The organism is Roseovarius sp. D22-M7 (genome assembly GCF_037083785.1).
Lineage (GTDB): Bacteria > Pseudomonadota > Alphaproteobacteria > Rhodobacterales > Rhodobacteraceae > Roseovarius.
In genome coordinates this window covers 1-43092 of record NZ_JBAPKY010000035.1, presented here as the reverse complement: position 1 = coordinate 43092, position 43092 = coordinate 1, and the positions used below count along the sequence as shown (strand labels likewise).

36 protein-coding genes and 3 pseudogenes are annotated in these 43092 nt (G+C 66.5%); 29 read left to right on the top strand and 10 right to left on the bottom strand.

The window, feature by feature from the left end; translation table 11 throughout:
• The first annotated feature begins 224 nt into the window (after nt 1–224).
• Nucleotides 225–569 (top strand): cupin domain-containing protein, encoded by a 345-nt coding sequence (locus V8324_RS14890; protein WP_336420718.1) that lies wholly within the window; start codon nt 225–227, stop codon nt 567–569.
• Between the two features lie 118 nt (nt 570–687).
• Here V8324_RS14890 and V8324_RS14885 read toward each other — a convergent pair whose 3' ends face one another.
• The 3 genes from V8324_RS14885 to V8324_RS14875 form a co-directional block, all read right to left on the bottom strand.
• Nucleotides 688–1260: a hypothetical protein gene (locus V8324_RS14885; protein ID WP_336420717.1), complete on the bottom strand. Its 573-nt coding sequence runs from the start codon at nt 1258–1260 to the stop codon at nt 688–690.
• Nucleotides 1261–1268: 8 nt separating this feature from the next.
• Nucleotides 1269–1973 (bottom strand): peptidoglycan recognition protein family protein, encoded by a 705-nt coding sequence (locus tag V8324_RS14880; RefSeq protein WP_336420716.1) that lies wholly within the window; start codon nt 1971–1973, stop codon nt 1269–1271.
• 97 nt (nt 1974–2070) lie between these two features.
• Nucleotides 2071–2283: a hypothetical protein gene (locus V8324_RS14875; RefSeq protein ID WP_336420715.1), complete on the bottom strand. Its 213-nt coding sequence runs from the start codon at nt 2281–2283 to the stop codon at nt 2071–2073.
• Between the two features lie 288 nt (nt 2284–2571).
• On the opposite strand from V8324_RS14875, the gene V8324_RS14870 reads away from it, so the two are divergent.
• From V8324_RS14870 to V8324_RS14845, 6 genes are all read left to right on the top strand, one after another.
• Nucleotides 2572–2997 carry a transposase gene (locus V8324_RS14870; protein WP_336420714.1) on the top strand — a complete coding sequence of 142 codons (426 nt, stop codon included), beginning with the start codon at nt 2572–2574 and terminating at the stop codon, nt 2995–2997.
• Between the two features lie 397 nt (nt 2998–3394).
• The gene (locus V8324_RS14865; protein ID WP_336420713.1) at nt 3395–4327 is read left to right on the top strand and encodes an IS5 family transposase; all 933 of its coding nucleotides are present in this window, start codon (nt 3395–3397) and stop codon (nt 4325–4327) included.
• Between the two features lie 527 nt (nt 4328–4854).
• The gene (locus V8324_RS14860; protein WP_336420712.1) at nt 4855–6111 is read left to right on the top strand and encodes an ISL3 family transposase; all 1257 of its coding nucleotides are present in this window, start codon (nt 4855–4857) and stop codon (nt 6109–6111) included.
• Nucleotides 6112–6215: 104 nt separating this feature from the next.
• The gene (locus V8324_RS14855) at nt 6216–7694 is read left to right on the top strand and encodes a hypothetical protein (protein ID WP_336420711.1); all 1479 of its coding nucleotides are present in this window, start codon (nt 6216–6218) and stop codon (nt 7692–7694) included.
• A gap of 3 nt (nt 7695–7697) precedes the next feature.
• Nucleotides 7698–8702 carry a hypothetical protein gene (locus V8324_RS14850; RefSeq protein ID WP_336420710.1) on the top strand — a complete coding sequence of 335 codons (1005 nt, stop codon included), beginning with the start codon at nt 7698–7700 and terminating at the stop codon, nt 8700–8702.
• Nucleotides 8683–10140, top strand: coding sequence for a hypothetical protein (locus tag V8324_RS14845; protein ID WP_336420709.1), 1458 nt, complete (start codon nt 8683–8685; stop codon nt 10138–10140). Before V8324_RS14850 ends, V8324_RS14845 begins: the two co-directional genes overlap by 20 nt.
• Nucleotides 10141–10263: 123 nt before the next feature.
• Here V8324_RS14845 and V8324_RS14840 read toward each other — a convergent pair whose 3' ends face one another.
• From V8324_RS14840 to V8324_RS14830, 3 genes are all read right to left on the bottom strand, one after another.
• Nucleotides 10264–10404, bottom strand: coding sequence for a hypothetical protein (locus V8324_RS14840; protein WP_336420708.1), 141 nt, complete (start codon nt 10402–10404; stop codon nt 10264–10266).
• A gap of 27 nt (nt 10405–10431) precedes the next feature.
• A complete protein-coding gene (locus V8324_RS14835; RefSeq protein ID WP_336420707.1) occupies nt 10432–10677 on the bottom strand; it encodes a hypothetical protein in 246 nt (81 codons plus the stop codon).
• A 567-nt stretch (nt 10678–11244) separates the two neighbouring features.
• Entirely contained in the window at nt 11245–11406 is a 162-nt protein-coding gene (locus V8324_RS14830; RefSeq protein ID WP_336420706.1) for a transposase, read from the bottom strand.
• 407 nt (nt 11407–11813) lie between these two features.
• Between V8324_RS14830 and V8324_RS14825 the strand changes: the two genes are divergently transcribed.
• The 18 genes from V8324_RS14825 (at nt 11814) to V8324_RS14740 (ending at nt 39217) form a co-directional block, all read left to right on the top strand.
• Nucleotides 11814–14225, top strand: a complete 2412-nt coding sequence (locus tag V8324_RS14825) for a phage tail sheath subtilisin-like domain-containing protein (protein ID WP_336420705.1) — start codon at nt 11814–11816, stop codon at nt 14223–14225.
• A gap of 22 nt (nt 14226–14247) precedes the next feature.
• Nucleotides 14248–14748: a phage tail protein gene (locus V8324_RS14820; protein ID WP_336420704.1), complete on the top strand. Its 501-nt coding sequence runs from the start codon at nt 14248–14250 to the stop codon at nt 14746–14748.
• A 13-nt stretch (nt 14749–14761) separates the two neighbouring features.
• Nucleotides 14762–15523 carry a hypothetical protein gene (locus V8324_RS14815; RefSeq protein ID WP_336420703.1) on the top strand — a complete coding sequence of 254 codons (762 nt, stop codon included), beginning with the start codon at nt 14762–14764 and terminating at the stop codon, nt 15521–15523.
• Nucleotides 15524–16278: 755 nt separating this feature from the next.
• Complete coding sequence (locus V8324_RS14810) at nt 16279–16440, top strand: hypothetical protein (protein ID WP_336420702.1); 162 nt, start codon at nt 16279–16281, stop codon at nt 16438–16440.
• Nucleotides 16441–16443: 3 nt separating this feature from the next.
• Nucleotides 16444–17823, top strand: coding sequence for a DUF4255 domain-containing protein (locus tag V8324_RS14805; protein WP_336420701.1), 1380 nt, complete (start codon nt 16444–16446; stop codon nt 17821–17823).
• Nucleotides 17820–19748, top strand: coding sequence for an ATP-binding protein (locus V8324_RS14800; protein ID WP_336420700.1), 1929 nt, complete (start codon nt 17820–17822; stop codon nt 19746–19748). Before V8324_RS14805 ends, V8324_RS14800 begins: the two co-directional genes overlap by 4 nt.
• Complete coding sequence (locus tag V8324_RS14795) at nt 19745–20443, top strand: hypothetical protein (RefSeq protein WP_336420699.1); 699 nt, start codon at nt 19745–19747, stop codon at nt 20441–20443. The genes V8324_RS14800 and V8324_RS14795 overlap by 4 nt, the downstream gene beginning before the upstream one ends.
• 8 nt (nt 20444–20451) lie before the next feature.
• Entirely contained in the window at nt 20452–20733 is a 282-nt protein-coding gene (locus V8324_RS14790) for a hypothetical protein (protein WP_336420698.1), read from the top strand.
• A gap of 6 nt (nt 20734–20739) precedes the next feature.
• Nucleotides 20740–21897 carry a hypothetical protein gene (locus tag V8324_RS14785; RefSeq protein ID WP_336420697.1) on the top strand — a complete coding sequence of 386 codons (1158 nt, stop codon included), beginning with the start codon at nt 20740–20742 and terminating at the stop codon, nt 21895–21897.
• On the top strand, nt 21894–22424 hold the full coding sequence (locus V8324_RS14780; RefSeq protein WP_336420696.1) for a phage baseplate assembly protein V: 531 nt from the start codon (nt 21894–21896) through the stop codon (nt 22422–22424). Before V8324_RS14785 ends, V8324_RS14780 begins: the two co-directional genes overlap by 4 nt.
• A gap of 16 nt (nt 22425–22440) precedes the next feature.
• Complete coding sequence (locus V8324_RS14775) at nt 22441–22746, top strand: hypothetical protein (protein WP_336420695.1); 306 nt, start codon at nt 22441–22443, stop codon at nt 22744–22746.
• Between the two features lie 10 nt (nt 22747–22756).
• Nucleotides 22757–23137, top strand: a complete 381-nt coding sequence (locus tag V8324_RS14770; protein WP_336420694.1) for a GPW/gp25 family protein — start codon at nt 22757–22759, stop codon at nt 23135–23137.
• A complete protein-coding gene (locus tag V8324_RS14765; RefSeq protein ID WP_336420693.1) occupies nt 23137–25635 on the top strand; it encodes a baseplate J/gp47 family protein in 2499 nt (832 codons plus the stop codon). The genes V8324_RS14770 and V8324_RS14765 overlap by 1 nt, the downstream gene beginning before the upstream one ends.
• The gene (locus tag V8324_RS14760; RefSeq protein ID WP_336420692.1) at nt 25632–27986 is read left to right on the top strand and encodes a baseplate J/gp47 family protein; all 2355 of its coding nucleotides are present in this window, start codon (nt 25632–25634) and stop codon (nt 27984–27986) included. Before V8324_RS14765 ends, V8324_RS14760 begins: the two co-directional genes overlap by 4 nt.
• Nucleotides 27986–30247, top strand: coding sequence for a hypothetical protein (locus V8324_RS14755; RefSeq protein ID WP_336420691.1), 2262 nt, complete (start codon nt 27986–27988; stop codon nt 30245–30247). Before V8324_RS14760 ends, V8324_RS14755 begins: the two co-directional genes overlap by 1 nt.
• A gap of 16 nt (nt 30248–30263) precedes the next feature.
• A complete protein-coding gene (locus tag V8324_RS14750) occupies nt 30264–33866 on the top strand; it encodes a DUF6519 domain-containing protein (RefSeq protein ID WP_336420690.1) in 3603 nt (1200 codons plus the stop codon).
• A 13-nt stretch (nt 33867–33879) separates the two neighbouring features.
• Nucleotides 33880–35565, top strand: a complete 1686-nt coding sequence (locus V8324_RS14745) for a PASTA domain-containing protein (RefSeq protein WP_336420689.1) — start codon at nt 33880–33882, stop codon at nt 35563–35565.
• 10 nt (nt 35566–35575) lie between these two features.
• A complete protein-coding gene (locus V8324_RS14740) occupies nt 35576–39217 on the top strand; it encodes an eCIS core domain-containing protein (protein WP_336420688.1) in 3642 nt (1213 codons plus the stop codon).
• Here the strand turns inward: V8324_RS14740 and V8324_RS22435 are convergent.
• Entirely contained in the window at nt 39171–39644 is a 474-nt protein-coding gene (locus V8324_RS22435) for a DNA-binding protein (RefSeq protein ID WP_442970547.1), read from the bottom strand. The genes V8324_RS14740 and V8324_RS22435 overlap by 47 nt on opposite strands.
• A gap of 82 nt (nt 39645–39726) precedes the next feature.
• On the opposite strand from V8324_RS22435, the gene V8324_RS14735 reads away from it, so the two are divergent.
• On the top strand, nt 39727–40557 hold the full coding sequence (locus V8324_RS14735) for a restriction endonuclease subunit S (protein WP_336420687.1): 831 nt from the start codon (nt 39727–39729) through the stop codon (nt 40555–40557).
• 145 nt (nt 40558–40702) lie between these two features.
• The gene (locus V8324_RS14730; protein WP_336420686.1) at nt 40703–41368 is read left to right on the top strand and encodes a cupin domain-containing protein; all 666 of its coding nucleotides are present in this window, start codon (nt 40703–40705) and stop codon (nt 41366–41368) included.
• On the opposite strand, the pseudogene V8324_RS14725 reads toward V8324_RS14730, so the two are convergent.
• Nucleotides 41308–41475, bottom strand: a pseudogene (locus V8324_RS14725) (SDR family oxidoreductase); the annotation flags it as partial. The gene V8324_RS14730 and the pseudogene V8324_RS14725 overlap by 61 nt on opposite strands.
• 39 nt (nt 41476–41514) lie before the next feature.
• Nucleotides 41515–42337 (bottom strand): annotated as a pseudogene (locus V8324_RS14720) (IS110 family transposase); the annotation flags it as partial.
• A gap of 127 nt (nt 42338–42464) precedes the next feature.
• Here V8324_RS14720 and V8324_RS14715 point away from each other — a divergent pair.
• Nucleotides 42465–42605, top strand: a complete 141-nt coding sequence (locus tag V8324_RS14715) for a hypothetical protein (protein ID WP_336420720.1) — start codon at nt 42465–42467, stop codon at nt 42603–42605.
• Here V8324_RS14715 and V8324_RS22430 read toward each other — a convergent pair.
• A pseudogene (locus tag V8324_RS22430) lies at nt 42595–42777 on the bottom strand (transposase); the annotation flags it as partial. The gene V8324_RS14715 and the pseudogene V8324_RS22430 sit on opposite strands and share 11 nt — an antisense overlap.
• On the opposite strand from V8324_RS22430, the gene V8324_RS14705 reads away from it, so the two are divergent.
• Nucleotides 42776–43092 (top strand): hypothetical protein (locus tag V8324_RS14705; protein ID WP_336420685.1); only part of this gene is annotated, 317 nt, incomplete at its 3' end. The pseudogene V8324_RS22430 and the gene V8324_RS14705 overlap by 2 nt on opposite strands.

Below are 43092 nucleotides of genomic sequence, written 5' to 3'. Positions count from 1 at the left end.
CGTGCATGAACGCACGGATGCTAACGTGGCAGGTGGGTCAGTTTTAGATGATCATAACCCACCCAGGTGGGTCACTTTTGCATGCCGATTCACAGTATAGTGCAGAATCGGGCGATCCTGCACGAATTCTTCAGACATCCATCAAGCTTGGCCCGCAGTCTGCGCCTACCGTCTCGAACATGCCGGGACTTCCCGGCAGACGCCACTAAGAACGGAGACGGACGATGCTGGACCATGCCATCGAGACACGGCGCTTCGATGCCCCCGATGAGCGCCTCGACATGAAGGAGCGCGGGGGGATCTCCATCATCAGGATGGGCGACGGCAGCGCGGGGATACACGCGGTCTTCGAGCCCGGCTGGACATGGGAGGCCGACGAGAAGCCCTTGCTCGGTTCGCCAGACTCCTGCCCGATGCGGCACAGGGGCTATTGCATGTCGGGCGAGCTTGTCGTCCGCATGATCGAAACGGGCGCCGAGACCCGCCTTCGCCGCGGCGACTTCTTCGAGATCCCGCCGGGGTGTTCAACTCGAAGCGCAGCCTCTGCTCAAGATCGAATTTCAAGCTGACCCATGCCGCCGCTCTCGCTCAGCGGCGCGGCCTTTGCGTCAAAGCAGGGACAGCGATCCTGCCCTTGGTGAGACGGTATCGAGTTTGGCTGGCAGCACCCCCGCGAGCAAGCCGCTACTAAGGTGACCAACGCGCCCGGATAAGACCAACGAGCCTCTGGCAGCCACCTTCCGATGCAAATGCGAGGCGCAGGACCGCCCAGTCCTCCGGTCCCTTGCCAATAGGGAACTCCACGATTGCCGCGCCGGGATAGACCTTGGTCGCATTGTCGACGGTCGAGGCCGGGGACGCCCCCGGGTCGTGCGGGCGTGTCTCGACCGTGTCGAAGGGAAGGACCGTCACGTAGTCCGCGATGAAATCGGCGCCGGTCTTCTCGATCGGCGCGCCAGTTGCCTCGGCATACCCCCAGAGATGGACGGTATCGTCCGACCAGAGCCTCCGAGCTTCGTCAGGGTCCAGAACCCTGTCGAGCTCGGGATCGACGAAGGCCGCAGGCGAGACGCGAACCCCGGCCTCCCGATGGATGAGCGCGGCGAGCGCGGCCCCGTCGCCGTCATACAGTGCATCGCGGACCGCCTGCGCTGCTGCTGCGGGCTGGTCGAAGCAGGGCGGCGGCTTGCTGAACGCTACCGCGCCGGAGCTCATGAGCGCCAGTGCGACAATCCCGCCCGCGACCCGCAGGTCTGACATCGTAATCATCAGGCCGATGACAGAGCCTCCCATGTCTTCGGTCCGACGATACCGTCCGGCACGAGGTCGCGCTGGCGCTGGAAGGCCCGAACGGCCGCCTCGGTGATCGGGCCGAAATCACCGTCGACCTCGACCTTCAGCTTCGCCTGGAGCTCTCTCACCAGATCACCGGTCGCAGGCCGCCGCAGCGTCGGCCTTCCCACGGGATCTTCTGCCGGGATCATTGGCCGTGGCGTGCCGGTGCCTTCCATGAAGCTCTGGACCGTCGTACGGAAGGTGTCCATGTCGGAGTGGTTTCCGGCATCGAGATCGAAGCTCGGATCGGGCTTGCGACCGCGGGGGAGCGCGAACTCCTTGTGGCCGCAGCACATGATTGCCGGCGCACCGATATGGTTCAGGATTGCCGCGCAACCCCGCGCATAGGCGTCCATCTGGACCTCGGGCCAAGGGAAATCGCCAGCCGTCCCGGTGTTCTCGGCCTCGATCCCGATGAAGCTCGAATTGCCAGCCGTGACACCCTGCCATTCGCCACGCCCGGCATGGTTGGCGACGCCGGCCGCAACGACGAAGAAGGTCCCGTCACGGCCAAGGCCCAGCTGGGCAAGCGGGCCCGGCAAGTCGCTGCGTCCCCGCCGGATGACATCAAGGCTGGGCATATTCCCGTTGGCGCCGCCCGCTGTGTGGTGACAAATCACGCCGCGCACCTTGCCCATCTCTCGACGGCCACGGGTTTGCCACCCATCGACCTCGGCGACCTTTAGACCGACTGCTCGCAAGACATCCGGCAGCCATGTAAGCTTGAATGCCATGTCACTGAACTCCACCCGTTGTCGACGGCAAATTGCTATCCGAAGTCTCGATCTCGGCGGCGAAGTCGATGTCGCAGCCGTCTAATTCTTCCTCGCCACTCACCACGCCACCCGAGGTTTCCGGCAGTTCCACGTCTTCTGTCTGCACTTCACGCGTGAAGTCGACGTCACAACCGTCAATATTTTCGTCATCTTCTTTGAATTCGACCGTCATAGCGGCGAGTACCTTTCAATGCTCAGAGCCGATGCTATTCACCATCAAGTATTACTACAGGGATGGTTAGACGGGCATCGACATCCCCGTCGAGAGAGAAACTCACTGACATAATCCCTTGCCATAATTCATGTGCCGAAAACGGTGATTGTTGTCTCTGTGCAAACAGGCGACGGAATTACTAAGGGGAACCTTACCACAAACCCTTGGCAAAATCTCGTTTGATTTTGTCACGTCTTTGACCACAGTAAGGCCCTTTGCCAGGCCGCCGCCGAACTTGACCGCGCTGTGAAGAAGAAGGCTGAGACACATCCCGTTGCCCGTCGTTTGATGACCATCCCCGGGGTCGGCGCGATCGTCGCGCTGAATTTTGTTGCCCTGATTGATGACCCCTCGCGCTTTCGAAAGGCTGAGAATGTCGGGGCCTTTCTGGGTCTCACGCCTCGACGGCACCAGTCCGGAGAAATCGACTGGTCCGGGCGTGTCTCGAAATGTGGCGACGGGGTCATGCGGAGCCTGCTGTTTGAGTCAGCGACAACCTTGATCACCCGAGCAAGGAAGTTCTCGGCGCTGAAAAGCTGGGCTGTCCGCCTTGCAGGACGACGAGGCTTCGCGAAAGCGGCAGTTGCAACCGCGCGAAAACTCGCCGTACTGATGCTGACATTGTGGAAGAACGAAACCGAGTTCGCTTGGACAAAGGAGGACCTTGCCTGACCGGAATTACCGCCTCGGATGGTGGGGAGCGAAGTCCCGAAGGGGCGGAGGTTGGTCGATCTCGTGCGGGCCGATGGGAGGCGGAGTATTCCGCGCAACCCGATCCATACATTGAAGACGACCACCACCGAATACCATGATGAGGCACAACACGCGTGACCTCGAAGAGAACCATGACCCTGGACGGACGGTTTACGCTCCCACTTGACAAGGCCGCAATCAGAGAACGGCCCGCGGCATGTATTACGCCGCATACGAGGCCGGATACATGTCAGCACCCGATGACGCGCCAAGATCAGCTCTGAAAAACCCTCTTGCGCAAGGGGCGGTTATACATGTTGCAGAATTATCGCCGTGAGGGATTCACTTCGGGAATCCAGGCGTTTACATGGGCTGCATGAGCAAGCCATCTCCCGCCCGCTATCGCACGACGAACTGGTTCAGCTACAATGCGTCGCTGCGCAAGCGGGGGTATCTGCTGATCTGGGTCGACAAGGACATGACCTGGCGCGCGCCGCGGGACGGGCGGCCGGGACGCCCGCCGGTCTTTTCCGATGCGGCCATCCAGTTCTGTCTGTCAATCAAGGTGCTGTTCAAGCTGCCGTTGCGCCAGACCGCCGGCATGGTGGCCAGCCTGCTCCGGCTGGCGGGGCTGGACTGGCCCGTGCCGGACTTCTCCACGCTGTGCCGCAGGCAGAAGACCCTGGCCGTGCAGATCCCCTATCGCCGTGCGGATGGCCCGCTGAACCTGCTGGTCGACAGCACCGGGATCAAGTTCCTCGGCGAGGGCGAATGGCAGGCGCGCAAGCATGGCGTGCAGGGCCGTCGCCAATGGCGCAAGGTTCATCTGGCCATGGATCCGGCCACATCCGACATCCGCGCCGTGGAATTCACCCCCAGCAGCAAAGGCGACAGCCCCGTGCTGCCGGAATTGCTCGGCCAGATCCCGGCAGGCGAGCAGATCGGCACCGTCACCGCCGATGGCGCCTATGACACGCGCCGCTGCTACACCGCGATCCTCGCGCGTGACGCCATCCCGGTCATCCCGATCCGAAAGAACGGGCGGCTATGGAAAGAGGATTGCCCGGTCGCAAAGGTTCGCAACGAGACCTTGCGAGCCACCCGCCACTACGGCCGGGCCTTCTGGAAGCACTGGACGGGCTATCACGCCCGCAGCCGGATCGAAGCGAAGATGCGCTGCCTCAAATCCTTCGGGGAACGCATCGCCGCGAGAGACCCTGACCGCCAGACCGCCGAAATCCACATCCGCATCGCCCTCATGAACCGCTTCTCGGCCCTCGGCACCGCCGAGATCGTCCGTGTGGCATGACGTCAATGGGGTAAGGGGAAGTCACGTCTCAGGCCTGAGTTCTGCAACAATGCCTTGCAGCATCAAAGAGTTGGGCTCAAAGCGGCCTTCCGTGCTGCAGAGACCTGCTCGTGATTGGTAACAGCGCAGTCGTCGGGCACGGACCTTTGCCGCCGTTTGTCCGCAGCGAACTGCTGCGACGCAGCTTCTCGGACGCGGCCATATGCGACCTGCGGCATCGTCAAGGCTTGGAAGGTCCCTTCGATGGAGCATTACAGCCATTCGAACCTGCCATTCGCCGATGATGCGGCAGGAATGATGACCCGAAGCTGTGATAGCGCTATTGCTTGAGCCAGAATTTGGGTCCCTTCTCGATCTGTGTGGGTTGGCGGGCTCACTGAGGCTTGAGCGGGCGCTACATTTTGTGCGTCCGGTAGGCGCGTCCGGCGCGTAGACCTCAACCATCGCAGCGACGGACGCGCCGGGCGATGTTGGCCTGCACGTCGTTTTTGAGTAGCCTTCGGCCGTTCTCAAAGATGGAGGGCGGAATGGAGTCGGAGACGAGCCTTTTCACGATGGCGCTTGGGCTTGAGGCGCCGTGGTATGTCGCTGATGTGGCGTTTGACGCGGCCATGAAGCAGATCGATTTCGAAGTGGCGTTCAAGGCCGGTAGCCGCTTCGCGTGCCCCTCATGCGGCGCTGCGGACCAGCCGGTCCACGACACGCGGCGGCGCAGCTGGGAGCATCTGCGGTTCTTCGAGCACAAGGCCATCATCCATGCCGCGGTTCCGCGGGTCGCCTGCCGCGAGTGCGGCAAGACCCGGCAGGTGACGGTCCCGTGGGCGCGCAGCGGCTCGGGGTTCACACAGCTTTTCGATGCCTTCGTGATCGCGCTGGTGCGCGCGATGCCGGTGAAGGCCGTGGCCGAGCTGTTGGACGTGGGCGACGACCGCATCTGGCGCGTCGTGACGCATTACGTCGAGGCCGCACGGGCCGAGGAGAATTTCGAGGCTGTCATCGCCGTCGGAATCGACGAGACTGCCGCCCGGCGCGGACACGCTTACATCACCCTTTTCCATGATCTCGACGCCCGGCGTTTGCTCTTTGCCTGCGAGGGGCGCGACCAGGGCACCGTGGCCGGCTTCGTCGCGGATCTCGAGGCGCATGGCGGGGAGGCCGGTCACATCACTGCCGCCTGCATCGACATGAGCCGGTCCTACATCGCGGGGGTAGCCAGGCATCTGCCCGAGGCGGCGGTCACCTTCGATCGCTTCCACGTCGTGAAGCTCGCCAACGAGGCGCTGGAGGAGGTCCGGCGCGCCGAAGTACGGACGGAACCCGCCCTCAAGCGGTCGCGCTGGATGTGGCTGAAGGACAAGCATCACTGGACGAAGACGCAGATCGCGCAGCACCACGACCTGTCGCGCCGCAAGCTCAAGACCGCGCGGGCATTCCGGATGAAAGAAGAATTGCGGGACATCTTCGCCCAGGCCGACAGCAAGGCCGGGGCGGCGGAGTTGCTGACCGCGTGGCTGGCATGGGCGAAGCGATCCCGTCTGGCACCGTTCCGCAAGCTCGCCAGAACGCTTGGGGCGCACTGGGACGGGATCCTGAACGGGTTTGACAGCCGGCTGACCAATGGCGGTGTCGAAGCCATCAACGGCCTGATCCAGGCGGCCAAGGCCCGCGCCCGAGGCTATCGCACGACACGGAACTTCATCAACATGGCCTACCTCGTCGCCGGCCGGCTTACGCACCTCCCTGCATCACCCTACGACACAACATCTCGTGCTGTCGTCCGATAACCGGAAATGCAACCCACCCACACAAAACGCGAAGAAGCCAGAATTTGACGTAGAATTTAGATTCCTTTCCTTACGAACTTTATCCGCTTGGTGGAGGGCTATTCATGACCGAAAATATCATTCACACGCAAAACGGGCTGTTGCACGCTGATACGCCGCTCACGAAAGTAGATGATCTTGTCTCCCGCGCGGTGGATCACGGCAACATCGTTCTGCACTTTCATGGCGGTCTGGTCTCTGAGGCCAAAGGGCGGCAGATTGCGGAGTTTCTGGCGCCAAAATACGATGCGGCCGGCGCTTTTCCGATCTTCTTTGTATGGGAAGCCGGGCTGTTGGAAACAATCCGTAACAATCTTGAAGAAATCTCCAAGGAAAGACTTTTTCGCCTTATTCTGAAGCGCGTGGTGAAGGTGGTCACCCGCAAGGCCGCGCAGACCCAGGGAGACCGTGCCACCGGGGCACTTCCAGCGGTCGACACCTCGGCGCGGGAAGCGGAACTCGATGCGGCGCTGGATGCGATGGCCCGAGGGGACGACGTAGTCCCGCCATCCCCGCCGCCCCCGCCCGTGAGCCCGCTCACCCAGATGGAGGAGGTGCAGCTCGAGGCCGAACTCAGCACCGACTTTCTGCTACGACAAGAGGTCGAAGCCGTATCAAACGGTCTACGCACGCCAGACGAGATCGCCGCCGACATGGCTTCGCGGTCGGCGACGACGGTGAAGGGCTCGGCCACGACCCTGATGGATCCCGGGAGCCTCGACAACCTGGTCGATCGACCGGCACCCGGCGACCGCGGGGTGATTTCCACAGCGCGGGTCGTCAAGGCGATCATCGCGGTGGCCAAGAGGGCAATCGGGCGTTTCCTCGACGGCCGGGGCCACGGGCTTCATGCCACGCTTGTGGAGGAAGTGCTGCGTGAATTCTACCTCGCCAACGTGGGCGGTTTGATCTGGAAACTCATGAAAAAGGACACCGAAGACAGCTTTGGCGACGCCGCCGATTGCGGCGGCACCGCCGTTCTGAGGCGTCTAAGTGACAAGATGGGCGACGGCGACGGCGTTAAGATCACGCTCGTCGGTCACAGCACCGGAGCCGTCTACATAGCCCATCTACTGAAGAAGGCCGCTGAAATCCGACCGCAGGGATTCGACTTCAACGTTGTCTTTCTGGCGCCGGCCGTGACCTTCAACCTCGTACACCAGGCCATCTCGGACCATGCCGAACAATGTGCCGGGATCCGCATATTCACCATGACGGATGCGAACGAACGAAACGACGTGCTGGTACCGGTGCTCTACCCGCATTCGTTGCTTTATTTTGTCTCCGGCGTCGTCGAGTTCGAACCCGACGCGCCAATCCTCGGCATGGCGCGTTATTTCGACAAGAGCGCGTTCCCCGACACTGATTTCTTGACCGTGGGCGCGATGCGCACTTACCTGGATCAAGGCGACGAACGCGTGATCTGGTCCATCACCCGGGGTGCGCCCGCAGGCCGGAACGCGGCGGCAATCAAGCATGGCGACTTCGACAACGAGGACGAGACGATAGCGAGCGTGCAGCACATTATCGCCAACGGCTTCTGAAAGATGGCCGACCACGGGATCGTAATCGGCATTGACACCTACCCCGGCATCTCCAATCTCGCCGGGCCCTGCAACGACGCGGTGCGGTTCTATGAATGGCTGACCGACCCTGCGAATGGCGGGGTTGATCCCCGCAAGGTGGAAATGGTGCGCTCGTCCGATTTTCCGGCGCCGAACTCGGTCAACGAGGCGCACCCGGCATCTTCGGAGCTTTACGAACTCTTCCGTCCCTTCGCCGAAGCGGCCCTGCGGGGCGAACACCACGACGGCCGGTTGTTTCTCTATGTCGCGGGACACGGCTTTGCCGATCACCAGGATCCTGACTCCGCCGCGCTCTATTCGGCCGAGGCGAGCATCGCCTTCCCCGCGCATCTGGCGATGCAGGCCTGGGCACGCTTCGTCCGTCTGCACTGGTTGTTTGACGAGATCGTGCTGATCTCCGATGCCTGTCGCGACAGCCTGATGCTGAACAGGGTCGTCCCACCACCGTTGCCGGAGTTTCCCAGCCATGCGAATGCCAGCAAGGTCAAGCAGTTCCAGGGATATGGTACCGGATTCAACCAGAAAGCCCGCGAGCGGGACTTCAATGGTGTTACGCGGGGTATCTTCACCGAAGCGATGATGGATGCTTTGCAAAAGGCAAAGCCCAACCAGCTTGGCCGCGTCACCGGCAGCGTGGTAAAATCGCATGTGCACAACGTGATCAGCGCCAAAGCCGGACCGATCACGATCGAACCGCCCGACATCCACGTGGACAATGACAAGGATGTCTTTTTCGTCGAGCGGAAAAGCACACCGGGCAGCGAGACGACATTTGTCACCAAACCCGAACACCAAGACCATAGGCTGGTGATCGAGTCGTGGCCGGACGTGGAAATCGCGCAAGCGGTAATCGGCGCGGAAACCACTGTACTGCCGCTCAAGCCGGGTCTCTACCGTGCCCGTATCGTCGAGACCGGCGACAAGACAACTTTCGAGGTGCCAGGCAATGCAACAGTCACGCTTTGAAACGGTACAGTTTCGCGCCAGAGCGGCCGACCCGGCCACGGAAGTTTTTCTGATAGATGCGTCGCTGAGTCGGATCGGCAGCGCCGTCGGCCAGCTCGAGGCCGATGTCAGCCCGGGGTTTTACAAGGTGCGTTTCCGCGCCGGTGCCAGCCAGCACGACGAACTGGTCGAGGTTTCGGGCGAAGAAGCCACGAGGGAAGTCATCGGCGAGCCGGTTCTCTTCCGCTCCGCCGCCCCGATCCTGAACACCACGACATTCGATGCCGACCAGGCCGGACTTGCCGCCGACTGGTCGCGCGAGCCGCAGAGCATCGGCGATGGCGCCGAGCTTTTCGTCTTCCTGCGCGAAGAGGATGCGAAGAAGGCTTTCGACCCCGAGGGCGTTTCGGTGCACGACCTGAAGGGGGCGAAGGTGGTCGACCTGTCCGCCGGCAGGATCGAGGAGACGGCCCGGTGCGCTGGCATCTGCCTGCGGCTCGATCCGGGAACCTATCGGCTCCGGGTCTCAAAAGCGGGACTTGGCGATTACGAGATCTTCGTCACACTCAGTCCGGACTGGCAGGTTCAGGTGTTTCTGGCGTTCGAAACCTTCACCAAGGGCGAGGTGACCGTGCGCGCTGCCTCGCTTCGACGGTCGGCGATTTTCATGCGCCTCCGGGGCATGACGTTTGACCCGGAAGAACCGAACACGCGACTCACGGAGCTTGCCAAGCAGGCACTTTTGCAGGGACGCAACATAGTCTCGGATGAAATGATCAACCGGTTTCTGCACGGCAAGTTCCAGGATCCGATGATGGGCTTGTTCGCCGCCCATATCCTGCTGGCAACACATCCGCGGAACCGGGACTTGATTGCTATCGTGCTGATGAACCTCGGCCGACTGATCGGCGAAACATCCGATCTCGCCGCGCTGAGGCTTGCCGCTCGCAAAGGCAGGGAGGCGAAAACGACGATCGAGAGCCCCCCGCTGCTTGCCGCGAGCTGGCGGTCGCTCACGAAGGCGACACGACAGAATGCGAGTCTCATTGCGCCCATGAGCGTACCCGGACAAATTGCTCACAATATCGCCGATGGCGGTGCATGGCTTCTGCACCGTGTGTCGACGGACCCCGAGGCAAGGCCTCAATCACTTGCGCACTCCGAGGCGATGTTCCGCGAGATGCTCATGGTGCCTTCGAACATGCTGCAGGAGGTGGTTGCCGACCGAAGGAGTACGGAGGAATTCAGCGGGCTCGAGCAAAGCCTGCTCAGCATTCTGACCTCGCGAGCCGCGATAAACGACATGTTCCGGCAGGTTCCAGAGGCCGAGGACAGCGAAGTCAACGCAAGCCGGCAGATCTGGCGTCTACCAGCGCCAGCTTATTCCGTCGCGGCCGCAGTGCAGAGCCTCGATAGGAAGCTCGGCATTCTCAAAACCACCGATCGTGTATCGAGATAGACAACATTGGTGTCCGATATTGGTGGCATCGGTACGGGCCACTCTTCGCTGCCCGGATGAGGAAGCGCCGCGCGGCCGGTATGAAGTCCAGCCGCTGGCATCTCTATGAGATATTCGCGAAGATCATCGAAGAATGATGTCCGACTTTCTGCGTCGCTCGATGATGCGGTCGGTCGGACGGCCCTCCTTGTCCAGTTCCCAATTCCGCTGCGGGACGCGGTACGGTGAATTCAAGATCTGGGCATCGAAGAAACTTTGGGACATCAAGGGTTTCCTGTTCCGGATCGCACTCTACCACCGCAGCCAGATGGGGGAAGGGAAGTGGGCATCGTCCTGCAAGGCCACGTCGAAGCGAAGATCCCGAAGCGCGCGGGCCTGCGCCTCGGGTTGCGCCTCATGATCGAAACGCGAGGTCCGCCGTGAGGCTTCGCGCCACGCGCCAAACCCTTGATCCAAGGACAGAGATGCTTCCGATCCGTCCTCGAACGAGAAGCGGAAGAACCCCGCATGCGCGCAGTTGGACTTCGTGCCGAGCATGGAAGTGCTTCACGTCATCCGGTGTCGCAGTCTCCGGAGATCGCCCGAGCCAAGTCGCAAACCGCTTGCAGGCTCGCAAGTGGCTGGTCTGCGACGCTGGCCCGACATTGCGGGCCGACATATCCGCGATCATGCGCGCGCGAAGGGGTGTCATCGGTGTGGGATGNATTGCGGGCCGACATATCCGCGATCATGCGCGCGCGAAGGGGTGTCGTCGGTGTGGGATGCTGAACGTTCATGGGAAAACCCTCTGTCAATCGAGGCAAAATCACCTCGAACAACAGCACACACCCGACCTCGAAAATCGCGAAGCAAAACCCGCTTCAGCGCAACGACCCACACCCAGAGCCCCTATCGCGGAGCGATTTAGTGCGTGTCCGCTTATCGGTCACTCGGCAAATGCGCCGCGAAGGTCGGCTCTGACCAGCCGGATCATCTCGCGCCACGTCCGCGCCGGGCTGATTCTGGCCTCCGATGGTCAAATCACAGACGTTTCTGTCACCGGCGGGATCGACATTGCTGGCACAAGCTTTGTGATCGCGGTCAGTGTTGGCAAAACGGTTCCGCTTATAGTGTCGTCGCCTTGCCAGAGACGGTGGACGCGATGCGGATCAGGTTTCTCGACAGATCGTGGCGACGGCCGAGAGCATGTAGGGTGTCGCCTGAATGATACTCGGCGACGACCTGGCGCTTGAACTCGGTGCTATGGCTGCGATGGCGTCTTGGCATGGACTTTCTTCCCCTGAAAGCCCCCCGGTCAATTCAACTCACTCAATCTGTCCACCCCGAGGGGCGCACTCCATTCACTGACCCATTTTGCTGCGGGATTGACACCAGGGGCCGCGCCGAGGCTGCGAGCTGAATCCGAAGACCCGCCGCTCCGAAACCCGCCGAAACGCCATTTCCGAGCGACCCGGTTCTTGCGCGAAACCGGATTTCATGTTAAGCTTAAAGCGGTAGTGTCTCAAATAAGTGACATTATAACACACATGTTTGAAATCGGATTTCGGCGATTTTTCGCGTGTCCTCAAGCATGTAAATTGCGGAGCGATCGGCCGCAAAATCGTGGAAATGTCAGCTCGGGTCTCCTCTCGCGCGACGCTCCTTTTGATTTTGCGCACTCTATGGAGGAGTGAATGGCCGTATCTGTCTCATATCCCGGCGTCTATATTCAGGAACTGCCATCGGGCGCCCGCGCCATCGCAGGTGTCGGCACCTCGATCGCGCTCTTCGTGGGCATGGCGCCGCTGGGCCCGATGAACAAGCCTGTCTTCATCAGCAGCTTCGCCGACTACAATCGCCGGTTCGGCGATCGCGGCGCCTCGGGGGAGTTGGGCGACCAGGTCTACATGTTCTTCCTCAACGGCGGCGCGCAGGCCTACGTGATGCGCATCGCCGACGGCGAGCAGGAGGCCGACGTCACGCTGATGACCGAAACCGGGGCTGCGGCCGCGCTGACACTGACCGCGCGCGATCCGGGCAACGCGGGCAACATGATCCGCGCCGAGGTCGACTACGGCACCTCCAACCCCGAGCGGACCTTCAACCTGACCGTATTCCGAAGGGTCCTGCAGCCGGACGGCACCTATTCCCGCGAAAACGAGGAGCCGACCTATCTCAACCTTTCGATGGACCCCGCCTCCGTTGATTACGTCGAGACCCGGATCAATGGTGTCTCCGACCTGGTGGAGGTCACGGCGACGACGACCGCACCCGCCAGCACCGTAGGCAAGTCGATCTCCGGCGTGATCTTCAACAGCGCCGGGGCGGCGGCGATCAACACCGAGATTGGCGCGCTGATCGCGGCGGGCACAAACCAGCTGCGGGTGAGCGTGAACAACCTGCCCGCGCAGCAGATCACCGTACGCGCCCTCGGCACTCTGAACGATACGCTCAACAGCATCGCCGACGACATCGTGGCGGCCTATTCCGGCGCCGTCGCGCTGAGCGTGAACGACGCCTCCGGCGCGGCCTCTGGCGTCACCAACGGGCGGCTGATCTGGCTGGAATGCCCCGACGGGCCGGTGACGGTGCAGCCTGCCTCGGGCGGGGACATCTCCGTGCCGCTGCAGCTCGGCGCCCACGCGGGCGGGGTCGAGGGCGACGGGTATTCCATGCTGCGGCCCGCCCCGACCGGCGGCACGGGACGGATGGGCGCGGTGGACGCGGCCTCGGCCAGCACCTTCGTGACGCTGCGAAACTTCGCGGCCGCGGACCGCGCCAACCTGCAGACCATCACCATCGACGACAGCCGGTCCTCGCCGCAGGCGGTGACAACAGGGGTCGCGACGCCCGGGCTGCTCTACGAAGGGACCGCGCCCACGCTGACCAACGCGATGGGCTCGCTGGCCAACGTGCGCGCCGCCCTCGACGTGATGGTCGCGGCGATCAATGCCCAGGCCGACTGGACCGCGGAGCGCCACGGCCTGCGCCTGTCGCTCAACACCGACCGCAACGGCGTGGCCGGCGACAACGCGCTCACGGTCAGCTCCAACGGCACCGACAGCCTCGGGGGCGTCGATTTCCCCTTCGACAGCGCCGCGAGCGAATACCCCAACGTCACGGCCTACTCGCTGGGCCTGTTGAACGGCTCGGGCGGCACCGGCGACTACCAGAACCAGCCCGGCAACACCTCCAACGAGGGGCTCGACGGCACGGCACCGCTCTCGGCCGATTACGACGAGGCCTATGCCCTCATCGAGAAAGAGGTCGATCTCTTCAACCTGCTGATCACCCCTTTCGCGACCGGGCAGACCGAGAGCAACCGCACGGCGATCCGGGCCACGACCACGGCCTTCGCCGCCAGGAAACGTGCCTTCGCGCTGGTTGACCCGCCCCCGAGCTGGACCGACATCGATGCGGCCTATGCGGGCATAGACACGCTGCGGATCGGGCTGGAGACCCGCAACTCGGCCTGTTTCTGGCCGCGGCTGCGCATCGCCGACCCGACCCTGCCCAACGGGCGCGTCATCGATCCGGCCGGCGCCATCGCGGGGCTGGCCGCGCGGACCGACAGCCGCTTCGGCGTCTGGAAGGCACCCGCAGGCATCGAGGCGACGCTGCGCGGGGTGATCGGGCTGTCGGCACCGATGTCGGATGTCGATAACGGGCGGATCAACCCCAAGGCCCTGAACGCGCTGAGGATCTTTCCCGCGGGCGTGGTCAGCTGGGGGGCGCGGACGCTGGTGGGCTTCAACAGCTCCGGCAATATCGACGACAAGTACATCCCCGTGCGCCGCACCCAGCTCTTCATCGAGGAGAGCTTGTCACGCGGGCTGAAGTTCGCCGTGTTCCAGCCGAACGGCGCGGACCTCTGGGCGCAGATCCGGCTGGCGGCGGGCTCCTTCATGAGTGGTCTGTTCCAGCAGGGTGCCTTTGCGGGAACCAAGGAGAGCGACGCCTTTTTCGTGGTCTGCGACGCCTCCACCACCACGCCGACGGATATCAACCTGGGCATCGTGAACGTGCTGGTCGGCTTCGCACCGCTCAAACCCGCGGAATTCGTGGTGGTCCAGATCCAGCAGATCGCCGGACAGGCCTCGGCCTGACGCAGACGGGAAGGAATTCTTCATGGCTATGTTTTCGGTCAACAGCTATCGCATCGACCCCTACAAGAACTTCAAGTTCCGCGTGGAATGGGACGGCAATGTCATCGCGGCGGTCAGCAAGGTGGGCATGCTCAAGCGCACCACCGAGGTCGTCGAGCACCGCGACGGCGGCGATTTCAGCGGCACGCGCAAATCGCCGGGCAAATCGAGCTACGAAGCGATCGCGTTGGAGCGCGGGCTGTCGCACGACCCCGACTTCCAGAACTGGGCGATGCTGGTGCACAACTACCAGGGCGACGGCGCCGTCTCGCTGCGCAACTTCCGCAAGGACATCAGTATCAGCCTGCTGAACCTGTCCGGCCAGCCCGTGGCACGCTGGAACGTGTACCGCGCCTGGGTGTCGGAGTTCCAGGCGGCGCCAGAGTTCAATTCGAACGAGAACGCGGTCGCGATCGAGATGATCACGCTGCAGCACGAGGGCTTCCTGCGCGACGAAGCCGTCACCGAACCGACTGAGATCTGATCGGAGATGCACCATGCCCGTGCTCAGACTTGGCCATCTGGGGCCCGTCAGTTTCGCCCTGCGCGAGATCGACGGCCATGCCGAACAGGCGGTTGATCCGCAGGACCCGGCGCACGCCGCCCTGACCCTCGCGCAGACGATCACCCGACTTCCGCAGGGCGCGGAATTCGCCGCGCTGCCGGTGGCGCTGGTGCATCGGCTCTGCTGGACGATCTACCGCCATCTCTACCCCGGCGCGCTCGAGAACCGGGCGCAGTGCAGCGGCTGCGGCGAGGCGTTCGAATTCGCGCTGGACCTCGCCGCGATCGTGGCCACGCAGGACGCGGAGGCCGCGGACGTCGACGCGCCGCGTGACGGCTGGTGGACCCTGCCCTCGGGAGGCCGCCTGCGGGCGCCGACGCTGGGCGATCTGGATGGCGCGACCGGCGAACCCGAGGCGCTTCTGGCCGCGCTGGCCGAGGGCGGCGTTACACAGCAGGAGGCGGACGCCTTCCTCGAGCGGGCCGCGCCGCTTCTGGATTTCGAGCTGGAGACCACCTGCCCGCATTGCGAGGCCGTGCACCTGTTGCGGTTCAGCATGCCGCATTATCTGGGCCGCAAGCTTGCCGACGAACGGCCTTTCCTGCTGCGCGAGGTGCATCTGCTTGCGGGCCAGTACGGCTGGGCCCATGCCGAGATCCTGGCGCTCACCCGCAGCGACCGGCGCGCCTTTGCCGCGCTGATCCAGTCCGAACGCCTGCAGACACAGAGCCGCAGACTGCAGGCCGTGTCATGACCGCCTACCTGCAACGCCTTCTGGACAGCGGGGGGCTTTCGGTGGGCATCGCGCCGGTGCCGCAGTCCGGCTCCCCCATCGCCGAGAGCGACCAGCGGCTGCTGGGCGTGGGGCCCGAGGCCTTCGGTCTGCCGGTGGTTTCAGTCGAGCGCGGCGATGCCGCCGAGGGCCCGCCTGCAGACCCCCCCGCGGAGCCCTCCCGGACACGGCGCGCTGCCCGGCCGACCGCTGCGCCCGCGCCGCCCCGCGGGCAGGCCCCCGCTCCCTCGGCGCCCGGGCCCGCGAACGCGCCGCCGCGCACCCAACAGTCGCGCCCCACAGCGGAGCCTGCACCGCCCGCGCCGGAACCGCCCGTCGCAGCGCCGCCACCGCGCCCGGAAACCACATGGACGCCGTCACGCGCCGAGGTCCCGCCGACCTCCGAGCACGCGCCGCACCCGGCACCGACACCGGCACGGGCACCAGCCGCGCCGGTCCCCGGCGACGGCCATCACGCCAACCCGCCGCCGACCCCGGACCGCGCCGCGCCGCCGCAACCCTTCACACCGGAGCCGCTGGCGCCGCAGGCCACGCCCGCAGCAGAGCCCGCGCCACCGCGCCCCGCGCCTGCAACGCCACAACCGCGGGCGACGGCACCCGCCGCGCCGCGCGATGAGACGGAAGCCATCAGCCCCGTCGCGCCGCGCCCGCCGGAGGCGCCGCCACCCCAACCGCCTCCGCCCGAGCAAATATTCGAGCGGCAGGTGGAACGCGTCGTGGAGCGTGAAATCACCCGCCAGGACGTTCTGCGCGAAACGACGCAGAAGCTGCCTGAGCAGGCCTCGACCGGGCCCCGCACCGCCGCCGCGCTGTCGCGGATAGGCGCCCTGCCCGACCGGTCGCGACTGCGCCGGATCCACGGGCTGCGGTGGAGGTAGGCGATGCTGACCGAGAACCTCTTCACCGTGACATCGATCCTGCAGCGGCTCCTGCGGTTCAACATGGAGCATCTGCGCGGCACGGTGCCCGCTCTCAACATCTCCGCGGTGCCGCCGGAATCGGTGAGCGGGATGAACACGGTGAACCTCTTTCTCTACCATGCCGTCGAGGACGCGCAGACACGCAACCGCACCGTGGGCGAGGTCGGACGCGAGATCGCCTCGGCGCCGCTGGTGCTAAACCTGTTCTTCATCCTGACCGCGCATCACACGATGGAGGACTCGCTCGAGATCGACCCCGCGGAGCAGCAGTTCCTGCTTGGACTGGCGATGAAGACGCTTCACGACTATCCGCTGATCACCGATGCAACCGCCTTCGACCGCGGCGGGCCGCTGCCGGAGTCGGTGGTGCCCGCCGACCACCTCGGCCGCGGTACGCGGCTCGACCTGGCGATGCGGCCAGTCACGCCCGAAGACGCGATCAACTTCTGGTCCGCCGAGAGCACCGCGACCGTGCGGCTGGCGGGCTACTACGAGGTCCGCAGCGCCTTCCTGGAACCGGAAGAGGTCAGGCGCCTGAGCGCGCCGGTGATCGACCTCGGCCTCTACGTGGACCCGATCACGCCTATCGCGATCACTGCGGCCTCGGGCCTGCTGCGCTTCGACCCGCCGCCCGCCACAGGGCTTGGCCCACAGGCGCTCACCACCCGGCCCGCGCGGCCGCTTTTGACTGCGGATCCCGCGCCCAGCGACAGCGATATCACCCTCAGCGGCACCGGCTTCGGCACCGGCACCGACGCGCGCATCGTGCTGCGCCACGCCGACTGGCTGCGCCGCAACCCGCCGCTGGGCGAGGTCGAGATCGACCCCGCGCTGAACGCGCCTTGGGCGGTCTCCATCGCGTCCGATTCCGCGAGCCTGCGCTTTCGCGGCAGCCTCGAGCACGATCCCGGCGGCGGCACCGAGACGCTCGACATCCTGCCGGGGCATTACCTGGTCTCGGTGCGTCGCTCGGTGCGTCGGTCCGGCCCCGGCGGAACCTTTCGCAGCAGCACCATGGAGAGCAACCTCGTGGACGTGCCGCTGGGGGCGCGCATCGGCGGGCACTCGGGCGTGGCGGGCGACGGCACCATGAGGCTGAGTATCGAGGCGCTCTTCGACATCCAGTCCGACGAGGTGGGGCTGGCCTTTGCCGTGGACGGGCGCGCCTATTCGGAGGTCGCCGCGCTGACCGGGGTGCCTACCGACGACGCGGGCACATTCGAGCGCACTGCCACGGGGCTGCTCTTCCACCCCGCCTTCGACACCGCGACGCCCGGCCTGCATGCCGTCCGGCTGGTGGCCAACGGTGTCGAAAGTCAACCCTTCTGGATCACGCTATGACCGGCGCCGCGGACCCCAGAACGACACGGAGTGCAGGGGGGCTGCTGGTGGCCCGGGCACAGCTGCTGCTGGAACGTCGGCTGGCCTTCCTGGCGCAGATCAACGGATCGGGCGATGACCCGCGCGCCGAAGCCGCATTCCATGCCCGGCGTGACGGTGCCGCGCTGGACGCCATCGACCGGCTGCTCCAGGGCTCAGCAGGCGCGGCCTGGGCGCGGCTGGTGACGCTCTTGGGGCTGGACGCGGGCGAAGCCGGGATGCTGTCGCTCTGCGCGGCGGTGGCGCTGGAGCCGAGCCTCGCGCCACTGATTGCGCAGGCGCAGTCCAGCACGCAGACATTCGCGCCCACGGAGCCGTTGGTCCGGCGACTCTTCGGACTGTCCGAGGCGCCCGTGATCCGTACCAACAGCCGGTTGCGCTTCTGGCGACTGGTCGCGGAGACGCAGCGGTTCGCGGGCGAGCCCGCGGGCTATAGGGTCGACCCGGTGGTGCCCGACTGGCTGACCGGGCATCTGGCGATCGACGCTGACCTCGCTTACTTCGTGCGCCACCACAAACCCGCCGCCGCCCTGCCGGGCTGGCCGGTGCAGGCCACCGCGCGGCGGATCGGCGCGATCCTGGAGACCGGCCGCGCGGTCGCGGTGCAGGTCGCGGGGCACGAGGGCAGCGGGCGGCAGGACTTCGCGGCGCATGTGGCCGCCCGGCTTGGCTACGGCGCGATTGCGCATCGCATGCTCGACGGCGACCTCGACCTGCGGGTGCGGCTGGAACGCTTCGCGCTTTTCTCACAGGCGGCGGTGATCGGCCCGCCGCCCGATGACTGGCCCGACGGCCTGCCCCCTGCACCGCTGCATTTCATTCCGCTGTCCGACGCGCGTGACACCGTCATCGTCGGGGGTGCAACGCCACTTCGGGTCCAGCTGCCGCAGCCCTCAGTCGACGAGCTGCGCGCCACCTGGCGAGAGACCGGCGCGGATGATGATACTTGGTCGCCCGCGCTGGAATTCGCGCGGCTCCGCGATGTGCGCGCGCTGGCCGCTACCTGCCCCGGATCTGAGACCGACACGGCGCAGGATTTCGCCACGCTCTGCCGGGCGCGTTTGGGCGAGGTGGGCCGCCCGGTCGAGCCCGCCTACAGCTGGGAGGACCTGGTACTGCCCGAGGCGCTGCGCGAGGGGCTGCGCGCCTTCGCCTTCGAGGCGCGCCACCGCAGGGACGCACTGGCGAACCCCGAGATGCGACGGCTCTTCGCGACCGCCTCGGGGTTGACGGCGATGTTCAGCGGCCCCTCCGGCACAGGCAAGACCATGGCCGCGCAGATCATCGCGGCCGACCTCGGCGTGCCGCTGCTGCGGGTGGACCTGGCGGCAGTGTCGAGCAAGTTCGTGGGCGACACCGCCAAGAACCTGTCGCGCGCCTTCCGCGAGGTCCGCAACGCCGCGGCCGCGCTCTTCTTCGACGAGGCCGATGCGCTTTTTGCCAAGCGGACCGATGGGCAGGATACCACCGGGCGCTATGCAAATGCCGACACCGGTCACCTGCTGCAGCTGCTGGAGGGCCATGATGGCGTGGTGATCCTGTCGACCAACCGGCGCGGCGCCATCGACCCCGCTTTCGTCCGGCGGCTGCGGCACATCTTCGAGTTCCCGCGCCCCGACGCGGCGCTGCGCGCGCAGATCTGCCGCAAGCTGTTGCTGGCCATGGGCGAGGATCCCGAGCGGCTTGAGACGCGGATGGCCGATCTCGTGCAGCGCGCCGAGATCTCGCCCTCACAGATCAAGTCGGCCATGCTCACCGCCCGCTACGCGGCGCTGAAGACCTGCAGCCCCATCGACATCCCCATGATCGAAGACGCCATAGCGCAGGAATACGCCAAGGAAGGCCGAACCACCACCCGACCCCGCGACAGGAGATCCAGACGATGAGCGCTCAGGGCTTTCCCGGTTCCAGCGGCGCCATCCGTGGTGCCTTCGTGCAGCTGATCCCGACGCTGGGGATCGTCACGCCTTCCATCGTCGCCTTCCAGTACAACCCCGAGAGCATCACCCAGACGATCTCGCCCTACAGCCCGCCCGACAGCGACCAGGACGCACGCACCGCCTCCAGCCCGATGGTCCAGCCATTCACGCCGGACGTGACCTATTCCTTCGCGCTGGAACTCGATGCGACCGACAAGCTGGAGGAGGCCAACCCGCTCGCGGTGGTCGCGGGCGTGGCACCGCAGCTTGCGTCCTTCAAGAAGCTGGTGGAGGCGAGCAAGGGCGCCTTCGGCGATCTCATCGCTTCGGCGCAGGCGCTGGCAGGCGGGGCGGCGGCCGCAATCGAGCGCCCGGAGGTGCCCATCACGCTGATGGTGCTGGGCCCGGGCACGATCCTGCCCATCCGCATCACCAGCTACTCGGTGGAGCTGACCGAGTTCTCGCCCGCGCTCTACCCGGTGATGGCCAAGATCACGCTGGAGCTGATCGTGGTGCCGCCCGAACAGTTCCGCTGCAAGACCACGCCTGGCAAGGACCTCGCCATTGCCGCCTACAACCTGACCGCGCTGCAGGATGATGCGCTGGCCGTCGCCGACGCCGTCGACAGCGCCATCAGCACCGTCGCGAAACTGCCGATCTGAGGACCATCATGGCCATATTCGACAGCAAGAGCCGATACGCCCGCTTCTCGACCCGCACCGGGGCCATCGATGCGCAGGGACGCCCGGTGGCATGCGTGACGCCCGCGAAGACATCGGTGAAGCCGGAGCTGGGGCTGCACCGGCGCAACGATTTCCAGCGTCTCGACCACCTTGCGGCGCATTACCTGAACGATCCGGCAGGCTACTGGGAGCTGCTGGACGCCAATGACGCGTTGACGACCGAGGCCGTCGCCCGCGCCGAATTCATCCGCATCCCCGTGAAAGGCTGACCCCCTGTGAGTTTCGGCGCGCATATCACCTCCGGCGACGATTTCGCCAGCCTCGACGAGGCCCTGATCGGCACGCTCGTGGAGGTGCGCGTGGAGCTGGAGATGGACAAGGCCGCCAAGTTCGCGCTGCGCTTTGAGGAGGACGTCTGCGACAACGACCTGATGGCGGCGCGCCACCCCGCGATCCGCCCGGGACAGAAGATCGGCGTCTTCGCGCCCTCCGACAACGAACTTGTGTGCCTCGTCTGCGGACCCATCACGCAGACGCGGTCTGCGGCCACTACCGGCGGCACCGGCAACTGGCACGAGGTCCACGGGCTCGACCGCCGGGTCGAGATGGACCGAGTCGAGATCCAGGCCGCCTACGAGGGGCGCGCGTCCGACGTGGTGCAGCAGATCCTCGATGGCTACGGCTTCGACACCGAGGTGACCGAAACCCTGCGGGTCTATGATGCCGCCGACAACAAGCTCACCCAGCGCGGCAGCGACCTGAAGTTCATCGAACAGGTGGCCACGCGCAACAACATGTTCCTGTGGATCACCTACGAGACCACCCAGCCGACGCTGACCGCACCCAATGTCGGCGTCACCGAGACCGCGAAGATGGCGCCCTCACCGCCGCGCAACAGCAGCGGTTCGGTACCGCTGCCGCCGGTGCTCAGCCTGTCGGACGCCGAGGTCGAGATCCGGGTGAGCCCGCCGCCCGACCAATGCCCCAGCGTGACCCGCTTCGAGGTCGACATAGACTACGAGCGCCCCAATGCGGCGATCGGATTTGCCCATGACGCGCGCTCGGGGCAGACGAGCGAACAGCAGGCCGAACCGCAGGATGACCCGCTGGCCGCGGAGCGCGAGGGAGCGGGCGGCATCGACGCCATCGAGCGCAGCGTGCTCAGCTCCACCGATTCCGACCCGATCACCCAGCAGCTGGCCCAGGAGGCCGAGGTCACCGACGCGGCCTGGTTCGTGACCGTGGAGTGCTCCGCCGACGTGGCCCAGATCAACAAGGTGATCTTCCCGCACGACATCGTCACCGTCACCAGTGCCGGCGCACAGCTGGAGGGCCCCTACCAGGTCACCAAGGCGCTTCACGTGATCCGAGCGGAGGCGCACATGACCGATTTCACAATTCGTGCCAATGGCCTGAAGGAGACGCAAGCATGACCGATCGCCTCATGGACATGGCCGAGGCGCTGCTCAGCCGACACTACGGCAAGTATCGCGGCACGGTGTCGGACAACACCGACGCCACCGGGCGCGGGCGGCTGCTGGTCCGGGTGCCGGCGGTGATGGGCGAGGCCGAACTCTGGGCGCTGCCCTGCCTGCCTTACGCAGGGCCCGGTGTGGGTCTTTTCGCACTGCCGCCGGTGGGCGCCAACATCTGGGTCGAGTTCGAGGGCGGCAATACCGACTTCCCCGTCTGGAGCGGCTGTTTCTGGGCCGACAACGAGGCGCCCCCGGGCGATGTCGACCCCGCCATCGCCTTCTTCAAAACGGATTTCGCAACGCTGCGGATCGACAACCAGGCGGGCGAAATCCTCATCGAGACCAGCGGCGGCGCCAGGATCACCCTCAGCGATGCCGAGATCAGCCTGGAGGCACCCAAGATCTCCAGCACCGCCAACGGAGCCACGACCGAGTTGACCGCAGCGGGCTTCGACGCGCTCGCGGGCGCGCTGAAGGTCGTCTGAAGACAAGGAGAGCGACATGTCCGGAAATGCCATGGCCCTGACCGTCGGAGTGGTCGACGCCGCCAGCACCCCCGCCACCAGCCGGGTGCCGGTCAACCTCAGGGTACACTGCGAAAGCGGACTGGTGGGCGTGCTGCCGGAGGTGATGACCTTCTCGGCCACGACCACGGTCGGCAACTGGGTGTTGGGCACGGTGCGGGTCTCGATCAACGGGCTGCCCGCGATCAACACCGTTTCGGCCGGGACCGGCTACAACGCCAGCGGCGTGCCCACCGGGCCGCTCAGGGTGCAGCAGCCCTCCACCCGCCTGAGCGCCACCTGAGGACAAAGCCATGAAACCGCCCTTCGCACAGCGCCTGAAATACCCTTTCGCGATCGACGGCAATGCCGGGCGGGCGGCGGAGGCGTCGGATTACGACGCCTATATCCGGCAGCTGATCCGGCAGGTGCTGCTGACCGCGCCGGGCGAGCGGGTCGCGCGGCCAACTTTCGGCGCCGGTGTGCGGCGGATGGTGTTCTCGCCGCTGTCGAATGCCACAGCGGCCTATACCAAGACTCTGGTGCTGGAGGCGCTGACCGCCTCGCTGGATGCCTTCATCAAGGTCGAGGCGATCGAGGCCACCACCGACGAGAGCCGGCTCGACATCACCATCCGCTACTTCGTCCGCCACACCGGCGAAAGCGCCTACCTCAACGAGGAGGTGACCTTCTGATGGCCGACCGGAAGACATTGCTGACCGCGCCCGGACAGACCGCGCTCACCGGCATCGACTTCATCCGGGTGCTCGACAAGGACGTGCAGGACCGGATCGCAGTGTTCTTCCTGGTCCCGCCGCAGGATCTGACCCCGCCGCTGGTCGACCCGGGGCTTGTGGACGATGTGGGAGACACCGCGCCCTCAGCGCTCGACATCGCGCTTTCCGCCGCGCCGGGGCTGCGGCTGCCGGAGGTTATCGATCAGCAGTGGAACCGGATCGCCGGCGTGTCGGGCGAGCGTGTCGTGCTCGAGATCCTGTTCGACGGGCCGGGCGAGTTCACCGATTACACGCTGACCCTGACCAACCCGCAAATCGATCATTACTTCTCGAGCGACGTCTTCAGCTTCCAGCAGGCGTGCCCGGATCCCTTCGACTGCGCCCCCAATCCCTGCCCCGAGGAGGAGCTGGCCGACCCGCAGCTGGACTACCTCGCGCGGGATTTCGGCTCATTCAACCGGGCGCTGTCGGATTACGCCGCGCGGACCTATCCCGACTGGCGCGCGGACACGCCCGCCGACATCGCGGTGATGCTCAAAGAGCTGCTGGCCTACGCCGGGGACGAACTGGCCTACCTGCAGGACCGCATCGCCCAGGAGACCCGTTTCGCCACCGCGACCCAGCGGCGCAGCCTCAGCGCGCTCGCCAGCCTCGTCGACTACCGGCTCGATCCCGGCCGGTCCGCCCAAGCGGAGATCGCCATCGAGGTGGCCCAGGGCAACGCGGGCGTGATAGCGCCCTCACACGCAACCGTATGGTCCGTGGTGGCGGGCAATGCGCCGGTGCCCTTCCGCCTGATCGCGGACGTCTGGACCCACGAGGACTGGAATGCCATCCCGCTCTACGTTCTGGACGAGGACGACGCCTGCCTCGAGCGCGGCGCGACGCGGGCCTACCTTGCCACCAGCCTGCCCGCCGCAGGCGACATAGATCCCGTCTCACCGGTGCCCGCGGCGGGCTACTGGGTCGGGCGCCGCATGGCGCTCACCTGGGCGCCGGAGAGTGACGCGCAAGGCATGCTGTCGGCCATCGTCACCATCACCGCGGTCACGGAATACGCCGACGCGCTGCAGTTGACGAGCGGCGCGCCAACGCCGTACGTCTGCGTGGAGTGGGACACGCCTCTGCCCTTCTCCGCGCCGCAGGCGGAAATCGTGGCCGCGCTCAACATTGCCACCGTCGTGGCCGGTCGCCAGGTCACCGAGGAATTCCGGATCGGGTCGAACACGCGCTTCGCAGAGGCGCTTTCCGCGTTGCCGCCCGCCACCGTCGGCCCGCTGCTGCGGCTGCCCCGGGCGGTGGAACGCGAGGGGCCCTGTGACCGGCATGCCGGCCAGCGCGAGGCGATCATGCGCCACGGGCTGCGCCGCAGCGCGACCGAAGGCCTGGGCTGGGACGATGCCACGACGCCGCGTCTGATGCTGGAGATCCTCGACCCGGCGACCAGCGCGCCCGACCCGACCGAGCCCGCCTGGGTCTATTTCCCCAACCTTGTGGCGGCCGACGACGATGACCGCGCCTTCACGCTGGAGCCGGGATCGTGGCGCGACGTGGTGCATCACCAGCGCCCCTTCGACGTGCTAATCTTCGACGACTACGCGGGCGACGACGGCTGGTCGATCCGCTTCGCCTCTGGCGCCTTCGGCCAGCCGCCCGCCGTCGGCACGGTGTTTCGCGTTACCTACGACACCGGACCGGGCGCCCGCGCCAACCTGCCCGCGGGCGCCATCAGCCGGGTGTCGGACCCGACCGAGCAGGGCATCGCCGGGCTGACCGTCGCCTCCGCAGTGCGCAACCCGCTGGCGGTGACGCGCGGGCAGGACGAGGAGACCGCCGATCACCTGCGCCTCCACGCCCCCGTGGCCTACCAGGACAATCCGCGCCGCGCCGTCCGGCCCGAGGACTACGAGACCATACTCAACAAGCTCGACTTCCTGCAGCGCGCCAACGCGGTCCCGCGGCACACCGGGTCGTGGCCCACCGATTTCATCTCGGTCGACCCCTACAGCGGCACCTCGCTCGACCCCGAGGACGCCGCGGTGGTCGACCGCGAGATCGCCTGCATCAAGCAGGCCGCCCGCGACGCCCGGCGCCTGCCCGCGGAATACCTCGACCTCGACCTGGAGGTGACGATCTGCATTGCACCCGGCCATGCCACCGCCGACGTCATCGAGGCTGTGGCCGAGGCCCTGGCGCCGCCGGGGCTCTTCGATCCGGACAATTTCACCTTCGGCCAGCCGCTCTACCGGTCGCAGATCGAGGCGGCAGTCCAGTCGGTGCCCGGTGTGCGCTTCGTGGCACTGATCCGGCACCGGCTGCGCGGATACCTCAACTGGACCGCGTTCACCGCTCCGTCGATCCCTGTCGAGCGCAACCAGATCATCCGGCTCATGCATGACCCGCGCTTCCCGGCGCGCGGCACGCTGGAGATCATGCAGGCGGAGACAGTGCCATGATCCTGCTCGACACCGGTTGCCCCTGTTCCGGCGTGACCCACCCGCCCAGGCCCGACATCGCGCCAGGGCTGCAGGCACTGCCCGACCGCCAGATGCTTGGCTTCCGCGATATCCGCCGGGCACTTCTGGCGCGGCTGAACGACCACGCGGCGCTGGAGGGCTGGCGCGTCGATCCCGCGCAGGCGGTGCATCGCGACCTCGGTGTGATGGTGCTGGATTTCGCGGCATACGTGCTGGCGGTGACCGGCTTCTACGACGCGCGCATCGCCGAACGCGCCTACCTCGCCCCGGCGCCGGACGCCGAGACACTGGCCGAGATCGTTGCGCTGATCGGCTATATACCGCGGCCCGCCATGGTCGCCTCCGTGCGGCTGGCACTGGAGACCTCCGGCGTCGATCCGGTCACCATCCCCGCCCTCACTGCCTTCCGCAGCGAAGGCTTCGACGGCGAGAAGCCGCAGGTCTTCGAGGCGCTCGTGCCGTCGACCGTCTGGCCGCAGCGCAATCGCTGGGCGCTGGCGCCGCTCGCCGAGACCGACTTCAACGGCACGCTCCTCTTCGGTGCGGGCACGGTGCCGCATCCGGGCGCCGTGCTTGTCGTGGCCGACACCGGGATCACCCTCGCCGGGGCCGGGCGTGTCACTGACATTCGCTCCGAGCAGGACGCCAACGGCACCCGCTTCCGCCGCGTGCGGCTCGACGCGGACGGCACCACGGCGCTTGCGGCGCTCGCCGGCACGGCACGCGACACGCTATCGGCCACGCTGCTGCGGCTCGACGGGGGCGCTTCGCCCTATGTCACGACTCCGCTCAGCATCTCGGGCACCTCCGCGGAGATGCATCTCGACGCGGTCTACGGCCAGCTTCGCGCGGGCGATCCGGTGGTGCTGGAGGCGGGGGGCACGCTTTATCCAGGCTCCATCACGCTCCACGAGGTCGACCCGGTCCCGTTCACCCGCACCATCGACAGCACCAGCGTCACGCAGACCGTGCTGCAGAGCCGCATCGAGTTCGACCTGCTGACCAGCCCCGACGACACCGCCAACCCGCGGCTGCATTTCGCCCCGGCGCGCATGGGCGAACTCGCCGCCCGCGGGCGCGAGACGGTGGTGCTGGACGACATGCTGGCGGGCGTGGACCTGGTGGGTCCGGTCGTCCCGCTGGGCGAGGCCCCCGCGCTGGCACCGGTCATGCTGCAGGGGGCCGCGAAGGCGGGCGCCGAGATCTCCGCCACCGTCGTGCAGACCGCCGACAGCACCGGCACGCTGACGCCCGCCGATACCGCGAAGGCCTTCGCCACCGCGCTGAAGCAGCCCATTCGCGCCTACGGCAACCTGATCCACGCGGTGCGCGGCGAGACCGTCTTGAACGAGGTGCTGGGCAGCTCGGACGGGCGCACGTCTTTCCAGCGCTTCGCGCTGAAAAAGAAACCGCTCTCCTGGGTCGAGAACGCCGCGCTCCCGCTGGGGCGCAGCCCTTACTTCGACCTGGCGGTGGACGGCATCCGCTGGACGCACACCCGCCACCTGACCCTGAACGGGCCGGAGGACCAGGTCTTCGCGCTCGAAACCCTGCCCGACGGCAGCACCGAGGTCTGCTTCGGCGACGGCGTGAACGGGGCGATCCCGCCATCCGGCACAGGCAATGTGGTGGCGCTTTCCTATCGCTACGGCGGGGGCGCGACGAAGCCGCCGGCGGGCGCGATCACGCAATTCAAGCGCCCGGTCAAGGACATCGCGCTGATCCACTCGCCGCTCCCGGCCACCGGCGGCGCCGATGCGGAAACGCCCGATGAATTGAAGCGCACTGCCCCGGATTTCGCGCTGACGCTGGATCGCGCCGTGTCGGTTGCCGATTTCGAGGCGATGGCGCGGAGCTATACCGGCGTGCTGAACGCGCGCGCGGCCTGGGGCTGGCAGAGCGGACGCCAGCGCGCGCTGGTCAAAATCGTGATGATCCCCGACCAGGGTGATCCCAGCGCGGACCTCGACAGCTACCTGGAGGACCGCGCCGCGCCGGGCGTGCTGGTGGAGGTGCGCACGGCCGCGGGCGACACGCGTACGCTTTCCGTCGATGTGCTCAAGCAGGAGGAATACCTGTCCGACGACGTCAAGGCGGCAATCAAGCTGGCGCTCTTCGACGATCTGACCGGGCTTCTGTCGCCGCGCAACGTCGAGATCGGCGCGCCGCTGATGCGCTCGCGGCTGACCGAGCGGCTGCACGCGGTGGCCGGGGTCGCGGCGGTGCTGTCACTGCGGCTGAGCGGCAGCGACATGGGTTCGGCCACCGCCCCCGCCGAGGGCACCGATTGGTTCGACGTCGAGGCCACAACCAGTATCGGAGTGACGTGATGGCGCTCGAGTCGGACAGACCCGTGACCCTGGCAGAGGACGGCTACGACACCCATTACGCCGAGAAGCTCTGGGCGCTGATCCCGGAGATCTACCGCCACGAGGACGGGCTGGCCGACACCCCCGGCCAGCTGCGTGCGCTGATCGAGGTCGTCGCGGCGGAGATGTCGGTGGCGCGGCGCAGCGTCGACCGGCTGTGGGCCGATACCCGCGTGGACGAGGCCGACGACTGGGCGCTGCCCTACATCGCGGAGCTCGTGGGCGCACGGCTGCCCAACCCGCTCAACCGCGCGGCGCGGCGGGCGGCGGTGCAGCGCGTCATCCACTATCGCCAGCGCAACGGCACGCGCAGCCTGATGGAGGTGCTGGCCGACGACATCGCCGACTGGGACGCCGTGGCCCGCGAGGCCCTCAAGCGGCTCTTTCGGAACCACCACGACCTGGACGGCCCCGCGCCGCGCGGGCGCATCACGCAGAGCCCCCAGTGGGGATTTGCGGATCTGCGCGCCGCGCGGATCGGCGGCATCGTGGACAGCGCCTTCGACGACCTCGCCCACAGGCCCGATTTCCGCCGCGGGCGCGGTCTGCGCGGACGCTATGATGTACCCAAGGTCAACCTGCACCTCTACCGGCTGCGGACCTTCGCGCTGCGCGACGTGACGCCCGTGGCGCTGGACGACACCCGCTGGACGCTCGACCCCTCGGGGCGGGACGTGCCGCTCTTCCAGCGCGGCGGCGCGCGCAACGACGCCTGCGACCTACGCGAGGAATGGGAGGTGCGCGCGCCGATCACCTGCCGGCTGCTCAACAGCGCCCGATTCGCGCCGACACTGGAGAGCGTGCCGGTGGGCTTCGAAACCAGTCTCGCGCCGCTCTTCGGCACCACCTTCGACCACGAATCCGACCTGCGTGCGCAGGCCGTGGCACATGCGCCCACGATCACGCTGGTGCAGAATATGACGGCGCTGCTGGCAAACTCGATCCGGCCCGACTGCGCCAAGGCCGCGCTGCTGCCCGACGCGGCGCCCGAAACCCTGGGGATCTCGCTCACCCTCGACGGGGGCGACCCGCTCGGGCCGGAGCTGCTCTACGGCGCCGACCTCGACACCTGGGGAGACGAGCTGGTGCTGCACGACTGGGCCTCGGCCTTCGTCGACCCGGCACGGGGCCGCGTGCTGCTGGCCGATGCGGGCGATACGCGGCTGGAGCACCAGCTGAGCTATTATGCCACGCTTCTGCCCATCGGTGCGGGCGCGCATCCGCGCCCCGGCCTGCCCGCCGACAGCACGCCCATAACCTCCACCACGCCCGACTGGACCGGGCCGCGGAGCGGCACCGAACGCATCGGCGACTCCGCCACCTACCGCCCCGGCATCGCTGCCGCCACGATCCAGGTCGACGCGGCCTGGCGGCTGGATGCGGCCGACACCGAACGGCCCTATGTCGAGATCGACCTGGGCACCGGAGACCGGTTGGAGATCGCGCCCCAGGCCGACGGCGCCACGCTGGATCTCGACGGCATCTGGCTGGCGCTGCGCAGCGTCGACCGCACCACCGAGGAGCTGACGCTGGAGCTCTCGGGCGTCTGGTCGCAGGTGCGCCTGCGCCATGTCACTCTGGATCCTGGCGGGACGCTGGCACAGCTGAACGGCCTGCCCGCCATCACCCAGCCGCGGATCCGCCTGGAACTGACCGGCACCGTCGAGGAGTTGCTGATCGACCGCTGCGTGACCGGGCCGATCATCGAATCCGTCACCGTGGGCAATCCGGCCTCGGCCAACCGGATCCGCATCTGCGATTCGATCGTCGTGGGCGGCTCCGCCGCACCCGCCATCGCCGTGCGATCCGCGGAGCTGGAGCTGGTCCGCTGCACCGTCCTCGGCGACATCGTCGCGGGCCGGATCCATGCCGATCACGTCCTGGCCGACGGGCAATTCCGCATCGCCGACGCGCAGAACAGCTGCATCCGCTACTCCGCCGCGATCGCCAACCCGACCCCGCCGGAGATCGACGGGTTCGAGTGCCGTTTCTACGATGGCGCGCTGCCGCCGGGCCTCTTCGTGTCGCGCCGTTTCGGCGATCCGCACTTCGCCGTGCTGGCCCAGACCGCGCCGGACGAGATTGCCCGCGGCGGCGAAAGCGCCACCGAAATCGGCGCTCACGGCGCGGCGCTGGTGCCCATCAAACACGTCGACCTGATCCGCAAGCTGGACGAATTCCGGCCGATCAACGTTGTCGTCAATCCAGTATTCGAGACCTGATCCTCGGGAGGAAACCATGACCGCAGATATTTCCAGAGCCAGTTTCCGCCCCGCCCAGCGTTACTCCGGGATCAAGTGGCAACAGGGGCGCACGCCGCTCGACTCCGAGGAGAACGAGGCCCAGACCATCCTCAAGGACGGGCTGCGCGACCTGGTCACCTCCGTCATCTGCGCGGGCGGCACGCCGGACGACGGCTTCCTGGTGGTCGCGGTCAACCCAGGCACCGACACCTACGATTTCGATTTCCACGAGGGCGAGTTCGTCCTGGGCGGCGTGCATGTGACCACCGCGGGCGGCAGTTACGGCGCGCAGGAGGACTGGCTCGACTTCGACCTCGACGCCAGCCTGCCCGATATCCCGTCACTCGCCGAAGGTGCGCAGCAGAGCGACCTCGTATACCTCGAGGCCTGGGAGCAGGAGGTCAGCGCCACCGAGGACAACGAGCTCTTCGAGACCGCGCTGGCAGGCGTGGACACGACCCAGCGCACCCGCGTGATGGCCAGGCTGCGGGTCGCGCCCAACCGCGCGTTCGACTGCGCCGACGCCTTCGGAGAGCTGACGGACGACTTCGACGACGCCGCCTTCGTCGCCGAGGAAGCGCTGCTGGCGTCCAGCACGACGCTGCAGATCGGCTTCACCGACCCCGGTGCCACCGAGGATCTGTGCAGCCCCTCCGCGCAGTCGGGCTTTCTGGGCGCGCATAATGAAACCTTCACCCTTATGATCACGGAGCCGGGCGCCTTCGTCTGGACCAACGACACCACGACCTACCGGGTACAGGTGGAGAATGACGATCTCGGCCAGCCCCGGCGCGTGCAGTTCCTGACGCCGCCGCGCGACGCCTTCGCCCAGCCGGTCGCGGGCCAGAGCATCGAGCTGATCCCCTGGTCGATGCTGCTGTCCAACAACGAGAAAGCCGGCGCCCCGGTCGGTATCTTCCTGACCATCGACAACGGCTACGACGCCGATGGCGGGGTGATCGTGGACGCCGACGTGCCGCAGGATCTGCGCGACTGGCTGACGGCGCGCGCCCCCTCGCTCTTCGGCCGCTTCGACGAAACAGGCGAGGAGCGGTTCTTCTTCGCGCGGATATGGACCAACGCCAACGGCGCCCAGGGCAGCCCGACGGTCACCCTGACCGGGGCGGAGCAGACGCTGGGCACCACGGGACTGACCGTGACGCTGACCGGCAACGGACGGCGGGGCGACCTGTGGCGCTTCTCCGCACGGCCCAACACGCCCGCGCGAATCCTGCCCTGGGGCCTGCTCGACGGAGAGCCCGCGCAGGCCCCGCACCTGCGACTGGCTCCCGTCGCGCGGATCGTCTGGACCGGCCAGGCAAGCGGCCCTGCCACGGCGGAGATCGTGGATTGCCGCCACCGGTTTCGACCGCTCTGCCGGGTCAACGGCTGCTGCCGCGTGACGGTGGGCGACGACCACGTAAGTCACGGCGATGTCACCTCCATCGCGGCGGCGCTCGAGCGGCTCCCCGAGGAGGGCGGTCACATCTGCCTGCTGCCGGGCCTCTTCGAGGAACATGTGACGATTTCGGACAAGCGCGACATCACCATCTCGGGCTGCGGGACGGACACGCTGTGGACTTCGGACAGCGAAAGCACGGCGCTGCTGACGCTGGAGGGTTGCGACGCGATCACCCTGCGCGATTTCGCCATGACCCACCTTGATGGCCCGGCGATCCTGGGCCGTGACCTGATCGCGGTCGGCGGCGCCACGCCCAACACCGACGTCACCGCGCGGGCGCTGACGATCCGGGTTGGGCTCGCGCGCGCCATCGACCTGCCGGGCGGCGCCGATCACGCGGTCCTGGCCTGCGACATACTGGCCGGGGACGGGTCGCCGTCTGAACTCGGCACGCAATCGGCGGTTTTCCTGAAGGGCGACCGCCTGCGTGTGGAGGACAGCAGCATCCGCGCGGTCCAGCCCAAGACCGGGAGCCATTTCGCCATCGGCGGGCTGCACATCGGCAGCGCCTCGACCGAGGTCCGCATCCTGCACAACCGGATCACCGGCGGGCTCGGCAACGGGATCACTCTGGGTTCGGTGCGCTTCGTGGAGAATTGGATCGACGCCGGGGCCGAGGGCGAGGACCGGATCATGCGCGAGACCTTCGGCAACGGGACACGCCTCAACAGCTACCCTACGCAGGCCACGGTCGGCCACGGCTATTCGGGCTTGCCACTGGTCTTCGGCAATCGCGGCTGCATCGAGATCGACTGGCCGTTCGGAGACGACGACGGCGGCGACCCGGAACGGCCGCCGATCCCGGTCTCCGACGGCCCCGTGACCGAGATCCGGATCTTGGGCAACGACATCGCCGAGATGGGCTTCAACGGCATCGCCACCTACCCGCTGTCGATTCTGATGCCGCTTGTCACCGAAACCCCCGCCGATGCCATCGCTATCGAGGACATCGAGATCCGCAACAACCGCATCACCGGCTGCATGCAGAGCGAGGTGCCGGACCTCGGCGCCTTTCTGCGGCAGTTCGTGGGCTGGGGCGGGATCTCCTTTTCGCTCGCCAGCGACCTGAGCATCGCCGAGAACCGCATCGAGGACTGCGGCGCGGCGGGCGGCGTGCCGATCTGCGGCATCTTCGTGGCCTTCGGCGAGGACATTGCGATCAAGGGCAACCGCATCCTGCGCAACGGCCGCGGCTTCTCCGACGGCATCGAGGCCCAGCCCGGCCGCCGCGGTGGAATCGTCATCGGACTGTCCACCGGCGGCGTCCCTTCCACCGGTATATCGGCGGACGACCGGCGGCAATCGAACCGGCCCGCGCTCGCCTGCCATCACAACGAGATCGACGCGCCGGGCGCGCGCGCGCTCAAGGGCATCCTGCTGGGACCCGCGCATGTGACCGATAACCGCCTGACCGGGTCGGGGCAGAGCCTGCTGTTCTCCAACCCCATCGCCGCGCTCTATGCCGCGGGGCTGGGGGCGGCGGCGCTGGCGGGCGATTTCTTCCGACCCGCGGGCGATCTGGATTTCACCGACTACCTGGCGCTGGAGCTGATCGCGGAGGCAGCGGGCGGCGACGCGGTCAACCTCATAAACGCGGGCTTCGCGGAGGATCTGTCGGCCTTCTTCGGCACGGACGCGCTGACGGGCGCCGCGACTGGAGGGGTCCAGCGAATCCGGTTGCAGGGCGGCGAGACCCTCTTCAACGACAACCAGGTGAGCTATCGCGCCTACCAGTCCGGTCGCAGCGCGACGCTCTCGGCTGTCTTCATCTCCTCCTCCGACGACGTGTCGCTCAACGACAACCAGATCGAGACCGAGAACGACCTGGCGCTGGCGGTGGCCTCGACCATCGTGACCGGCAATTCGATCCGCGCCGAGGGCGGGCGGTTCCAGTCCAAGCTGACCGGGGCGCTGCTGTCGGCGATCACCGTGGCCGAGGTGATGAACACAACGTCGCTCAACCAGGGCAGCCACTGCTTCCTGGTCGTGGCGCCGCAGACCGGGCGGGTCGTGCGTGACAACACCTCCATCCTCGGCATGGTGAACCCGCAGTTCTGCCAGGCCGTCGAACTGGTGGCCTGTTACCTGTCCATGTCCAAGTCGAAGGCCCTGGGCCTGCCGACGCAAGAATGCTGAGAAAGGGGACGTCATGGCTGACCGCAAGGATAAGATTTGCGTCGATCAGGACCGGCTGATCGAGGATGTCCGCAGCTTCAGCGGGCAGACACGGATCATGTCGGTCGCGGCGCGCGGACTGGCGCGGCCGCTGCTGGACCAGATGCAATCCGCCCGCAGACTGGAGGTTCTGCGGTCCGAGGCGCGCTACGGCAAGACCGACCCCCGCGCCCGGCGGCGCCAGCAGAAGGCAGAGGCCGCCATCGAACTGCGAGAGGGCTTCGAGGAGGCCTTCGTGGCCGAACTGGCTGAACCGCCCAACCCCTCCGAGACGCAGTCGGGCCTTTACGGCACCGTCACCCGCTCAGGAGTACCGCAGCCGGATCTGCTGGTGGGTCTCGTCACGGAAAAAGGCACCTGGCACGGCTATGGCTGCACCGATCAGTATGGCGCCTACAGCTTCACCTTCACCGCCGGGCGTTCAGGCACGCTGCGGGTGCAGGAGAAATCGGGCGCCCCGCTCTACCGCAATTCCGAAGCCCTGCCCGCGCTCGCCGCGGGCCAGACGCTGCGGCGTGACGTCGAGCTGGACGCGAGCGGTCCGATCTGTCCAGCGCCCGGCCCGATCGACGACGGGAATGACGACCCGCAGCCGGTGACGGTCGAAGTGCCGGATCTGATCGGTCGGACCGAGGACGCGGCGATTGCGCTGCTGCGCGAGGCCCGGCTCAACCGCGGCAGCCGCACGCAGACCCCCAGCGACGCCGAGGAAGGCACGGTGATCGACCAGACGCCGCCCGCGGGCCGCCGGCTCGCGCCGGGATCGACCGTTGACATCGTGGTGGCCGAGGCGCGGCAGCAACTGATGCCGAAGGTCACCGACATCCCCCTGTCACTCGCCCGCGCCACGCTGGAACGCGCGGGGCTGACGCAGGTCACCGAGGTCGAGGAGGAGACCCCTGACGCTGCCGGGATCGTGCTGGCGCAGGATCCGCAACCCGACATGCCGATCACCCCCGAGACCCCCGTCACCCTGACCGTCGGGGTCAAGACCGAGACGATCATGCCGCGGCTCATCGGCGAAAAGACCGAGACCGCGCGCGAGATCCTGGCCGAGCTGGGCGTGGAGGAGGTTGCGCTGCAGGAGCGGATCAGACCGAACGCAGTGGGGCTTGTGGTCGACCAGAGCCCCCGCGCGGGCACCGCGATCGATGCGGCCACCCCGGTGGTGCTGACCGTCGGGATCGGCGCCGAGGATGACGCCGAGGTCATGGAGATGCCTCGGCTGGTCGGCGAGACAGCCGACACCGGCCGCGATATCCTGCGTGAGATGGGGCTGCGCCAGATCCGCGTGGAGGAACGCACCGACAGCGAGCGCGCGGGGCTGGTGATCGACCAGCGCCCGGAAGCGGGCAGCCCGATCCGCGCCTCCACCCGGGTGGTGATCGTCGTCGGCCGTGCCGACGAGCAGGAGGAGACGGAGGTCGACCCGGAGGCGGTACTGGAGATCATGGCCGCCGATCCGCTGATGCGGCGGCGCCAGCTGTCGCCCGAACGGCTGGCAAGGATCATGGCTCCCAACGGGCGGCTGACCGGGGACCTGCTGGTGTCGCTGTCGAGGCTGACCATCCCGGAATTCGCCGCCCGCCTGGAGATCGGCAACCGGGCGATGGCCACCGAGATCCTGCGCGCGCTGCGGACCGCGCTGGACCGGATCTGAGGACGCCCCGGTGGCCGCGCCGCAGCATGTCCAGAAGGCGCCGGTCACGTCGGAGCGCAAACCGATGACCATCGGCCCGGCGCGCGACCGCTTCGAGGCAGAAGCGGACCGGATCGCCAACCGGGTCGTCTCACCGCCTGCGGCGGCCATGCCGCCGCCCGCGATCTCGCCGGTTCCGGGCGCAGGCATCGCCCGCAAGCGCGCAGGCGCGGCACCCGAGGAGCCGGAGGAGCCGACGCCGCCCTTGACGACGCTGGCCCAGAAAAGCCCGATGCCCGCCGCCTCGCCCCCCGAGGAGCCCGAGGATCCGCTGGACAGCATACTGGGCCAGCGCGACGCCTCCGGCGCGGGCCCCGCACAGGCGCCCGCGGGCGTGACGGCAGCGGTGAACGGCATGCGCGGCGGCGGCGCGCCCCTGCCCGGCGCGACCCGCGGCCGGATGGAGGGCAGCATTGGGCGCGACCTGTCGGGCGTGCGCCTGCACAACTCCGCCGCTGCCGCCAGCACCGCCCGCGCCATCAACGCCCGCGCCTTCACCGTGGGCAACGACGTCTTCTTCGGCCAGGGCGCCTTCCAGCCGCAGACCAGCGCGGGCCAGAGGCTTCTTGCGCATGAGCTCGTCCACACCGTCCAGCAGTCCGGCGGGTCGGCCCGGGCGCAGCGCGCGGTGATCCAGCGTACGCCCACGGGCGATGGCTCCGAGATTGACACCTCCGACACCGGGGGCACTGCGACCAACGGCACCCCGCCGCCGCCGGCGGGGCTCTTCGAGGAGGACGATCTGCGCATCGACCTGCGCCCTGCGAAGAAGGTCATGCAGGTCGAGAAGCTTGAACTGCCACCCGCGCCGACGGAACGCAAGGGCATCGCGACAGCGGCGATCTCGCCCGCGGGCACCGATAATGTCAGCGGGTTGCCCAACTACAGCGGCGGCAGCGTTACGTTGCACCGCGCCACCCCGCGCGGAGGCAGCGCCCGGGCAACCTGGCGCAGCTACCAGCAGGCGGCGATGGCGGGGTTGTCGCTCTCCGGAAAACTGCCCACGGCCACTGAGAATGCCGAGGAGTCCCAGAGCGGGCCCTACATCACTCAGAAGAACGGCGAGAATTTTTACTTCCTGATGCCCAAGAACGTGGATGACGCGCAAGAGGTCATCATGGGCACGGAAGCCGAGCTGAAACAGGCGCAACAGGTCCTGCAGCCCGAGTGGGACAAGGCCGGCCGCGCGGCGGAATTCGACGTGGACCACATCCTGGAACTGCAGATCGGCGGCGCGGATGCGGGCAGCAACATGTGGCTGCTGGACTCCTCCTTCAACCGCAGTTCGGGCTCGTCGATCGCGCAATGGATCCGGTCCTCGATCCGCTCGACCCTGCGCGCGGCGCGCAGCGACAGCGACTTCATGGAGCGCGCCCGAGAGGCCAATATCTCCGTGCCCGGCTCCACCCAGAGCGACGTCACCCGCGTGAAACATGAATGGGACATCGTCTTCACCAACGTCGAGGAGAAGGCTGCCAACACCACGCTGCACGCCGACAAGTACTGGTCCAAGTCAGAGCTGCAGCGCGGCGACCACCTGACCTCCGACCGCGTGCGGTTTCTCACACTTGACGAGTTGCAGGGCTACGGCTTCGCCTTCGACGCCGCGGGCACCACGCCGCGACAGTTCAACGTCTTCGGCAGCCCGAATGGCGGCAAGTTCATTCCCTTCCAGATCCGCAACGGCGAGGTGCGCCGCCCGCGCGAGTTCTTCGTGGGCCTGCGCTACGAAAACGCGAGCTACGGCGAGAACGGTCTGATCCTGACGATCAGCCGTCACCGCCGCCGCCGTAACGACCCCTTCGTGACCGAAGAGGAACGCACCCGCGACATCACGATTGCGCCCCAGCCGCACCTTGGCAACGCGGGCTTCATGAGCACGGGAGAGTTGACCAGCCTTTTCGGCGTCCCGTTCCGATACTTCTCGCCCACCGCCTTCGCCTCCGTCTACATCACGCCCGACGGCATGTTGCGCGCCGATGGCACCATTTCGGTCAGCAAGCTGATCCTGCCCAATATCTCGATCCCGATCTTCATCGACGGCACCGACGTCGGCATCGCCTTTCCCATCCCGGAGGACAGCCTGTCCTTCGGCCCGCTCACCGTCTCCGAGCCGACGCTGGAGATCGGCATGGGCGAGGATGGCTTTTTCATCGCGGGCGGAGCGACGGTCACCGTGGACCAGCTCGGCTCCGGCCGGATCGAGGCGCGCGGTACCAACGACAACGTGGTGCTGAGCGGTGATTTCGCGCTGACCATGGATTTCCTCGACGAGGCCGAGGTCAGCCTGAGTTACTCGGTGGCCGAGAACCAATTAAGCGGGTCGGTCGATGCGAGCGTGGAGACCGACCGCCTGCCCGGTGTCACCGGCGGCTCGGTCCACGTCGAGTTTACCAACGACACCATCGGCGTGAGCGGCACCATCGACCTCGCCCCGCCGATGGAAGGGGGTAGCCTGACCGTCTCCTACCTGCCCGAAACCGGGCTCACGATCGGCGCCGACAACCTGCCGTTGCCTGCCGACCAGGTGCCGGGGATCTCGTCGGCGACCGTGTCGATCTCGGCCAATCGCGCGCCCGACACCGGTCAGTGGCACGTCTCGGGATCCGGATCGGCCGACATCGAGACGACAGGCGTCACCGGCAGCATCAAGGTCAGCTACGACGACGGCGCCTTTCTCATCTCCGGCACCGGCGAGGTCGCCATCGGGCAGGCCACGGGCGAGGTCTCCCTGACCGTGACCAACATGCCGCTCGACGAGGAAGGCAACCCGGTTGAAGGCGAGATCGCCGACAGCTTCAGCATCTGGGGCCGCGGGTCCGTCACCATCGAGTTGGGCGAGATCCTGACCGGCACGGCGGGTATCGAGTACACGCCCGACGGTCGGGTGATCATCTCCGGCGAAATCGCCCTGCCCAGCAGCTTCGAGGTCTTCGAGCGCGAGGACTTCAGCCGCCGTCTCCTGAGCCTGGAGACGCCCGATTTCCCGATCTGGGGCGTGTCCATCGCGGGCGTGGGCTTCGGCATCTTCGCCTCGGCGGACGGCTACGTGGATCTGGAAGCGTGGATCGGCCCGGCCACCATCGAGGATGCCCGGATCGGAGCGACAATGGACCTCGAACACCCGGAGGACCTGAGCGTGACCGGCGGCGCGCGCTTCGTGGTGCCGGCCTATGGCGGGCTCAAGCTCGGGCTTGGCGGCAACATCTATGCACGCGCCGCCGTGGCCTACGCGCGAGGTCGCGTGGGCATTACCGGCGAGCTGGGCCTGGAGGTCGGTGGGGGTATCGATATCGGCGTCGACTGGAACCGGCAGGATGGGCTGTCGCTCGACGCCTCCGCCCGTGTCGAGGCCAGCCCCAAATTCCGCATCGGGCTCGAGGCGTCGGTCTCGGCAGGGGTCAACCTCGGCCTCACCTCGGTCGACCGGGAACTGGGCAGCTGGGACACCACGCTGGGTGAGTTCGGCCCCGACATGACGCTGGGTGTTCGGATGCCCGCCCGCTGGAGCGAGGCCAACGGGCTGGAAATGAGCCTCGACGATATCGAGGTGCAGCGCCCCTCGATCAACGCCCGCGACATTCTCGACTCCGCGTTCGACAGCGTGGTCTGACCGGCCGACCCTGCGTTACCCGCTCGGGACGCATCGGAGCACAGATGGGCCCTGCCGACCGCCGAACGCGATCACCGCATCCTCGGTTCGGGATCCTGTCGGAACTGCGGCCTTCATGCGCGATGTCGGAACGCGGCGGTCGTGGCGCCCGGTCATCCTCTGCCTCGGTCGCGATCTGGCGAAGTGAAACGCCTCTGCCCTGCTCCTCTTCCGGCATGTCGGGCAATTCGGTCTCCGCTTTCTCGCGCGCCGATTTCTCGGCAAGAAGCGCCTTTACGAGAGGACCAATGTCGCGGAAGGATCCGCCCCCGATCGTCTCGCGGATGTTCGCGTTGGTGATACGAACTCCGTTCTTTTCGAGTTCCGTGGCGGCTGCGCGCACCTTCTTCTCGAACGCGGCGTTGGTCTTTTGGTTCTTCGTCGCCATGTTTTGGTTGCTTCCTTGGTAAGGTAAGCGCCGGTATTACCGTTATCTGACCGAGACCGCGCGGCGCATCACTCATGCTGGATTGTCGAGTTGCGCAGCGCAAACTTTGCCGCCGAGGTCAGTTCTCATGAGTTATCAGGCGCCTATCGGGCTGGTGGCGATCAATACCGAACCCATGGCAACCAATCAGGGTTTCAAGAGACTTGTCCCCGACCGGACGAGGGTATTCGAGGGGTATCTATACCACTGGCTCGCCGCAAATACGGCCTATCTCCAGTCGCTCGGCAACGGCGCGACCTTCAAGGAAGTGTCGAAGTCGGTTGTCCAAAGAATCAAAATCCCCCTCCCGCCCCTCGACGAGCAACGGCGGATTGCGGGGATACTGGATGCGACCGACGCCCTGCGCCGCCGCGAGGCTCTCGCCCTGCTCGACACCCTCCCGGGCGCGATCTTCGCGGAGATGTTCGGGGCCCTCACGACTTCGGACCGCTTCCCACGAGGTCCACTAAGCAATCTCATCACGGGGCTCGATACCGGCAAGAACCTCGCTCCAGCTTCGGACCAGGAAGGAATGCGGCATCGGGTTCTCAAGGTCAGCGCGGTCACCAAAGGCGAATTCATAGAGACGGAGTCGAAGCCACTCCCGGCCGACTACTCGCCGCCGGCGTGCCATTTTGTGAAGCCTGGCGATCTTCTGTTCAGCCGAGCAAATACTTCGGCGTTGATTGGCGCGACCGCAATGGTGGAGAACGTCTCCGACAATATCGTTCTGCCAGACAAAATATGGCGATTCCTTCTCGACGAAGAAAAGGTTGAACCGATTTTCTTGCATTACCTGCCTACGTCGCCACCGGCCACGGCGTGTGGGGGATTCTGGGCGCCCCCGCGACCGGCGAGGCGATGGCCGAACTGATCGTGCGCGGGGCTGCGTCTCTCGACTTGTCGCCCTTAGACCCCGGGCGTTTGCCGCCGGCACGGCGCGCGTCCGGGCAAGACCGGATCGCCGCAAGACGCACGCTTGGTCGGCACGGCGCGGCCTCGGTGCGCAGGTGAGGGGAATGGACCATAGCCCGGGCAAGGGAAACCTCGCATCCGTCGCTTCAGCGGAGGCCATCGAGGTCCGCACGCTGCACTTCGCGGATGACGGCACGGTGCCGAACAATCCCGATCTGCCGGCGGTCGTCCTCTGCGGAGCGCTCGGCGAGGGAGCGGCGCCCGATGCCGTGCGCGGCCGGCTCGAGGCGAACGGCTGGGGAGGCACATGGGTGTGGCAGGTGTTTGCCTACCATCACTACCATCCGGATGCGCACGAAGCCCTGGCGGTGGCGAGCGGCCGCGCCGAATTGATGCTGGGCGGGCCGGAGGGACAGTGCGTGTCCGTGCGCGCGGGCGATGTCCTCGTGTTGCCCGCAGGCACCGGGCATTGCCAGATCGAAGCGAGTGCGAACTTCCAGGTATGCGGCGCCTATCCGGCGGGGCAGGAGCGATACGAGACGCTGCGAGCCGAGCATCCGCACGACAGCGCCGTGCTGGAGCGCATCCGCGCCGTGCCCCTCCCCCGCGCCGACGATTTTTTCATCCTCGGGAAACGACGCTCTTTTGATCTTCAGCACGACGATGATCCTTTACTTGGCGCGTATGGTCCTGACGGTGGTCCGGGTGGTCAAAAGCCGGTATTGCGGCTTACCCCGCCGTCGGCGACGATGGTCTGGCCAGTGACGTAGCCGGCATCATCGGACAGCAGAAAGGCGACGGTGCCCGCGATCTCGGCGACGCCGCCATACCGGCCCGCGGGAACCATATCGATCCAGTCTTCGGGAAAATCGGCCGCCGCGTTCTCCATCATGCCGGGCGCGACACAGTTGACACAGATATCCCTCTGGCCCAACTTCGACGTTCGGCCGAGACGCTCCTTGCCACCGCTCGAGTGCTGTCTCGGGGTGAGTCCGACCCAGGCCGCAAAATCCCGGCCCTTCGAGAAGGTCTCCATCGGTGGCGCGAAAGTGGTGATCGCCGCAGCTGTGATTGGCCCAATGCCCGGAATCGTCGTCAGCCGCCTCGCAGTATCGTCGGTGCCTGCACGTCTGCGCAGTTCAGTATCCAATCCCTTGATCTTCTCGCTAAGATCTTCGATCTGTTTCAGGAGTAAGCGCGCCAGATCTTGCACCACCGCAGGTAAAATGCCGTCGTCCCCGTCGACGATTGCGGCAAGGCGATCGACATGAGCAGGACCGGCAGGAGCGACAATGCCCTGCTCGGCCAGATGAGCCCGAAGGGCATTTATCGTTTGGGTGCGCTGTCTAACCAACAGGTCGCGGGTGCGATACGCCATTGCCGCCGCTGCTGCGCTTCGCTCTTCACTGCAACAAACCGCATGGTCGGACGGGACGCTGCCTCGGCGATTGCTTCAGCATCGGTCATGTCGTTTTTCTGACGTTTCACGAAAGGCTTAACGTATGCAGGCGGGATGAGCCGGATCTCATGACCGAGATCACCGATTGACCTGCCCCAGTGGTGGGCGCTCGCGCAGGCCTCCATCGCCACCACGCACGGCGGCTGGTCACTCAAAAACGTCAGTAGCTGCGCACGCGACAGCTTGCGCCGGAATACAACCGACCCGTCCGCGCCGGCGCCATGCGCCTGAAATCCGTTTTTTTTGCCAGATCCAGGCCGATGATGCTAACCTCATTCATGGACGCTCTCCTCATAGCAGCGTTTCAATACCCGCTACCTTGGCACATTTCGATGCTGCCGGGGGGCGTCCACCCCATCGGATACGCGTGTTTGCGTCACGCATGACAAAAATAGGACAAGGCGAAGATGACGGCTGAGATTAAGCGCAGGGGCGTGACGCTGGTGCTGCTATGGGAGGAATATCGCGCGGCGCATCCCGACGGCTATGGCTACACTTGGTTCTGCGAGCGCTGTCCGGTATTCTTGAAATCCGCACGCGCAAAGTGAGTGGGGCGGCCTCGGACTCTGGTTCCGGTCCGGCGGCCTGTTCAGGGCGCTTGACGCACAGCAAGAGGTGGATCTTCGTGATGTTGGCCTTTCGCATTGAACTGGCCAGTGGGCCATAATGCCGGATGCGGTGGAACCCGGCGGACAAGACATGGATCAGGAAGCGACGGATGAGCATGCCGAAGTTTCCGGCGTCGCGCACATGTCCGAGCGGCGAAGCGGTAGCGAATGTACGCGATCCGACAGTACAGCCATTTGCACAAACCTCCAATCAAGATCCGCATCATAACGGCGAGACGTCCAGCGCCACCAAGCCGCTTTCCAATACGTACGATGGCCTCTATTCCGGACCAACCCTGTCCTCGATTGATGAAAAGCCAGGTTTCGGGATCACCGTAAGCGCCAGCTGGGCCCCACGGGCTTTTCAGCTTGACGTCTGGAAGTTCCAAGGGAGGAGTTCGTCGATCCGGTTTTTCGGATGGCCGGC

Coding starts and splice junctions, on each gene's coding strand:
- V8324_RS14890 (WP_336420718.1), top strand. CDS start 225: ATGCTGGACCATGCCATCGAGACACGGCGCTTCGATGCCCCCGATGAG.
- V8324_RS14885 (WP_336420717.1), bottom strand. CDS start 1,260: ATGTCAGACCTGCGGGTCGCGGGCGGGATTGTCGCACTGGCGCTCATG.
- V8324_RS14880 (WP_336420716.1), bottom strand. CDS start 1,973: ATGGGCAAGGTGCGCGGCGTGATTTGTCACCACACAGCGGGCGGCGCC.
- V8324_RS14875 (WP_336420715.1), bottom strand. CDS start 2,283: ATGACGGTCGAATTCAAAGAAGATGACGAAAATATTGACGGTTGTGAC.
- V8324_RS14865 (WP_336420713.1), top strand. CDS start 3,395: ATGAGCAAGCCATCTCCCGCCCGCTATCGCACGACGAACTGGTTCAGC.
- V8324_RS14860 (WP_336420712.1), top strand. CDS start 4,855: ATGGAGTCGGAGACGAGCCTTTTCACGATGGCGCTTGGGCTTGAGGCG.
- V8324_RS14855 (WP_336420711.1), top strand. CDS start 6,216: ATGACCGAAAATATCATTCACACGCAAAACGGGCTGTTGCACGCTGAT.
- V8324_RS14850 (WP_336420710.1), top strand. CDS start 7,698: ATGGCCGACCACGGGATCGTAATCGGCATTGACACCTACCCCGGCATC.
- V8324_RS14845 (WP_336420709.1), top strand. CDS start 8,683: ATGCAACAGTCACGCTTTGAAACGGTACAGTTTCGCGCCAGAGCGGCC.
- V8324_RS14840 (WP_336420708.1), bottom strand. CDS start 10,404: ATGTCCCAAAGTTTCTTCGATGCCCAGATCTTGAATTCACCGTACCGC.
- V8324_RS14835 (WP_336420707.1), bottom strand. CDS start 10,677: ATGCTCGGCACGAAGTCCAACTGCGCGCATGCGGGGTTCTTCCGCTTC.
- V8324_RS14830 (WP_336420706.1), bottom strand. CDS start 11,406: ATGCCAAGACGCCATCGCAGCCATAGCACCGAGTTCAAGCGCCAGGTC.
- V8324_RS14825 (WP_336420705.1), top strand. CDS start 11,814: ATGGCCGTATCTGTCTCATATCCCGGCGTCTATATTCAGGAACTGCCA.
- V8324_RS14820 (WP_336420704.1), top strand. CDS start 14,248: ATGGCTATGTTTTCGGTCAACAGCTATCGCATCGACCCCTACAAGAAC.
- V8324_RS14815 (WP_336420703.1), top strand. CDS start 14,762: ATGCCCGTGCTCAGACTTGGCCATCTGGGGCCCGTCAGTTTCGCCCTG.
- V8324_RS14805 (WP_336420701.1), top strand. CDS start 16,444: ATGCTGACCGAGAACCTCTTCACCGTGACATCGATCCTGCAGCGGCTC.
- V8324_RS14800 (WP_336420700.1), top strand. CDS start 17,820: ATGACCGGCGCCGCGGACCCCAGAACGACACGGAGTGCAGGGGGGCTG.
- V8324_RS14795 (WP_336420699.1), top strand. CDS start 19,745: ATGAGCGCTCAGGGCTTTCCCGGTTCCAGCGGCGCCATCCGTGGTGCC.
- V8324_RS14790 (WP_336420698.1), top strand. CDS start 20,452: ATGGCCATATTCGACAGCAAGAGCCGATACGCCCGCTTCTCGACCCGC.
- V8324_RS14780 (WP_336420696.1), top strand. CDS start 21,894: ATGACCGATCGCCTCATGGACATGGCCGAGGCGCTGCTCAGCCGACAC.
- V8324_RS14775 (WP_336420695.1), top strand. CDS start 22,441: ATGTCCGGAAATGCCATGGCCCTGACCGTCGGAGTGGTCGACGCCGCC.
- V8324_RS14770 (WP_336420694.1), top strand. CDS start 22,757: ATGAAACCGCCCTTCGCACAGCGCCTGAAATACCCTTTCGCGATCGAC.
- V8324_RS14765 (WP_336420693.1), top strand. CDS start 23,137: ATGGCCGACCGGAAGACATTGCTGACCGCGCCCGGACAGACCGCGCTC.
- V8324_RS14760 (WP_336420692.1), top strand. CDS start 25,632: ATGATCCTGCTCGACACCGGTTGCCCCTGTTCCGGCGTGACCCACCCG.
- V8324_RS14755 (WP_336420691.1), top strand. CDS start 27,986: ATGGCGCTCGAGTCGGACAGACCCGTGACCCTGGCAGAGGACGGCTAC.
- V8324_RS14750 (WP_336420690.1), top strand. CDS start 30,264: ATGACCGCAGATATTTCCAGAGCCAGTTTCCGCCCCGCCCAGCGTTAC.
- V8324_RS14745 (WP_336420689.1), top strand. CDS start 33,880: ATGGCTGACCGCAAGGATAAGATTTGCGTCGATCAGGACCGGCTGATC.
- V8324_RS22435 (WP_442970547.1), bottom strand. CDS start 39,644: ATGGCGACGAAGAACCAAAAGACCAACGCCGCGTTCGAGAAGAAGGTG.
- V8324_RS14730 (WP_336420686.1), top strand. CDS start 40,703: ATGGACCATAGCCCGGGCAAGGGAAACCTCGCATCCGTCGCTTCAGCG.
- V8324_RS14715 (WP_336420720.1), top strand. CDS start 42,465: ATGACGGCTGAGATTAAGCGCAGGGGCGTGACGCTGGTGCTGCTATGG.